The following is a 52,858-nucleotide window of genomic DNA, read 5'->3' as shown; positions in this document are numbered from 1 at the left end:
TCAGTCTTGAATCTAGATTTACAACTGTTGTCCCCAAAGGGGATTAGTGGGAAGAGCCGTATGCGAAGATCCGCACGTACGAGCTCTGTGAGAGGGGTGGTCAGAAATGGCTACCCCTACTCGATTTTAAAAATAGCTTTCACCTAGCTTTTTAAAGACTGGTTTCTCATATTCTTTTTTCTTATAAGTAACTCTCGTTTCTTCTTTCAATCCAGTGTATTTAGATAGAAGCTTCTTTGCCTGATTGAGCGATAGAACAGCTCTTGGATTTCGTATATTATTATCTAATTTACCTAGGTGTGGAAGACTCTCAAAGTCCTGTTTTGAGGGAGGGAGATGAAAGGAGTAGTTTCCACATATAACGAGTACATCGGATTGTTGTTGACTGTATTTAGGATTGTTTGAGAAGTGTAAACCTTCCTTTCTCGCTTTTCCTTCTTTAATAAGCTTTTGTAAGGCATTTCGCTTCAATTCGTATAAAAATTTTGGATTTGGAGCGGTTTTTGCATGACGATTCACAATGAAGATTGCCTGTGAGAGGTTTTCTATCGTTGGTTTTAAGGGAGGATGATGTGATTTTTCCTGACTCAAGGTTTTGAGCTCCTTTCAATCGTTCAAACTACTGTAAGGTTATTATACCTTTTTTTAGTTGGAAAGAAAATGGTTCTGAAATGATTGATGATAAAAAAACAAGGTACTTGAGCTGGTTGGGTGGTTAGAGGAATGTCAAACGTGGAATAGAATAAATATAATAGTGAATAGTAAAGGAGTTTTGAATAAATGAAAAAATGGGCTGTTATCGATATTGGATCGAACACGATACGATTAGTGATTTATATAGAAACCATCAATCATTTCTACAAGGAAGTTGAAAATATTAAGGCTGTTGCAAGGCTAAGAAAGTACTTAAATGAAGAGAATGTTCTCTCCAATGAAGGAGTTCAGAAATGTTTAACGATCTTAAAAGGCTTTAAAGAAATTATTGACTTTAATGGAATAAATGAAGTGAAATGCGTGGCCACGGCAACGATCCGACAGGCAGTGAATAAGTCTGATGTTCTAGAAAGGGTAAAGGGAGTACTAGGTTTTGATATCCAAATTTTAAGTGAAGAGGAAGAAGCTTATCTTGGTTTTTTAGCCGTAGTGAACACAACAGCCGTAAAAGATGGTGTGACCATTGACATTGGTGGGGGAAGCACAGAAATTACGTATTATGAGAATAAGAAGCTTGTTCAATTCCATAGTTTTCCATTTGGTGTCGTGTCTTTAAAGGAAAAATTTATGGGTGGGAGCCGGATGACTAATGATGAAAGGATGGCTCTGCAAAAAATGGTTTTGGAAGCTTTTGAATCATTACCTTGGCTAAAAAACAAACAGATTCCAATTGTCGCCATTGGGGGTAGCGCGAGAAACATCGCTCAAGTCCATCAACATTTAAAAAATTATCCATTAGCAGGAATTCATCAGTATGGTATGAGCCCTGATGATTTACATAATATATTGCAAATGATGGAGAGTATGGAGGTTACTGAGATCGAAAAATTGGAGGGACTTTCAAAAGACAGAGCAGACATTATCCTCCCAGCCATTGAAGTATTCGATATGCTTTGTAAGTATGTTCAAGCAACACGTTTTATTTTTAGTAAAAGAGGTCTAAGAGAAGGAATCCTCTACAAAGAAAAAGCCGGTGGAAAGAATCCATCTGATTTTATTTTAGAAAACAGTATTGATCACCTGGTTAGAGATTATGGGATTGAGGAGGGCCATTCTGATCATGTGGCCTGGTTAGCAAAACAAATTTACTTCGAACTTTCTAATGTTTTCGGGAATAAAACAAATGAATATAGTGATCGTCTAATTGAACAAAGTGCACGTATCTATTATATCGGACAATACGTCGATTCAGATGTTAGTAGCCAGCATACTTTTAACCTCCTAGCTCATCAATCAATTGACGGAATTACACATAAGGAAAGACTGATTCTTGCCTTGATTGCTTCGTATAAAAACTGGGCACTATTAAAGCAATATTCCACACCTTTTATCGAATGGTTTTCAAAAGGAGAATTAAAGGATATTCGCATAGCTGGTTCAATGGTGAAGCTTGCTTCTGCATTGGACTCATCCAAACGTATGCTGGTGAAGAAAATAAAAGTACAAAAAAGGCAGGATGAGCTCGTTTTTCAACTATCTTGTGTGGGTAATACATTTGTTGAACAGTATCAAGCGGAAAAGCAGATTCGTCATTTAGAGAAGTCTTTAAAATATAAAATTATTCTTGAATTCATATCAGATAGATAAGGATGGGAGACCAAATGAATGGTGAAAGGCAATACAATCTACCTTCCTATTATAATAATCGTGAATTAAGTTGGTTAGCTTTTAATGAAAGGGTACTAGAAGAGGCACTTGATACGAGTAATCCACTTCTTGAGAGGCTTAAATTTCTATCGATATTTAGTTCTAATCTTGATGAGTTTTTTATGGTAAGAGTGGCTGGTTTACAGGATCAAGTGGATGCAGGATATAATAGGCCAGAAAATAAGGCAGGATTAACTCCGAAACAACAGCTGGACGAAATTTCTAAGCTTACTCATAAGCTGGTGAACACTCAATGTGAAACCTTTACCAATGTTCTGCTCCCGGAACTTAAAAAGGAATCTATTTACCTTCTTGCCATTACTAGTTTGGAAAAAAATCAACTTTCTTTTTTAGAAGACTATTTTGAAGAACAAATCTTTCCTGTATTAACTCCGATGGCTATTGACGCTTATCGTCCATTCCCGATGCTATCAAACAAAAGTTTAAACCTTGCCGTTTTACTAGAAGAAAACATAGAGAGCCAAGTGAGTAACCGTCTAGCTTTTGTTCAGGTTCCAGCAGTTCTTAATCGTTTTATAAGTATACCTAGTGACGAAGGAAGCTCATTTGTTCTATTAGAAAATGTGATTTGCTACTTTATACATAAGTTGTTTAAAGGATATAAAGTAGTATCAGTTACTCCTTTTCGGATAACGAGAAATGCTGATTTAACAATTCATGAAGAGGGGTCTAGAGACCTGTTATTAGAAATTGAAAAAGTCCTAAAAAAACGGAAGTGGGGAGCGGCTGTTCGTTTAGAAGTGAGTGATGACCATTTTGATAACTCTGTAGTTGAGCATTTAACAAAAGAACTGGAGTTAGATGATGAGGATGTATACAAAATTATTGGTCCTCTCGACCATACATTTTTGGCGAATTTTTCAAAACATTTATCAAGAAAAAGAGAGCATTTGAGCTTTGAAGCTTTTATTCCTCAAAAGCCAGTAGATCTTAATTTTGACGAAGATCTATTTTCAAAGTTACTTGAACAAGATGTTTTATTGCATCACCCATACGAATCGTTTCAACCTGTTGTCGACTTTGTTACCGAAGCCGCCAGTGACCCGGATGTTTTAGCGATTAAACAAACATTGTATCGTGTAAGTGGTGATTCCCCTATTATTAAGGCTCTTAAGAATGCTGCCGAAAATGGAAAGCAGGTGACTGTTCTAGTCGAGTTAAAAGCTAGATTTGATGAGGAAAACAATGTTCATTGGGCAAAAGAACTAGAGAAAGCTGGCTGTCATGTTATATATGGTATGACCCACTTAAAGACGCATAGTAAGATTACATTAGTAGTTAGAAGAAGAAATCAAACGATAGAAAGATTTGTTCATTTAGGGACGGGTAACTACAATGACCAAACAGCCAATTATTATACAGACTTAGGCTATTTAACTTCCAAACGAAAATTTGGTATCGATGCAACCAATTTTTTTAATTTTTTGAGCGGATATACAGAGAAGCCAAAGTATAATCATATCGTGGTTGCACCGTATGATATAAGAGGAAAGTTTATTGAATTAATTGACCAGGAAATCACCTATCATAAGCAATACAAAAATGGACGAATTATAGCCAAGATGAACTCCCTAACTGATAAGGAATTAATCATGAAACTTTATGAAGCGTCGTCTTCTGGAGTGAAAATCGATTTAATTATTCGAGGCATATGCTGCTTAAAACCAAAAATTCCAAGGGTTAGTGAAAATATTCGGGTTATAAGTATTGTTGGTCGCTTTTTGGAGCATAGTCGTATTTATTATTTCTACCATAACGGGGAGGAGCAGGTATATTTGTCCTCTGCCGATATGATGACTAGAAATATGGAGAAACGAGTAGAAATTTTATTTCCAATCTTTGAAAATCATCACAAAGACAGAATCAACCATATATTGAAACTCCAGCTTTCGGACAATGTAAAAGCAAGAGAACAGCATCAAGATGGGAAATACTCTTATATTTCGTCAAACCATGGAAATTTACTAAATCATCAAGTCGAACTAATGAAAGAAACCTATCAATTAAGAGAAGATGAAGAATAAAGAGATACGCTAGGTGTCTCTTTTTTGCTTTTTATATTGTTGTACACTTTTCAAAACAACTTGACGATTCTATCGATATTTAAGGATAATATAAGTTAAGAAGTTTTTAACACAACCAATGCTCAGGTACAAACGAGGATGATGGGATGGAGCAGTTTAAAAAGGTAATCTCTCGAGAAGTGATAAATGATAAAAATAGACGTGAAATTGAAGGGATGATCTTTGACATTATTCTTAACCATATCAATGATATGGTATTTATTATGAAGGTGGATGGAGATCAGTTTCGATACGTTTTTGCCAATAAATCTGGTGCGAAACATGCAAGGCTGACAGTGGAAACGATGGGAAAAACCTTATTTGAGGTAATGCCTGTTGAGACAGCTAAAAGACTGCAAGCTGCATATATGGAAGTAGTAGAATCTAAAGAACTTCAAGTGCTTTTTGATCAATCAACATTAGAGGATGGAAAGCTAGTTCATGGGCAGTCAATTTTAACTCCAGTCCTTAATGAAAATAAAGAAGTCCGATTTGTTGTTTCTGTAACTCGTGATATTACAGAGTTAGAGGCGGAAAAAAGCCGACTGGAAGTGACGGAACAGCGTTATCGCTCTATTGTGGACCATAATCTTGATGGAGTTATTCTCGCGACTCAAGCAGGAGATATTATAGACGCCAATCCAGCTAGTGAAATTTTATCAGGATATACAGTTGATGAGTTAAAGAAGAAATCAATTTTTGATTTTGTTGATGAATTCGATGTCGATAAATTTCGAGAATTTATCGAGCATTCACTCTCAGGTATATCTTTAGAAACTCTAGACTTCCGAATTGTTAACAGCAGTAAAAGAAAAATTACGGTCCAATTAAAAACAGTTCCTTTTACCATTCATAATAAAATTACAGGTATATATTTGATTTTTCGAGATCTTACAGAGCAGTCGCAAAATGCTGAGACGATAAAGTTCATGGCATTTCATGATCAGTTAACAGGGTTGTATAATAGAAGGGCTTTATTACGCGATTTAGATCTTCTTTTAAATCATTCAGAAAGTAATAAAGAAGAACCTTTTTGTCTTCTTTCCATTGATATTGACCGATTTAAACAATTAAATGACTCTTTAGGTCATTTTGCTGGTGATCAAATTTTAATAAAGATCGCTGAACGATTAAGTGTCGATAGAACAGATGAATATAAGGTATACCGCCAGGGTGGAGATGAGTTTATCGTTCTTTTAAAAGGAAATCGTCAAAGTGCTAACCAACTGGCGCAACAAATTTTGAACCGATTTGCTAAGTCCTTTTATTTGGATTCACATGAATATTATATCTCACCAAGCATAGGGTTAAGCATGTATCCTCAGGATGGAAAAGATGCGGAAACTTTAATCAAAAATGCTGATGAAGCATTGTTTCGTGTAAAAGAGAAAGGAAAAGCTCATTATCAGTTTTATCGAAGTGATAAAACGCAATCGTTTGCCAATATCGTTTCATTAGAAACTCAACTTAGAAAAGCTCTAGAGCGTGATGAATTTATCCTGTTGTATCAACCACAGGTAGAGCTAAGAAGCGGGAAAATCAAAAGCTTTGAAGCGTTAATTAGATGGAATTCCATAGAGTTTGGGTTGGTCCCACCGTCAGAATTTATTCCTCTTTCGGAAGATACGGGCTTGATTATTCCTATCGGTAATTGGGTGATTGAACAAGCTTGTATGCAAATAAAGGAATGGAATGATCTTCGCGGAGAAGAAATTACAATTGCGATAAATATATCTGCCAAACAATTTCAACAACGGACTCTTGTCAGTACGATTAAAAAAGCGATTCAGAAGTTTCAAATTAATCCCTCCTTGCTCGAAATTGAGATAACAGAGGGAGTAATGCAGGATACGGCTGAAACAGCTCCAATACTTAAAAGTTTAAAGGATTTAGGAATTAGCATTGCGATAGACGATTTTGGTACTGGATACTCCTCGTTAAACTATTTAAAAAGTTTTCCTATTGATGTTCTCAAAGTAGATCAATCATTTATCCGAGGAATTCATAATAACGATAAGGATGCTGCCATTACAACAACGATTATCCACCTAGCAAATAGCCTCGGAATGACGGTAGTAGCTGAAGGGATTGAAGAAAAAGCACAGGCAAAGTTTCTTTTAAATACGAACTGTGATAAAGGGCAGGGTTACTTTTATTCAAAACCGTTGAGTAAAATTGATATTGAACAAACCATTTTTAACAGACCGACCAAATCATAATGGACGGTCTGTTTTATTTTTGTAGGGTTTGAAGAGTAAATACGGTAATTTCGGGCGGAGAGAGAAACCGAAAGGGAAGCCTTGTTGTACCTAAGCCTCTATTTACATAAAGAGTCAAAGGATCACCTGCCTGATCAATTTGATAAAATCCTTCAAAATATTTTTTGGCAAACGGGGGCTTTATAATAGCTCCTAAAAAAGGAATTTGAATTTGTCCTCCATGACTGTGTCCGCTTAATTGGAGTTGAACATTTCCTATGCTAGCAGCCTTATCGGCTAAGTCAGGTGCATGAGATAAAAGGATGGTATATGCCTCATTAGGTATGCTTTCCAATGTCGCTTGAATATCTGGTCTACCTAACATGGCATCATCAATCCCAGCGATATACAAACTCTCGTTTGTAAGGAGAGAGACTTGATGAGCTTCATTCAAAAGAAGGGTAAAACCAGCTTCTGTCATAACATTTTGATATAAATCCGAACCATAGCCTCCGTGATCATGGTTCCCATATATAGCAAACGAACCAAACGGAGCTTCGAGATTTTTCAAAATCGGTGCAATAGAGTGAATATCTGCGTACTGATTAGGCGTATCCATTAAATCACCGGTAAAAAGAATCATGTCGGGCTTTTGTTCATTTATTTTATTGACCAATTCTTGAAGTTGGGATAAATCATATTGAAATCCAATATGCGTATCGCTGAATTGAAGTATTTTAAAGCCGTCGAAACCATTGGGAATCATCGGGTGAGAAATAGTGTGCTTCTTAACTGTTAATAGCTTTGGCTCAATTTCTCGAGCATAAAAGCCCCCTCCACAGACAGCAACAATTCCCGTTATAAAAGTGCCCAATCCTCTTTTCAAAAATCGTCTTCTCGACATTTTTGTTTTCATTACTAATCAACCTATTCTCATTTCTAAATTTAGGACAATCCACTCTATACTAACAAAATCAGGGACATATGAGAACTAAAAAGGCGTGATTTAAATCTTGTCCATGAAATATATGTATACAGATGTAGAATAAAAAATGATACAATATAAATGAATGAATATTCATTCTTTTTTGATGAGGGGGATGGAAGATGGAGAGGAAAGTGGTTATCATAACAGGTGGTTCATCTGGGATGGGGAAAGCAATGGCAAAAAAGTTTGCTGAAAGTGGCTTTTATGTGGTGATTACAGGAAGAGATGAGGAAAAACTACGAGCGGCCAAAAATGAAATTGAGAAAGAAAATAATCAGGTTCTACCTGTAAAAATGGATGTTAGAGAAGTGGAGGATGTAAAGAGAATGGTCGAGCTGACGGATGAAACATTCGGTCGGATTGATATTCTTATTAATAATGCAGCCGGAAACTTTATATGTCCAGCTGAAAAGCTATCAGTGAATGGATGGAATTCCGTGATAAATATTGTGCTAAACGGTACGTTTTATTGTAGTAGCGAGGTAGGAAAGTATTGGATTAGTAAAGGGATAAAGGGGAATATCATCAATATGGTTGCTACATATGCCTGGAATGCAGGTGCGGGAGTGATTCATTCAGCAGCTGCAAAAGCGGGAGTACTATCCATGACAAGAACGCTCGCTGTTGAATGGGGGCAGAGATACGGAATAAGAGTGAATGCAATTGCACCTGGACCGATTGAACGAACAGGTGGTGCACAACGGTTATGGGAGTCCCAAGAGGCCGCCAATCGAACGCTTTCAAGCGTGCCGCTAGGAAGGTTAGGTACCCCTGAAGAAATTGCTGAATTGGCCTTCTTTTTATGCTCAGAAGGTGCACTTTATATTAACGGAGAATGTATTACGATGGATGGCGGGCAATGGCTTAATCAGCATCCATTTTAAGAATAAAGACAGGCTAGTCAATAAGCTAGCCTGCTGATTCTTATTGATAGCTAACGGCTCTATTTTTTAAAGCGTTCCAAGACTGTAGAAATTGTTGCTTATTCACTTTTACCTGTTTTCTACCTGATAAAGGATCATTCAAATAAACAAACGATGGATCATAGCCAACTAAAACGACCGCATGAAGATCAAGAGGTGTAACTATTTTTTTATTGCCATGCATCCAAGATTCTGGACGGTCTGGTAAACGGTAATCACCTGTTGTCCACACTACAACAGGAAAGCCCTTTGCAACATGAGCTTCGATTTCATGAAACGGTCTATTAGTAAGATTGACGGCTTTCCCTGGCAGGTAAGTATTAATTAAGTCGATCATTGGTCCATCAAAGACTGCATATCCAGCTTTTCTCCCAGTCATATCACCAACAAATCCTACATCTGGATCTCCCCAACGAATAATATCACCATTTTGTTTTACCAAGGGATCATTGTCTTTTTTTATTTTATTATATAGATCCATTTTATTTGTATTCACTCCAGCAAATTGCAGCATCATGGCGAGGCTTGTAACCTCACAACCATACCTTAATTCTGGATTTTGATGGATCAAAGGAACATCTAGCAATGCGTTGCTTTGTGCGAATGTTGAAAAAGGTATGCTCATCACAAAAAGAATGGATAGAAACAATGTTTTTATTTTCATTTGGTACCTTCCTTTCGGTGGTTAAGTTTAGAATGCAAAAAAGGAAAGGTAAATATAAGATAAGGTTTTTGGAAGAGGTTCATGGAAAAGGAATATTAAGCCTTTTTATGGTATAATCAATGAAATGATGGATGTAAGGAGCGATCGTAATTGGATGCATTGGATATCTTAACAGATCTTGAAAATGTACTGCCTTTTTTTCAACCGATATTCAGTGCGGATGAACACCAGGTTATTGGTTATGAAGTATTAGGAAGGTACTATAATGGCTCGGAATACATAAGTCTTGGTCCGTTTTTCCATGACTCAAATATTCCCGAAGAATACCGAACGGAAGTTGACCAAGTGGTATTAAAAAAAGCGCTAGATCGTTTTCTAGAGGTTGATGAACACCTCTTAATCTTTATTAACAGAGATGCGGATTTGTTGATGAAGGGAGCAGATGATCCTTTTCTAGAAGTTCTGCACGAATACGAAGAGCTTGGGTTGTCGCTAAATAGATATGTGCTCGAAATTTCAGAAGCTAATTATAAAGGTGAGCTAGATCAACTAGATCATTTTCTTAATTATTTAAAGACGTTAGGAATAAAAATTGCAATAGATAAACTTGGACATGAAAGCAGTCACTTGGATCGAATTGGTCAGCTATCTCCTAATATTTTGAAAGTGGACTTGCGTGCCCTTCGTTCTAACCGTGCTTCGCAAGGGTTTCAAGATATCTTGTACTCACTTTCTCTATTAGCACGAAAAATTGGTGCAACTTTACTCTTTGAAAACATTGAAATGGTCTACCAACTACAATTTGCTTGGAAAAATGGAGGAAGATACTATCAAGGATTTTACTTGCATAAACCAGCAAAAGATTTTGTGGATCGCAACATTTTAAAAGATAAACTAAAGGAAGAATTTCACCGTTTTATTGCTTTCGAGAAAAAACGTATTGAAACCTTACATCAAATCACAGAATCTTTTCAAATCCGAATGCAGGATTTGGTTTCCAAATATAAAAAGCAAGAAAAGTATGAGGAATTTTTAGGATCCTTAACGAAGGAATTAGATTCAATCGCTTTTCGCTTATACATATGTGATGAAGATGGGTTCCAAGTTTCACCGAACTTATTTAAAGGGGATAACGAATGGGTTAGCCAAGTTGAATATATGAATAAAAACTGGAGCTGGAGACCATATTTCTTAGAAAATATTCATAAAATGCGCTTAGAGAAAAAAGGCATTTTATCGGATGTATACAGCGATATCGAAATCGGTGATAACATTCGAACCTTCTCTTACCCGTTGAGTGCAAAGCATTACCTATTTATTGACCTTTCGTATGCTTTTCTATATGACAATGACGGTTTGTTATAATTTGCCCTAATCATAAAAAGAATAAACGAGGACTATTGTGGAATCGTATAGATATGACAAAATATAAAGGAGGAGTTCTCCTTGAGTACCTATATGTCAATCCTATTATTTATTTCCATGGGTGTCCTCGTTTTTTCATTGGGGTATACATTAGCCGTAACAAGAAGACCAAAGCAATTAAAACCAGAAGCAGACACACCTCTTCCGACAAAGGTCCAATCGCATATCTATTTGCGAAACCCTATTTTTCTAACATATGGGATATTCTTCTTGCTGGTGATTCTCATTATTTTATTTTATAACTTATCGTAAAAACCTCTTACTAGAGGTTTCAGACCGTAGACAAACTTGAGGGATTTCGAGTTTGCCTACGGTCTATTTTATTTTAAAATATAGATAGAATACCAATGTGGTTTGATTTCCACTCCGGGTGGACGCTTTCCGCGGGCGGGGCCGAGCCGCTTCCCTCGCTACGCTCAGTCCAGGGTCTCGACTGTCCCGCTTTTCCCGCAGGAGTCGCCACCCTCCGTTCCAATCAATTTATTACACTTAATCAAACATTCTTATCTAAAGGTGACCAATAATTAGTTTAATGAACGAGAACAATTAGAAAAGCTAGCGATTGATTAATTAGTTCAAAAGATCATTTAGTTTGCAAGTGAAGAAACTGGCTACTTGGACTTGGCAAGGTGCTTGATGATGACTCTAAAATGGTTTTGAGTCAAAGTTTTAAGAATATACCTGCTGATTGGAGCGGAGGGTGCTTGACTCCTGGGGGATTAGCGGGACAGGTGAGACCCCACAGGAGCGTCAGCGACGAGGAGGCTCACCGCCCGCCCCCCGGAAAGCAAGCGCCTGGAGCGGAAATCAGCCTTTTTCCCACCATTCCTAAACAAAAAAATGACAAAAGGTAACGAGAAGGGCTTCTCATTACCTTTTGTCGACAATCTGAAACCTCTTACTAGAGGTTTTTTTTGTAAAATCATTTTTTGTAAATGTGTAGGTATTTTTCCTTATTTTTTCGCCTTTTTCTTCATAAATTGTTATATCGGTTGTCATAAAGGGTAACTTCATCAATATAAATGTCAGATTAGCACGTTATTTTACGAACGAATGAGTGCATCAAGGAATTGAATTGTTGTTAAAATGAAAATTATTACGAGGAAAGGAAAGTGAGCTTATGGGTCGAAACAAACGTATGCTATTATTGGTATTTTCCATTCTATTCTTTTTTCCTTTAATTGGACAAGCTGCCCCTGTTACAACGATGGAAACCAGAGAGGATGTTCTTGGTTTTTTACATGAAGCGTTTCAGGCGCAGGTGTCGTTAAGTGAAGTAGGAAGAACAGAAGAAGAAATAAATTCGATTTTAAAGCCTTACTTTACGAATTCCTATAATCAGCTTTTTAAAAAGGAAAATATGGTGGAAGAGAATGGATTACAGTTTACCTATGGAACGGATTTTGCACCTTACTACATTCCTTTTTTTCAATTTTCTGACCAAACAGAAATAGTCATAAATAAAAACAATATTTATGTGTATGAATTTTTTAAAGGGGTAAATGAGGGACCTGTCATATACAAAGACCATTATGAAGCGATCATTTTGAAAAAAGAGCATACAAGGGATTGGAAAATAAGTGAATATGTATACGACTTTAATCCATCCACAGATATTGCTCCTGAAAGAGAAGAGGAAAAAAAGAATAGTCTAGAAAAAAACAATCCTCTTCTAACATTAATGATTAGCACTCTTCATCATATAAAACTGACCGCGAGTTTTTTTAACCATTATATAGCATTTGGAAACGAGTAGAGTGAAACAAAACTCTACTCGTTTTTGTTTGATAGACCAAGTGCTTCTATAATTCGCTCTTGTTCAAATCCAATAATCACATCTCCATTAATAACAATGGTTGGCGTAGAGTATGAACCAAGCTTAATTAATTCATCTCGAGCGGAAGAATCTTTTTTAATATCCTTAAGTTCATAAGAGATATTTTGTTCATTAAAAAAGTTTTTCGTAAACTCACAAGGGGGACAGCCTGGCTGGGTGTATAAGGTAACTTTGTTCATTGTATTCCTCTATTCTAGGTATATTTTTGTTTGTCGATAAAATCAATTAATCCCATAGCGCATATGCTCAAGTCTAAAGAAATGACCTCATTTACTTTATGGTTTCTTGAAATAGAATAAGATTCTAAATGATCTTGTATCATTTCAGATAAGTATTTAATGGCTAATTGAACTCTGTCTTCAAAAGAAGTACGGGCTCCATATGCTTTATTTCCCTGCTCTACAAAACGATCGAGCCAGCTATAGACTTGTATAAACACTTCATTTGGTTGCTCAGTCATTCCATAATGTCCAAAACAGAGGAAATGAGGTTTTAGCTCCTTGAACATTTTAAGAGACTGACGCATTTTGTCAGGATGAAATTGATTTGGCGAAGTTGATGGCAAATAAAGCTTAACCCCTGTACCCTCTAAGTCCGGATAGCAGATACCGGCAGTATCTCCCGTAAAGAGAGCCTTAGTGGATTCATCAAAAATACTAACATGATGATTCGCATGTCCCGGTGAGTGATAGAAGGTAAGTACATGATATGGACCTATTTGAAGCTTTTCTTCATGCTCCATCGACCTTATGCGATCTTCAGGGATAGGAACAATTGGATCAAATAGATTATCGAATCGATCTCCATACACCGCTTTTGCTCCCGCAATTAACCTTGTAGGATCAATTAAATGCCTTTTACCGGCAGGGTGGACGTATACAGTTGCATTCGGACAGGATTGTAGTAAAAGTCCAGCACCACCAGCATGATCAAGATGGATATGTGTTACAATAATGTTCTTGACCTGAATAGGAGTGAATCCTAATTCCTGTAATCCAGCAAGGATGAATGGGACAGAAGGGCTAGCGCTTGTTTCGATAATAGTAAGTTGGTCGGCAACGAGCAGGTAGCTACCCGTTCTATTATCAAGTCCTAAGTCATGACCGTCAATAATGTACAAATTTTCGAGGAGTTTCACTACATTTTTCAAAAAAAAACCTCCTTTTTTATACTTTTCCTTGTACAAACACCCATCATTATTTTATGCTGTTAATATTGGCATGTAAAGAAGGATGGCAAGAATTTTCTGATTTCTTTTTTCGTATAGAAACATGTCAAAAGAGAAACCTAGGAGTATCAATAGGTTTGTTTCGAAAGGAGAGAGAGTATGTCGCAGCTTCAAGGAATCATTACACGTTTAAAAAATCTTCAAGAGCAAGCGAGTTCAGGTGAGCCAGCTCAACGCTTTTTTGAAGTTAATGGAGAAAGAAAGTGTCAGGTTACTTTTCACCCAAAAACAGAAACATTTGAACTAGAAGTATACAATGACAAAGAAAAATCGAAGAGATACCAATTCGACAACATCGATATGATTACTATTGAAATCTTTGATCTCATACAGTAACCACCTATACATAGAGGGACCATTTATTGGTCCCTTTTGTATGTAAAGAAGTTAAAAAGAGCAAACCCTTTCAAACTGTGATAAAATAAATATAGCTGAAAACAAGAGATGAGGAGTTTTCGACATGATAAGTCTTCACAGTGGGGAATTTTTAGAAATTAATATTAGAGATTTGATGATACCATCCGAACGCGTGGCACATGTGCAAGTTCAAAACAATTTAGAGCATGCTTTATTGGTGTTAACGAAAAGTGGATATACGGCTATACCTGTTCTGGATCCACATTATAAGCTTCATGGATTAATAAGTACGCCAATTATTATGGAGTCCATATTAGGTTTAGAGCGGATTGAGTTTGAGAAACTTGAGGAAAAGAAGGTTGAAGAGGTCATGAATAAAGAGGTTCCTCGGATATCAATTGATGCTAGTATCAAAAGCTCTCTTGAAACTCTTATCGATCACCCGTTTATTTGTATTGAAAGTGCAGATGGGATTTTTGAAGGAATTTTAACTCGTAGAACGGTGTTGTTTCACTTAAATAAGCATGTAAAAAAATTAAATAAATAAAGATATGCTCCCTTTTGGGGGCTTTTTTCAATTATAATATAAGTAAAACTTATTAACTGAGGGATGTTGTGTCTACACTATCAGAGTTTCAATTATTGTCCGTACTAGCAACTGAAATGAATATGAGAAAAGCCGCAGAGCGATTATTTGTTTCTCAGCCTGCTCTTTCCCAAAGATTACAAACGATAGAGAAAGAGTGGGGAACTAAGCTATTTATTCGTTCACAAAAGGGATTAACACTTACTCCAGCAGGAGAACTTGTTATTGAGTTTGCCAACGAAGTATTAGGGAAAGAAGAAAAAGTAAAAGAAGCGATTCACGGTCTTGATTTAGAGGTATATGGCACATTAAAGATCGCTGTAGCTTCCATAGTAGGTCAAAACTGGCTTCCCAAAGTACTAAAGAAGTACATGAACAGATATCCTCATGCAAAAATCGCTCTAATAACTGGCTGGAGCAGTGAGATTTCTAAGGCGCTTTATGAAGATCAAGCACATATTGGAATTATTCGCGGAACTCCTGAATGGAAGGGTGTAAAGATGCACTTGTTCGAAGATAGCCTTTATTTAGTCGACAAGGTGATCACTAGCCCGGAGCAGGTATTGAAAACAGATCGCCCTTTTATACAGTTTAAAAGCGATTCCAATTATTTTCAGGAAATCCAAGATTGGTGGTATCGGAATTTTCAAACCTCACCAAAGAGAACTTTAGTCGTGGATCAAATTGAAACATGTAAACAAATGGCCTTGAATGGGATTGGTTTTGCGATATTACCTGCTATTACTTTGAATCAAATGGATAAGGATATCTTTAAAATTCCGTTACTTGACGAAGCTGGAATGCCTTTAAAACGGGACACTTGGCTTATGGGATATGAATCATCCTTTAAGTTAAAACAGGTTCAAGCATTTGTGGAAATTATTAAAGAATTTATTAACGAAAGCTAAAGGGTTCCCACTTGTCTTGAATGCGGTTGTTTGTTAAAGTAATTTTTAGATTGTATAAATTGGAGGGAAACATATGAAAATGATGGATGCAAACGAAATCATTTCGTTTATTCAAAATAGCAAAAAAGCGACACCAGTTAAGGTATACATAAAAGGTGATCTTGAAGGAATTGACTTTGGTGCAAGTGCAAAGGCCTTTATCACTGGAAATACAGGAGTTGTATTTGGTGAGTGGAGCGAAGTTAGTGAAGCGTTAGAAGCAAACAAAGGAAAAATTGAGGACTATGTTGTTGAAAATGACAGAAGAAACTCAGCCATTCCACTTTTAGATATGAAAAATATTAAAGCGCGTATTGAGCCAGGTGCTGTCATTCGTGATCAGGTTGAGATTGGTGACAATGCCGTTATCATGATGGGCGCATCTATTAACATTGGTGCAGTAGTTGGTGAAGGAACAATGATTGACATGAACGTTGTTTTAGGTGGACGAGCTACTGTAGGTAAAAACTGTCACATCGGTGCTGGATCTGTGTTAGCAGGCGTTATTGAACCACCTTCTGCTAGCCCTGTAGTAATTGAAGATGATGTTGTTATTGGCGCAAACGTTGTTGTACTTGAAGGAATTCGTGTGGGTAAAGGTGCTCGTGTAGCTGCTGGTGCAGTTGTTATCGAGGACGTTCCCGCTGGTGCAGTAGTTGCCGGTGTTCCTGCTCGTGTCATTAAACAAGCAGACGAGAAGACATTATCAAAAACGGAAGTAATCCAAGCATTACGTCAACTATAATACATTTTTTGAAAGCGTGGATTTCTATCCACGCTTTCTCCTTAATAAAGGGGGAGAAGTAATGAGTAATCCGTTTGTTCAAATTCGGAGAGACTTGCATCAAATCCCAGAGCTTGGCTTTCAGGAGTTTAAAACGCAGAAATATTTATTATCATATATTGAATCGTTACCAAAAGAACGATTAGAAGTAAGAAAATGGGAAACGGGTTTGTTCGTAAAGGTACATGGGTTAAATCCAAGAAAAATAATAGGTTATCGTGCTGACATTGACGGGTTACCAATAAAAGAAGAAACTGAGCTTCCTTTTCACTCTACTCACGCGGAACAAATGCATGCCTGTGGCCATGACTTTCATATGAGTATTGGATTAGGAGTATTAACTCACATCGTCCACCACCCCATACAGGATGACATGCTGTTTATATTTCAACCTGCTGAAGAAGGCCCCGGCGGAGCAGAACCTATGCTGAAGTCTAGGGAAATGGAAGAGTGGAAGCCTGATATGATTATTGCCCTTCATATTGCGCCTGAGTATCCTGTTGGTACAATTGCGACAAGAGAAGGTCTATTATTTGCTAATACATCTGAACTCTTTATTGACTTAGTCGGTAAAGGTGGACATGCCGCCTATCCTCACCAAACGAATGATATGGTCATAGCTGCTTGCAGCCTTGTAAGTCAACTACAAACGGTTATCAGTAGAAATATTGACCCATTGGATAGCGCCGTTATAACAATTGGGAAAATTACTGGAGGCACCGTTCAAAATGTTATTGCTGAGAAGGCTAGACTAGAAGGCACGATACGGACCCTCTCGGTTGATTCGATGAAAAAAGTAAAGAATAGAATCGAGTCTATCGTACAAGGGATAGCTACTGGATACGAATGCGAGGTAAAGATCGATTACGGTAGTATGTATCATCAAGTATACAATGACCACTCGTTAACAAGAGAATTTATGAATTATGTTGAGGAACAATCCTTAGTTCGCGTGATTGAATGTAAGGAAGCGATGACAGGAGAAGATTTCGGATACATGTTAGAAAAGATACCTGGCTTCATGTTTTGGCTAGGAGTTGAGTCTGAGTTTGGACTTCATCATTCAAAATTAAATCCTAATGAAGATGCAATTGAGAAAGCGATTATGCTTCTAACCGCTTACTTAAATTATAAAGGAAATTAAAATAACAGAGTTTATTTTACGAAAAAAAAGGGCAAACCATATAGTGGGTTAGGTGTTATTTTAATAATAACTCTTTTTTAACATCTATTCCTTCATAACAATTGACTCTAGCATTAAGTTACTACTATAATTGTATTTGTATTTTTTTTCACAATATCTACATATTTTTACACGGAGGGATTTATAATGGCAGAACGTATGGTAGGAAAACAAGCTCCACGCTTTGCGATGGATGCTGTACTTCCAAATAAGGAATTCGGAAAAGTAAGTCTTGAAGAAAACATGAAAAACGATAAGTGGACTGTCCTTTTCTTTTATCCAATGGATTTCACTTTCGTATGTCCTACAGAAATCACTGCATTGTCTGATCGTTATGATGAGTTCGAAGATCTTGATGCAGAAGTAATTGGTGTATCTACTGACACCATTCACACTCACTTAGCATGGATCAATACAGACCGTAAAGAAAACGGACTTGGTGACCTTAAGTATCCTTTAGCTGCTGATACAAACCATGTTGTTTCACGCGAATATGGAGTTTTAATTGAAGAAGAAGGTATTGCATTACGTGGTCTATTCATCATCAGCCCAGAAGGTGAAATGATGTACTCAGTTGTTAACCATAACAATATCGGTCGTGACGTAGATGAAACATTACGTGTACTTCAAGCACTACAAACTGGTGGTCTTTGCCCAGCAAACTGGAAACCAGGTCAAAAAACTCTTTAATCAATAAAGTGGAAAAGGCCTTAACGTAAAGTTAGGTCTTTTCTTTAAGTTATGAAATTTATGAGCAGGGAGAGTTGTAAAATGAAACTTAGAGCGCCAATGCCAGAATTAACTGGTGCAACCGAATGGTTAAATGGTGAAATCACGAAAGCTGATTTAGTTGGGGAAAAACCTACACTAATTCACTTTTGGTCAGTAAGCTGCTACTTATGTAAAGAGGCAATGCCACAAGTAAATCAATTCCGTGATGATTATAAAGATAAATTAAATGTTATCGCTGTTCATATGCCAAGAAGCGAAGAAGATCTAGATCTTGAAGCAATCAAGAAAACGGCTGACGAACACGGTATTACACAACCAATTTTTGTTGACAGTGAACATAAATTAACCGAAGCATTTGAAAATCAGTATGTACCTGCATACTATGTGTTTGATAAAGATGGAAATCTTCGTCATTTCCAAGCTGGTGGAAGCGGAATGAAAATGTTAGAAAAACGCGTCAATCGTGTTTTAGATGAAATGGAAAAAGCAGAGTAGATTTTTTAGTAGACTAGGGATTTTCCCTAGTCTTTTTTAATATGAAAAAATGTTGTAAAAGGGTGGAAATTTATTTCGAAAACCGATATATTTATTACTATGCTCATGAATATTTTAGAAATTCTGACAAATGAAGGGGGATTTTCATGGAGGTTTTTAAAAAGCTGAAAGAATTTTACTGGCCTTATAAAAGCTATTTCTTATGGTCAATGTCATTTCTATTACTTATTACAGGGATCACTGTAATATACCCAATTATTCTTCAAATAACGATTGACGACATTGTGCTGGGGGGAAGGTACGAATGGATTCCAATCGTTAGTTTAGGATTTGTTGGTGTGATGGTGATCAAGGGGGTTGGAACGTATATTCACCAATATACAGGAGACTTGTTTGGAATAACCTCCGTTTATAAATTGAGAAATCGTCTTTACGAGAAGCTGCAGTATTTACCGTTCCGCTATTACGATAATGCTAAAACGGGAGATCTTATGTCGAGGTTAACTGCAGATGTAGAAGGGTTTCGTTTTTTTCTTTCATTTGGGTTTTCAGAATTAATTCGCTTTATTGTTTTAATTGGTATCACTTTTGGTGTAATGTTTTACTACTCTGTTCCACTAACCATTGTTACTTTGATCACACTTCCGTTTTTAGCGATTGTTGTTTATAAATTCGATCAAGCAGTTCATCCTGCATTTAGAGGAATTCGAAAATCCTTTGGGAAATTAAACACAAAAGTTCAAGAAAATATTAGTGGTATTAATACGGTGAAGTCATTGTCAAGAGAGGACTTTGAAATCGGAAAGTTTAACCATTCAAATGGTGACTATAAGGATAAATATATTTTCACTTCCAATATTTGGGCAAAGTATTTTCCTCTAATGGAGTTGCTTGGAAATATTAGCGTTGTCCTATTGCTATCTTACGGGGGATATCTCGTCATTCAGGAGGAGCTTAAACCTGGAGAGTTGGTGGCTTTTTACAGTTTGGTTTGGTACATTATGTGGCCAATTATGAACCTTGGGTTTGTGATTAATTTATTTTCTCAATCGAAAGCTTCTGGAGAAAGGCTATTGGAGATCCTTGAAGAAGAGGGAGAGATTGAGGAGAATGATGGGCAATTAATGGTTGATAGATTGCTAGGAAAGGTAGAATTTAAGAACGTTACCTTTAAATATACTGTGGATGATTCTGAGGCATTATACGATGTTTCTTTTGTGGCTGAGCCTGGAAAGAAAATAGGGCTTCTAGGAGCTACTGGGTCAGGTAAAACCACCATTACACAGCTTATCACAAGATTTTATGACGTTACAGAAGGAGAAGTAATAATTGACGGTGAGAAGGTAAACAATTACGCACTTAAATCTTTAAGAAGCAATATAGGGTTTGTGTTACAGGAATCCTTTCTGTTTTCGTCTTCCATTAAAGCAAATATCTCCTATGGAAGACCTGAGGCAACAATGGAAGAGATCATTGAAGCAGCGAAAAGGGCTCAAGCACATGAATTTATTATGGAGCTTCCCGATGGCTACGACACCATGCTTGGAGAACGTGGAATGGGATTATCAGGAGGTCAAAAACAGCGAATTGCTATTGCAAGGGCGATTTGTGTGAATCCAAGTATTCTTATCTTAGACGATGCGACAAGTGCTGTTGATATGGAAACCGAATATAAAATACAGCAAGCGCTTCATGAGGTTATGAAAGGGAGAACAACATTTATCATTGCCCATAGAATTTCATCGCTTAAGCATGCTGATGAAGTACTAGTTCTAGATAGAGGGAAAATTGTAGAACGCGGAGTCCATGAACAACTAGTAAATCAAAACGGACTTTATCAACGCGTATATGATATTCAATACCAAGATCAGAAGCAAATTATGCAATCGCATATCGGATAGGGGGGATCATATGAGTAAGAAACAACCACGTGTTAGTGAAAATGCAATAAAAAGATTTGAGTATTCACAAGACCAGATAATTGATAAACCGTTTAACTGGGGTCAGATGCTGCGATTGTTCAGTTATATGAAACCATATCGGAAAAATTTACTTCCCTTTTCCATGATTATGGTACTGATTAACACAGCTGTACGACTCATTATCCCATTGTTGATAGGGGTGTACACGTTAGATCGAGCAATCGTTAATAAGGATGCGAAACTCCTAACTACACTTGTAGTTATTATTTCTGGTTTATATGTGGCTTCTTACATAGCGAATTTCTTCCGGATAAAATGGATGAATCAGCTTGGACAAAATGTCATATATGACCTAAGAAAACACCTCTTTACCCATGTGCAAAATCTTTCACATCGCTTCTTTGACCAGAGATCAGCAGGTTCCATTCTTGTGAGAATTATGAATGATATCAATTCTCTTCAGGAGCTATTTACGAATGGAGTTATTAATCTATTAATGGATGTTATTCTTTTGATAGGTGTAATGATTATATTATTTACATTAAGTCCAGAATTAACATTAGCTATTATGGTTATTTTACCAATCATGTTCTTTATTTCTACAAGTCTTAGAAGGAATATTAGAAAATCATGGCAGGTAGTACGACTCAAGCAGTCAAAACTAAATTCTCATCTGAATGAAAGTATACAAGGAATAAGAGTCACTCAGTCCTTTACACAGGAACAGGAAAACATGGCGTTTTTTGATGGTGTGAACACAGAGAATTTTCAAAGTTGGAGAGAAGCTTCTCGAAAAAATGCGATGTTCCGTCCGATGGTCGAATTAACGAATGCAGTAGGGACTGCGGTTCTCATTTGGTTTGGAGCAAGTTTGATTCAAAACGAATCAATAACGATCGGTGAGTTTGTGTCCTTTGCCTTTTATCTAGGAATGTTTTGGGAGCCCATTTCAAGGCTTGGTCAAGTTTATAATCAATTGTTAATGGGAATGGCATCTTCTGAGCGTATTTTTGAATTCTTGGACGAAAAGCCGATTGTGTCTCAGAAGGAGACAGCCATTGAACTCGAAAATATTCAAGGACAAATTGAGTTTGATCAAGTTGAGTTTGCCTATGATTCAAATCGTAAAGCCCTTAAAGGCATATCCTTGGAAATGAGAGCCGGTCAGACTGTTGCCCTTGTAGGCCATACTGGCTCAGGAAAAACAACGATTGCAAACTTAATTAGCCGGTTTTACGACCCGACAAGTGGCACTATATCTATTGATGGGACTGATTTAAAGGACGTTTCGCTAAAGAGCTTAAGAAAACAAATAGGTGTAGTGCTACAAGACACATTCATATTTTCCGGTACGATTATGGAAAATATATTGTTTGGAAACCCCGAGGCATCGGAGGAAGAGGCAAAAGAAGCTGCAAGGGCTGTTGGTGCTAATGGGTTTATTGAAAGACTTCCAAATGGGTATGAAACTGAGGTAGAAGAGAGAGGAAATGTCCTTTCAGTAGGGGAGAGACAGTTAATTTCCTTTGCCAGAGCCTTGCTTGCAGACCCTAAAATTCTTATACTAGACGAAGCTACGGCAAGTATAGATACAGAATCTGAACAGAAGATTCAAAATGCCCTAAAGACTTTATTAAAAAACCGTACAGCTGTTATTATCGCTCACCGTTTATCTACGATACGTGAAGCTGATCAAATCTTTGTACTTGACCATGGTGAAATCATTGAACAAGGTAATCATGAACAATTAATGAATTTACAAGGGGAATACTATTCTCTTGTAAGAGCACAATTTACCATGAACACAGCGAGTTAATGGAGTTAGTTATCGCTCACCCTGAGATTAAAGGGTTCTGTTTTCGGGTACTTTCTTATTAAAACACAAGAATTGACGTATGAATTGCATACGTCTTTCTTTATTTATTAGCGTTTCTACAAAATCCCATTAACTTTTACCTAGCAATTGACAACACTATTAAGATGGACAATAAGTATTGTACAATTAAAAATAAGGTTCAAAACTTATGTCATTTGCAGTGCCGTTTTAAGTACCGATTTTATTATCTAAATAAGCGTTTCGATAAAAAGCTACTGTTTTCCACATCTAGGTTCAAGAGGGTTAAGCACTTATCTGTTGGGGATCAGGTTAAGTACCCGAGCTGCAAAATAGACGGAGATATTCCGCTTAATTAGTAATTTTTAATAAAAAAGGCTTAAATAGACGGAGAGATTCCGCCTATCGGCTAAAAAACTTCGAAAATAGGAGATTTTGCTTTGCATAAGCGGAAAAACTCCCCTTACTTACCCCCAAACAAGGCTCCATTTCACTAATAACCGGAAATTCTCCGCTTATTTTCCAATACGACCGTCATTTCGGTACGTATTTTAAGAAAAGTACTTCAAAACGGAACTCTTTACCCTGAGATGGGGGCTTTTTCCTTTTAGTCCTTTGTGCTAAAATGGTAAAATACTTCAATAGTATTCGGAGGAACCTTTTTATGAAAAAAGAATTTGCTGTCATTGGACTCGGTCGTTTTGGAGGAAGTATTTGCCGTGCTCTTGCTGAAGAGGGTATGGAGGTTATGGCAATTGATAATAGTGAGGACCGTGTGAATGAGTTTTCAATGATTGCTTCTCATGCCGTAGTAGGGGATTCAACTGATGAATCAGTATTAAAAAGTCTTGGTATACGTAATTTTGACCACGTGATTGTTGCCATTGGGGATAATATTCAAGCAAGTATTTTAACTACGCTTATACTAAAAGAGCTTGGCGTAAATAATATTACGGTAAAAGCACAAAATGATTATCACGAGAAGGTACTTAGAAAAATTGGTGCAGACCATGTGGTTCATCCTGAGAGAGACATGGGGAAAAGAATTGCTCATAATATCATATCGAACAGTGTATTAGATTATCTGGAGCTTTCAGATGAACATAGTATTGTCGAAATTGTTGCAAGTGATCGTCTTGTCGGGAATACTATTATCGATTTGGATATTCGTGCGAAATACGGTATTAACATTGTTGCTATTAAGCGAGGAAATAATATCATTGTATCACCACAAGCAAATGAACCCATTGCAGAAAATGACGTCCTAATCGTTATTGGGGCGGATGTTGATATCAATCGTTTTGAGAAGAAAGTCATCCAATGATACAAATAAAAGCCACTCTATTTTTAGAGTGGCTTTATGTTTTATACCTCCATTATGATCGGTAAAATCATAGGGCGGCGTTTTGTTTTTTCATATAGGAAAGGAGATAAGGTGTCGGTAATTTCATTTTTAATTTCCGACCATTGTGTTGTTTTTCTTTCCATTACTTTATTTAAGTGCTTAGAAATGAGTGATTGAGCATCGTTAATCAGATCACCGGACTCTCTCATATACACAAACCCGCGTGAGATGATATCAGGACCAGCAGCAATTTTAAAGTCCTTCATATTAATGCTTACAACAACAACGACTAGTCCTTCTTCAGATAGGATTCGACGGTCTCTTAAAACGATATTACCGATATCACCGATTCCACTTCCATCAATATAAACATTACCTGATGGAATCTTTCCAGCAACTTGTGCAGTATCTTCACTTAAAGCTAGAACCTCACCATTATCCATAATAAAGCAGTTTTCTTCTTCTACTCCACAATCTACTGCAAGTTTTGCATGCATTTTTTGCATGCGATATTCCCCGTGGATTGGCATAAAGAACTTAGGTTTAATCAGTCGTAACATTAGCTTTTGTTCCTGTTGTCCACCATGACCAGAAGTATGAATATCATTTAATGATCCATGAATCACATCTGCTCCTGCTCGGAAAAGCATGTTGATCGTACGACTTACACTAACCGTGTTTCCTGGAATTGGCGAAGATGAGAACACAACAGTGTCTCCAGGAATGATTTGAATTTGACGGTGAGTTCCATTGGCAATACGTGAAAGAGCTGCCATAGGCTCCCCTTGACTTCCTGTACAAAGTATCGTTACTTGGTTAGCTGGAATTCGATTAATTTGTTGTGGCTCAATAAATGTATCTTTCGGTGCACGAATATAACCTAATTCTTGTCCAATACGAATCGCTGCTTCCATACTTCTACCAAATACAGCGATTTTTCTGCCTTGTGCAACAGCAGCTTCTGTTACTTGTTGAAGGCGGTGGATATTAGATGCGAAGGTGGCAAAAATAACACGCCCTTCTACCTTTCTAAAAATATCCTGAATGCTTTCACCCACACGTCGCTCTGACATGGTAAAATCAGGGACTTCACTGTTGGTACTATCAGACAACAAACAGAGTACGCCATCTTTACCGATCTCAGCCATTTTTGTTAAATTAGCTGGTTCCCCAACTGGAGTGAAATCGAATTTAAAATCTCCTGTGTGGACAATTTGTCCTGGCGGGGTTTTCACGACTATTCCATATGAATCCGGAATACTATGAGTAGTTCTAAAGAAAGTAACCGATGTCTTTCTGAACTTGATGATGTCATCTTCTTTAATCTCGATTAATTTTGCCGTGCGAAGTAATCCATGTTCTTCAAGTTTATTTTTAATTAGGCCAAGTGCAAGTTTTCCACCATAAATAGGAATATTTACTTCTCTTAGTAAGTAAGGAATACCACCAATATGGTCCTCGTGTCCATGTGTAACGAAAAGGCCTTTAATTTTGTCTACATTTTTCACCAGGTAGGTGTAATCAGGAATAACGTAGTCAATTCCAAGTAGCTCGTCCTCTGGAAACTTAATACCGGCGTCAATCAAGATAATTTCATCTTGAAATTGAACTGCATACGTATTCTTTCCGATTTCCCCAAGGCCGCCAAGGGCGAACACGGCCGTTTGATCGTTTTTAACGAATTTCATAAATTAATCAATCTCCAATACATTAAAATCTTCATTTTGTTGTTCATACTCTAAGAAAGCACCCGTTACTGGTGTAACAAACTCGATATTGTATGGTCGGTCTGCCAATTTTGTACGGACTTCTCGTTCTGAATCCGCTTTAACATAAACCGTTTTAGTTTTTTCTCTTACAGGTACCTGTAATTTGTCTTCTTGAAAATAAACTTTAAATATCATTTTAAATCTCTCCTTGTTCCGATAGTAACTTTTTCTATTATATCTAAAAATAACATGTATTTCATGTTTTTTCTCATTAAATAGTAGGATTATGTGTAATTAACCATTCTTTTACATTATTGCAAAAGAATATGTAGTGACAATGATTAACTTTACAATAAAGAAGTAGCCCTTCGCAAGTTTAGAAGGGCTTTCTCCTGAGAAAAAATATTCAGTATAAGAGCTGGCTTGGGGAAGCCCCAAGCCAGGAAGGTTAAAAACTAAGCAATTGTTTTTTTACGTAATAATTCGTTCCACTGCCTAACAAGCTTTTTTCTAAGCTTCTTTAACATGGTGGATCATCTCCTTACAAATAATATTTAAACGATCCTTGTCCAAAGTAAAGAAAATTTGTCCCGGAAGCATTTCTTCTATTTATATTATATGATGTTTTTACAATATTTCTCGTGGATAAAGTTGGAATTTTAGTGAATTCATAAAAAAAGTGCTGGTAGTTTTACCAGCAGCTACTTTATCTCTCTACCGCAATTGAATGGTCAGGTACATAATAGGGGTCTTTTTTGTTAATATGATCATAAAACATCACTCCGTTAAGGTGGTCGATTTCATGTTGGAAAACAATTGCCATAATCCCTTTTAATCGAAGCTTAACTTCTTTTCCTTGAAGATCCATTGCCTTAACAGTAATTTTTGAATATCTTGGCACAAACCCAGGGAATGCTTCATCTACAGAAAGACATCCCTCGCCAGAAGTAAGGTAGGCCTTTTCTACTGAATGACTAATAATTTTCGGGTTAAATAATGTATAGCTATGCTGTTGGTCCTTTTCATCTTTTGCATGAATGGCAATCATTCTTTTAGAAACGTTTATTTGTGGTGCTGCAATGCCTATTCCAGCTCGTAGCTGATATTTCATTGCCGTTTCTGGATTTTGGCTGTTTACTAAGTATTCATGCATACTTGTTAACAGTTCAATATCTTCTTGAGAGGGAGGCATGGAAACTTCCTCAGCTACTTTACGTAAGGTTGGATGTCCATCCCGTATGATATCATCCATTGTAATCATAAATACACGCTCCTAAGTTACAAGACTTTCACTCGTCCTTTGTTATCGATAATAGTCTATCAAAGATTGAAACAAAAGTTAATCATTCGATTCAGGATTTTGCTTATTTAATACATATTTATGAATGTTTAGAAATATGATGTAATATAACGGACAAGCGTAGCCATTTTTAACACAAAACATTGTATTAGTATTGTCATTCATCCCACTACTAGATATAGTTAATTTGATATAGGAGGGCTAAATTGTGCGTATAAATCAACGATTATTAGGTCTTTTTTGTTTTGCTTTTATCTTATTTTTGTCAGGCTGTAGTCCTTTTCAATCAACTCCCGAAAAAATTCACGAAGTATTAGAAGATGTGGTAGAAAAAGAAGCTTTGTTTGAAGAACAGCAGGAACCATTAGTCCAGTTAGAAAAGGATGAACAACGAATATATGGAGAGATTATGGAACTTGGAACTAAGAATATTGAGGATATTGTAAATAAGGCTAATGAAGCTATAGAAACAGTAGACAAAAGAAAAGTTCACATGGAAAATGAACAAAAAAGCCTTGAGGAATCAGAAGAAGAATTTAAACGTCTGAAACCTTTAATTGAGAAAATTGATGAGAAACAAGTAAAAAGTAAAGCAGATAAATTATACTCGGTAATGACTGAAAGATATCGGACCCATGATGAGCTTTATCATGCATATACTCAAGGCCTCGAGCAGGACAAAAATCTATATAATATGCTAAAAGCAGAGGAACGGTCTTTAGGAGAACTAGAGCAACAAATTGTTAAAATAAATCAAATATATGAACAGGTTATCGCAGCAAATGAAAAATTTAATGAGCTTACTAAGGAGTATAATGTTACGAAGCATTCCTTTTACGAGCTTTCAGGACTTGATATAGAAGAGTCGACCAAATAAGGTCGGCTTTTTTGCTTTATAACAGGATGGTTAAAAGGAAGATGTTATATAGTACAGATAGGATTATTGAATGATACAGAAAGTGAATGTGATTTAAATAATAATTACTATGGATATATTTAAAAACTTACAGATTTTATATTTGACGCGGGTATTTTTAATGATGTAAACTAAGAAACGAGTCAATTTATTGTATCAATTTAGTTGCATAAGTTAGTGATACAGAATATCATAAGCATTGAATCTACAATTTTTGTTTTTTAAAACGAGATTTGTGGGAAACTACTTAATAAATAATAGCTTCTCTCTGTTTAGAACAGGTCAAATCTTAGAATGATGATTATTTCTAAGATGATTTGATTTTGGGTATCCTAATTTTTGTGCGTATTTTTAGCTTTTATTATTATTTTTCTACCAAAGAAAGGATTGGTGACTCCGATGGCTTCTAAAACGAAGAATCAAGGGTTCGATGCAACGAAGCAACTCGAGCAAATCTCTGAGCAGTTTCAAACTATTCAAGTGTTAAACGAAGAAGGGGAAGTAGTTAATGAAGCTGCGATGCCAGATCTATCTGACGAGCAGCTACAAGAATTAATGAGCCGTATGGTGTATACAAGAATTCTTGATCAGCGTTCCATTTCTTTAAATAGACAAGGACGTCTAGGATTTTATGCTCCAACAGCTGGGCAAGAAGCATCACAACTTGCTTCACAATTTGCATTAGAAAAGGAAGATTTCATCCTTCCAGGTTATCGTGATGTTCCTCAAATGATTTGGCACGGACTTCCATTGTATCAAGCATTCTTATTCTCTCGTGGGCACTTCCACGGAAATCAAATTCCAGAAGGTGTAAATGTAATTTCTCCACAAATCATTATCGGTGCGCAAATTATCCAAGCTGCTGGTGTAGCTTTAGGTATGAAAAAGCGTGGAGCTAAATCTGTTGCGATTACTTACACAGGTGACGGTGGAGCTTCTCAAGGTGATTTCTATGAAGGAATTAACTTTGCAGGTGCATTCAAGGCACCAGCTATCTTCGTTGTTCAAAATAACCGTTTTGCAATTTCTACACCAGTTGAAAAGCAATCAGCAGCTAAGACAATTGCTCAAAAGGCAGTAGCAGCTGGTATTCCTGGGGTGCAAGTAGACGGTATGGATCCACTTGCTGTTTATTCTGCAGTAAAAGAGGCTCGTGAAAGAGCAATTAACGGTGAAGGTCCTACACTTATCGAAACATTAACATATCGTTACGGTCCACACACAATGGCAGGAGACGATCCAACAAGATACCGTACTTCTGATCTAGATAATGAGTGGGAGAAAAAGGATCCACTCGTACGCTTCCGTAAATTCCTTGAGAAAAAAGGAATCTGGAACGAAGAGAAAGAAAACGAAGTAATCGAAAGAGCAAAAGAAGATATTAAAGAAGCAATCAAAAAGGCAGACGAGGCACCTAAACAGAAGGTTACAGACCTAATGGAAAATATGTACGAGCAAATGCCTAAGAACCTTGAAGAACAATATGCTATTTATAAAGAAAAGGAGTCGAAGTAAGCCATGGCGCAAATGACATTGATTCAAGCAATCACGGATGCGTTACGTATTGAATTGCGCAATGATCCGAACGTGTTACTATTCGGTGAAGACGTAGGAAATAACGGAGGAGTATTCCGTGCAACTGAGGGTCTTCAAAAGGAATTCGGAGAAGAGCGCGTATTCGATACACCACTTGCTGAATCTGGTATCGGTGGTTTAGCAATCGGTCTTGGTTTACAAGGTTTCCGTCCTATTATGGAAATCCAATTCTTCGGTTTCGTCTATGAAGTAATTGACTCTATTTCTGGTCAAATGGCTCGTATGCGTTATCGTTCAGGTGGACGTTACAATTCTCCAGTTACGATCCGTTCTCCATTTGGTGGTGGCGTTCATACCCCTGAACTGCATGCTGATAGTTTAGAGGGTTTAATGACACAACAACCAGGATTAAAAGTTGTTATCCCAGCTACTCCTTATGATGCAAAAGGTTTATTATTATCAGCTATTCGTGATAATGACCCAGTTATTTTCCTTGAGCATATGAAGCTATACCGTTCATTCCGTCAAGAGGTTCCTGAAGAGGAGTACACAATTCCATTAGGAAAAGCTGACGTGAAGCGTGAAGGGAAAGACTTATCTATTATTACTTACGGAGCAATGGTACACGAATCATTAAAAGCTGCAGAAGAGCTTGAAAAAGAAGGTTTCTCAGTTGAAGTAGTTGACTTACGTACACTTGCACCATTAGATATTGACGCTATCGTCGCATCTGTAGAGAAAACTGGACGTGCTATTGTTGTTCAGGAAGCACAAAAGCAAGCAGGAATTGCTGCTCAAGTGGTTGCTGAAATTAACGACCGTGCAATTCTTAGCTTAGAAGCTCCTGTATTACGTGTTGCAGGTCCTGACACTGTGTACCCATTCTCTCAAGCGGAAACAGTATGGTTACCAAATTACAAAGATGTAATTGAAACAGCTAAGAAAGTTTTAAGCTTCTAAAATTATTAATAAAAGAGGGGAATGGGTCACCATTTTCCCTTTCCTTATTTGAAAAGATCTGAATAAGCTCGTATCTATAGGAGGGTGAATACATGTCATTCCAATTTAAATTACCTGACATCGGTGAAGGTATCCATGAAGGTGAAATCGTTAAGTGGTTTGTAAAAGCTGGCGATAAAGTTCAAGAAGATGATGTACTTTGTGAAGTGCAAAACGATAAAGCAGTAGTAGAAATTCCATCACCAGTTGCTGGTACAGTTGAAGAAGTACTAGTAGGTGAAGGAACAGTTGCAACAGTAGGTCAAGTGCTTATTACATTTGATGCTCCTGGATATGAAAACCTTAAATTTAAAGGTGACGATCACGAAGAGGAAGCACCAAAGCAAGAAGAGCAAGCTCCTGTTGCAGAAGCTAGCACAACGAACAATGGTGTAGCAGAAACGCAGGCCTCAGTTGACCCTAATCGTCGTGTGGTTGCCATGCCATCAGTTAGAAAATATGCTCGTGAAAAAGGTGTAAATATTGCTTTAGTTGCTGGTTCTGGTAAAAACGGCCGCGTAGTAAAAGACGATATCGAAGCATTCTTAAATGGTGGAGCAGCACCAGCTGCAGTAGAAACTGCACCGGCGGCAGCTACTGAAGTTGCAACTGAAGCAGCTAAAGAAACAGCTAAACAAGCAGCAACACCAATTCCACAAGGTCAATATCCAGAAACTCGTGAGAAGATGAGTGGAATTCGTAAAGCAATTGCAAAAGCTATGGTTAACTCTAAACACACAGCTCCACACGTGACATTAATGGATGAAATTGATGTAGCGAAACTTGTTGCACACCGTAAGAAGTATAAAGATGTGGCAGCAAATAAAGGAATTAAATTAACATTCTTACCTTATGTAGTTAAAGCATTAACAAGTGCATTACGCGAATTCCCTGCTTTAAACACATCAATTGATGATGCAACAAGCGAAATCATTCACAAGCACTACTACAATATTGGAATCGCAGCAGATACAGAAAAAGGATTACTTGTTCCTGTTGTGAAGGATGCAGATCGTAAATCACTTTTCACGATTTCAAATGATATTAATGAACTTGCTGGAAAAGCACGTGATGGAAAACTTGCTCCTGATGAAATGAAAGGTGCATCTTGCACAATCACAAATATCGGTTCAGCTGGTGGACAATGGTTTACTCCTGTAATTAACCACCCTGAGGTAGCAATTCTAGGAATTGGTCGTATCGCAGAAAAAGCAATCGTTGTAAATGGTGAGATTGTTGCTGCACCAGTATTAGCATTATCTTTAAGCTTTGACCATCGTATGATTGATGGAGCAACAGCTCAGCACGCACTTAACCATATTAAGCGCTTGTTGAACGATCCAGAACTATTGTTAATGGAGGCGTAAAAAAATGGTAGTTGGAGATTTCGCGATTGAAACAGATACTCTTGTCGTAGGGGCTGGCCCTGGTGGTTATGTAGCAGCTATTCGTGCGGCGCAATTAGGACAAAAAGTAACAATTGTAGAAAAAGGAACTCTTGGTGGAGTTTGTTTGAATGTTGGATGTATCCCATCAAAAGCATTAATTGCAGCTGGTCACCGTTATGAAACAGCAAAGCACTCTGATGCAATGGGGATTACAGCAGATAATGTAAAAGTTGACTTTTCTAAAGTTCAAGCATGGAAAGCTGGAGTTGTTAAAAAGCTTACTGGCGGTGTTGAAGGGCTTTTAAAAGGAAACAAAGTTGAAATCGTTCGTGGTGAAGCATACTTTGTAGACAACGAAACGGTTCGTGTAATGGATGAAAATTCAGCACAAACATATAAGTTTAAAAATGCAATTATTGCAACTGGTTCACGCCCAATTGAGTTACCACAATTTAAATACACAAAGCGTGTACTTGACTCAACGGGAGCTCTTGCTCTAGAAGAAATCCCTAACCATATCGTTGTTATCGGTGGAGGATACATCGGTACAGAACTTGGTGGGGCATACGCTAACTTTGGTACAAAAGTAACGATCTTAGAAGGTACAGACGAAATCCTGAATGGTTTCGAAAAGCAAATGTCGGCTATCGTAAAGCGCAACCTAAAGAAAAAGGGTGCGGAAATTATTACAAAGGCACTTGCAAAAGGTGTACAGGAAACAGAAAACAGCGTAACAGTTACTTACGAAGTAAAAGGAGAAGAGCAATCAGTTGAAGCGGACTATGTGTTCGTAATGGTTGGTCGTCGTCCTAACACTGATGAGCTTGGGTTAGAACAAGCTGGTGTTGAAATTGGTGAAAGAGGAATCATTAATATTGACAAGCAATGTCGTACAAATGTAAGCAATATTTATGCAATTGGTGATGTTGTTCCAGGACCACCTTTAGCGCATAAAGCATCATACGAAGCGAAGATTGCTGCAGAAGCAATTGCTGGTCATCCATCTGAGATTGACTACCTTGGAATTCCGGCTGTAGTATTCTCTGATCCTGAATTAGCTTCTGTTGGTTATACAGAAAAGCAAGCTAAGGATGAGGGAATCGATATTATTGCTGCGAAATTCCCATTCGCTGCAAACGGTCGTGCACTTGCACTTGAAGCTGCAGAAGGCTTCTTAAAGCTTGTAACTCGTAAGGAAGATGGTTTAGTTATCGGAGCGCAAATCGCTGGACCTAGCGCTTCTGATATGATTGCTGAATTAGGTCTTGCTATTGAAGCTGGAATGACCGCAGAAGATTTAGCAATGACGATCCACGCTCATCCAACATTAGGTGAGATTACGATGGAAGCTGCTGAAGTGGCACTTGGAAATCCAATTCATATTGTAAAATAAAAAATAAGACCTGCTTCCATTGGGATGCAGGTCTTATTGATCCTCCAGAACTTTTGCTATGGGCTGGACAATTTCTTCAACAGTTTCTTCCCCATTCACAGTGGCTACTATTTCATTATTATAAACTACGATTATGGCTGGATTTTCTTTTATGGTTAGAAAGTCGAGATACTCTCCAGAGCGATTTGGATTAATCGTCTTCATGTTTTTTACGGCCTCAGGGTAGGTCTTTTTCAATTCTATTAACGCATCATAATAGGCGGCCTCATATTGATACTCTGATTCATCAGAAAGAAAAATGAGTTGTTTGACATTTTTATCAAAGGGTAAAACATCACTAGATTTTAAAGAATCACAGGAGACGATAATCAGTAAGAGCATAATTACTATTAGCGTTGAGAACCCTTTCATTTTATCGCCTCCATTTTCTTTAGTAATTTTCGTACATATTTTACCATGGATTTGGGAAATTTTATTCAATGTTATCTATTTGTTACAGAAATGAAAAATAGAATAAGAAGTTTAAACATAAGATAAGGTAGGACAAGTAAGCTTAGAAGAATAGATTCGGTGGTGAATAGTATGAAGATTTACGTTGTAATCATCATACAATTGATGATTTGGAGTGGATATACTCTTACTGAATGGCTTTCAAAGCATGATCAACTGATTTACAATATCTTAATGTTTTTTGTCTTTTTCTACATAGCAATTTCAACTGGAAACCATATTATTCGTTCACCTAAAAAGACAATGATTGTAACGATGATTAGCTTGATGCTATATAGTTCTTTCCATTTGACTATGTCTTTTTTCGTCTATTAATGATTAAAAAGCAAGTGGCTAATTGGATAGCTACTTGCTCTTACATTTTCTCTTATTTTCTTGGGTAATAATACATGATTCGACCATTAAACAAATGAAGTTCTGCCTGAAGCTTTTTAGCTAAGAATTTACAAAACTCATTTGCTTTTCCTTTATCACCAAAAGTTGATGATTCTGGGAGAGTTATTTGAATATAAGTTTGTATGTTCTCATTTCCATCAGAATCTACTAAGGTTTCGTGGTCAACTCCTAATAATATGGCATGATACCTGTCCTGATTGGAATACAAATAAAACCAAGTTCCTTTACCTGATGGCTCTTCCTTTATTTCATAAGGGAAGGCTGATGCCTCGTACTGCCAATCAAGTTGCTTCCCTGTCTTTGCAGTAATGTCCTTATAATAGTGAAAGAGCTCCTTTATTTCATCAGTGGTAACGTTTTCTTTTAATGATGCTGGCACGAGCTTTATGTATGCGTTAGTAGCCACCATAATCCCCCCATTATTTGTACGAAAATATACATATTTCTTTGCTCATCTTCATTCTAGCATTGTATAAAATTAAAGTACAACAAGATATTAAGTTGTGGTTGCTTTTCTCTGGGTGGCTAAGATATAATAAAATTCTAAATATTAAGAAAATATTGGAGGTGGCAATAATGGACTTTTTTGATAAGCTCTATGATGAGCACGAAAAGGTCAGAGTTCGATTTGTCGGTTTTGCTACAGAACAAACGCGCTATGACTTTGGAATTGTTTACACAGATATGTTTTTTGGTAAGCCTCTCGTGATTTGTATGCAAACTGGCCGCTCAACACTCCTCGACCCTAAAGACCTCGATGATATCGAATACATTCAGTCAGCATTTAGAATAAAAGATCTCCAACAAGCAAAAGATTTGGTTGAATTCTTTTCTGAGGCTTTGCCAGAAACCCCTTTTCAAACACAATATGAATAAATGGACTTGTACAGACCAGTTAGGTCTGTAATTTTTTTGTTTATATATTCAACATAAATTTTTAATGTGTTATACAATTTGGGGTTGATAAATTAATAATGTTATATTATTATGAATATAAAGATACTAAAGCGTTTTCAATACTTGTGATTAATTACGAATAAAGGGGAATGGGAAAATGGGAATTATCGTATGTCAGGCTTGTAATTCAACGATTGATCATTTTGAGGATGAAAAAGTAACCGTTCTTTATGCGAAGTCACATTGTAGAGATTGCTGTCATACTCAAGGGGAAGAAGAGAAGTAAAGTATATGTCAAAACACACAAGAATATGTGATATTAAATAAAGAGCGATGGGATAATCCCTCGCTCTCTTTTCATATTATTTAATTGCCTTCTGTTCCTTAATTACTCGTAAATATCGAAGGTCAAAATCTTCGGGCCCTTGTACTGGAAGACCTACTTCCATATTTTTTCGGATATATGTTAGGTTATCCTCGGTAATGATTTCACCCGGAATAAAGATTGGAATACCAGGTGGATAGACCATGATAAATTCGGCGATAATTCTACCTTCTGAATCGTCAAAAGGTACTAGCTCTGTTTTTGCGTAAAAAGCATCACGTGGTGTCAATGCTAATAAGGGTATATCTGGTAATAATACTTCTGCTTTTACCAAGTCATTATTCTTAATTGGTTGAGATGCCAGATCTCTTAATGCGTTTATCAATAGATCGGCTTCTCTTTTCGTGTCACCAGGTGTGACAATACAGAGAATATTGTATAAGTCAGACATTTCCACTTCTATATTATGGTTTTCGCGAAGCCATTTTTCTACATCAAAACCAGATAGCCCGAGCTCCTTAACAGAGATAATTAGCTTTGTAGGGTCGTAATCATACACAGCATCCAATTGAAGAATTTCTTCTCCAACGCATAAAAGATGTTCGATCGTATTGACTTCTCGACGAATATATTGAGCCAACTCAATTGTTTGGCTGATCAACTCATTGCCTTCGGTAGCAAGTCTTTTACGCGCTACGTCTAGGGATGCTAACAATAAATAAGAAGTTGAAGTAGTCGTCAACATACTTAAAATAGATTGCACTCGTTTTGGATTAATAAGATTACCTTTTATATTCAGAATAGAGCTTTGTGTCATGGAACCTCCGAGCTTATGAACACTCGTTGCAGCCATATCCGCGCCTGCCTGCATGGCTGATAAAGGAAGCTCATCATGGAAGTGGATATGTACCCCATGGGCTTCATCCACAAGCACTGGTACATGGTATGAATGTGCTATTTCAACAATTTTCCTAAGATCCGCAGCCATTCCAAAGTAGGTTGGGTTAATAACCAAAACACCTTTTGCATCGGGGTGCTCTTCTAGCGCACGTGCAACCGAATCTGTTGTAATACCATGTGAGATCCCTAGCTTCTCATCGATCGCTGGATGGATAAAAATTGGTGTTGCACCAGAGAAAACAATCGCTGACATAACAGATTTATGAACGTTTCTAGGTACAATAATTTTATCTCCAGGGCCACAAACCGTCATGACCATTGTCATAATAGCTCCGCTGGTACCTTGAACGGAAAAGAATGTTTGATCCGCATCAAATGCTTCAGCGGCGAGGTCTTGTGCTTGCTTAATCATTCCTTTTGGTTGATGTAGGTCATCGAGTGGACCGATATTTATTAGGTCAATCGACAACGCATTATCACCTATAAAATTTCTAAATTCCGGATCAATCCCTGTTCCTTTTTTATGTCCAGGAATATGGAATTGAACTGGATCCTTTTTTGCATGCTCTATAAGTCCGCTAAATAACGGTGTTTCGTATTGAGACAACGTATTTCCACACCTCTTTAATTAATAGTTAGGTTTTTTCACCTGTAAAACAAGTGAAATTATAGCATTATTCACTTTCGTTGCATAGAAAAACCTATCCTTCTTTCATTATTATGTCAGATTGCTAAGTAACTTATTTTTAGGTTACACTTTAAGAGAAATTAAATGTAACGGAGTGAATGTATTTTGGAATATCAATACCCGATTGACCATACATGGTCAACTGATGAAATTATCGATGTGATTAAATTTTTTGAGTTCGTTGAGGCTGCATATGAAAAAGGAGTAGATCGAGACGAATTTATGAAATCGTATCGTAGGTTTAAGGAGATTGTTCCGAGTAAATCAGAAGAAAAGAAGATTTGTGATGAATTTGCCGAGTCAAGTGGATATTCTACATATTTAACGGTAAAAAAAGCAAAAGAGGGCAACTCAGAAAAAATAAGAATGAAATAAGCAAAGGGAGCCATTGAGGAGAAATCAACTCATTCATGGCTCCCTTTTTAATGAAACTTGCTCATTTTTCCTGAAAGCTGTTTACGCTAATTTATACAGGGGTAATAATGTGTTAAAGACGCCCTCAACTTCTGTTAGGAACTCGTTAGCTGACATGTTAATCGCATCATTTTTCTCTATATGGATACCACATAGTATTTCTGCCTTTTTGACCGTCTGTAATCGCTCGAACAATAGTCGGAGGTCTTCTTTTTTTAGTTGCTTATGTGTAATAGCACCGGGCTTCATATGGTCCTCAGACCAAACAAAATGTTTAGGAGTATTTTTGTAAATGGAAGACAGTTTTTTCTCTAATGTCTTTCCGAAATCAGCTTTATTTGGCGCTTCATAAATCATGGCAAACCAAACAAAAACATGAGATTCCCAGAGACCAATTTGAAAATGTGGAAGCATTTTATACCCTCTTGAACTACTTGAAATGGCTACCCACGTATCTTTAGGAGGATTAATCGTTCTCCTTGCATGCTTTGCTACATGTGGGAACATTTCATTTCCGGTTAAAGCAGATAATGTAGGAGAAAAATGTTCTCCTAGCGCTTCAAGTTTTGGTCTAATTGTGGTCTTTAAAGCATCCATTCTTGCATCTAAACCATCTATGGTAAAAACTTCAAAGTCCTCTTCAGTAAATCCAGTAAATTCCATTGTTTTTCCTCCCATAAATAAATCTCTCTGTAGATAATTGTAGCATATGGTAGAAAAAACGAGAAATATGTTGACTTTTGTGTGAAAAATAAAAAAAGAAAGGCAAAAGCGCAAATTAGTTGCATCAAAAGCATTTTGTTCATATTATAATAGTAAAAATTATCTGAAAATTATCATTAACAAAAGGGGTGTATTACTATGAAACAGCTGATTGGCTCAGCGAAAAAGAATAACGCAGAAAGAGAAAGAACGGCTGTTCTACGTTTGGAAATGGATTATGAACTTGCTACATTATTTGAAGCAATGACGGAGAAAAATGAAAAAAAGAAAACCCAAGTGAAAGAAAAACTAGAAAGAATTAGAATGGAACTGGTAAAGTTAAAGGCATTGTAATTTTGTAAGGACGGTATAGATGGATGGATTTAAAAAAAATACTATGGGAATCATAAAGGCGAACATTAAGTGCATACTTGTGATCGCCTATTTTATTTCTCACATTCTTATCAGTTGTTTGTTGAAAGTAATTGTTTTACTCTATAAGAATAAGATATTTACATAGGAAAGAGATGATTAAAATGGATATTAATGCAGTAGATATATTTGCAAAAGAGTTGGTTAAAGAAGCCGGTGAAATCATAAAAAAATCGTTCTCTAAAGTATTAAACATTGAAACCAAATCGCATGCAAACGATCTAGTTACAAATATGGATAAGGAGATCGAAGAATATTTCATACATAAGCTTAATAGTCATTTTCCAGACCATCGTGTATTAGGAGAAGAGGGAGTAGGCAGTAATCCAAAAGAACTCTCTGGTGTCGTTTGGATCATTGATCCGATTGATGGTACGATGAATTTTATTCATCAACAAAGAAACTTTGCTATATCTGTTGGTATTTATGAAGATGGTGTGGGTATGATTGGGCTCATATATGATGTTGTCCATGACGAATTGTATCATGTTAAGAAGGGGCAAGGTGCCTACATTAATGATAAACCACTTTCTCCCCTTCCACATGTGAAGGTAGAGGAGGCAGTCATTGGGATAAATAGTACGTGGGTCACTCAGAACCGAAGAATTGATAGCAGTATTCTGTCTCCACTTGTCAGAGCGGTGAGAGGAACGAGATCATACGGTTCAGCAGCGTTAGAGATGGCTTATGTGGCTGCTGGGAGACTGGATTCATATATGACTCTTCGGTTATGTCCCTGGGATTTCGCAGCAGGTATTATATTGGTAGAAGAGGTTGGAGGAGTGTGTACGACTTTAAAGGGAGAAAAGCTTAACTTGCTCGGAGAAAATTCTGTTTTTATAGCGAATGCAAGCTTCCACGATGCGGTGCTAAAGGATTTTTTGCATAATGGCAACTGGTAATCTTCAATACCGAAAAATGATTGAATCGGATGTTTCATTAATAAAGGCTTTTACAACGTTTGATTCCTTATGGAAATCAATTGAAATGGATGCATTGACAGCAAAAGAATATATAAACAAATATGTTCTCGGGGAATGGAGAGTTTGGCAGCAAAATAATAAGGATGTAGCAATCACTTATCATTTGGATCATGCACCATCAAACAATAAACCATGGTTAGGTACGGTTATTATTAATCCAAACGACCGAAGGCAAGGTTTTGGTACACAAGTAGTAAAACAATTAAAAAAAGAATTGCGAGAAAAAGGCCATAAGGCAATTTTTGCTGGAGTACCAGTTGAGGCTGATATTTGGATTCAATTTATGTCCGATTGTTATTTTGAGCAATTCAAGATTGAAAAAGACGACCAAAATCAAATGTTCTTAATTATGGTTTCTCCGTTGCAATAAAAAAGGAGGGGTGGCAAAATATGCCAGCCCTTTTAAAGTTTTCCTTGTTCTCGCATTTTTTTCTTTGTCGTAAATCCAAATCCCATTACGATTACAAGTGCAGCTAACGAAGCAAGGATACCCCCTATACTACGGTAACTGATCGCTATTCCTGTCCCCATCATGCAGGCTGCTGAAGCTAAAGCAAAAAATAATAAGGGCCACTTAATTGATTTCAAGATAAAACCTCCTCGGGCGAGGTATTAGAATGTATTTGTTTTGTAAAAAATAAAAGATATACGCTCCATTCATTATTTTACACAAAATATTACTAGGTTTCCACTTCGAATATGATATAATGTTTCAGTTATGACTTAAAAAGCTAAATAAAGTTTATATAAAAATGTAGGAGTGAACATGTTGAATTTAAGAACAGACATTAGAAATATTGCGATTATTGCCCACGTTGACCACGGGAAAACAACACTGGTTGACCAATTATTAAAACAATCAGGAACGTTCCGTACAAATGAGCACGTGGAAGAGCGTGCGATGGATTCAAATGACTTAGAAAGAGAACGTGGTATTACGATCCTTGCTAAAAATACAGCAATCCAATATAAAGATACTCGAATCAATATCCTTGATACACCAGGACATGCTGACTTTGGTGGAGAAGTAGAACGTATCATGAAAATGGTTGATGGTGTACTACTTGTTGTTGACGCATATGAAGGTTGTATGCCGCAAACACGTTTTGTATTGAAAAAAGCATTAGAGCAAAATCTTACACCAATTGTAGTTGTTAATAAGATTGACCGTGATTTCGCTCGTCCAGCTGAAGTTATTGACGAAGTAATTGATTTATTTATTGAATTAGAAGCTACAGAAGAACAATTAGAATTCCCTGTTATTTACGCTTCAGCCATTAATGGAACAGCAAGTGTAAATCCTGACAAGCAGGATGAGAACATGGAATCTTTATATGAGGCAATTGTTGAGAATATTCCTGCTCCAGTTGACAACCGTGAGGAACCTCTTCAATTCCAGGTAGCACTATTAGATTACAATGACTATGTTGGAAGAATTGGTATCGGCCGTGTGTTCCGTGGGACGATGAAGGTTGGACAACAGGTAGCACTTATGAAGCTTGATGGTTCAGTAAAGCAATTCCGCGTTACAAAAATCTTTGGTTTCTTCGGGCTAAAGCGTCAGGAAATCCAAGAAGCTTTCGCAGGAGATCTGATCGCTGTTTCAGGTATGGAAGATATTAACGTCGGAGAAACGGTATGTCCAGTAGAGCATCAAGAGCCACTTCCTGTGTTACGAATAGACGAGCCAACACTTCAAATGACTTTCCTTGTAAATAATAGTCCATTTGCTGGAAAAGAAGGGAAATTCGTTACTGCTCGTAAAATTGAAGAAAGACTTCGTGCACAACTTCAAACAGATGTGAGCTTACGAGTAGACAACACCGATTCACCTGATGCATGGGTTGTTTCTGGTCGTGGGGAGCTTCACCTTTCTATTCTGATTGAAAACATGCGTCGTGAAGGCTATGAGCTACAAGTATCAAAGCCTGAGGTAATCGTAAGAGACATAGATGGTGTCCGTTGTGAACCGGTAGAACGTGTTCAAATTGACGTACCTGAGGAACATACTGGTGCGATTATGGAATCAATGGGTGCTCGTAAAGGTGAAATGGTAGACATGATTAACAATGGTAGCGGACAAGTACGTTTAATATTTATGGTTCCTGCTAGAGGATTAATCGGTTATACAACTGAATTCTTAACATTAACTCGCGGTTACGGAATCATCAACCATAGCTTTGACAGCTATCAACCAATGGCACAAGGTCAAGTAGGTGGAAGACGTCAAGGAGTACTTGTTTCTATGGAATCAGGTAAAGCATCTTCTTACGGTATTATGGGTGTTGAAGACCGTGGTACAATTTTCGTTGAACCAGGTACGGAAATTTATGAAGGAATGATTGTAGGTGAGCATACTCGTGAAAATGACATTACGGTTAATATCACGAAAGTAAAGCAAGCAACAAATATTCGTTCTGCCAATAAAGATCAAACAACAACAATGAAGAAGCCAAGAATAATGACACTTGAAGAATCACTTGAATACCTAAATGAAGACGAGTATTGTGAAGTAACTCCTGAATCAATTCGTCTCCGCAAAAAGATTCTTGATAAGAACGAGAGAGAAAGAATCGCTAAAAAGAAAAAAATGGCGGAAATGAGCTAAGCTATTAAAGGAGAGGGGTAGCGTGGAAGAACTACAAGGGTTTTCACCTAGTCTTAGATTTTTTATCGAACTAACTGATGTAAAAACGGGTACATGGCTTCAGTTTGTGACATTAATTATTTTGACAATTATTGTTTACAAATTAGGTTTTGCAAAGAAATTGTCAATTTTAAAAAATGTTGTCATTTACACTTGTTTAGTTTTAGGCTGCTTTGTTTTGTTGATATTCTCCTACGGGCTTCCAATTGTGGAGGGATTAGCTGTAGCAGCGCTCATTCTCATCATATATAAAATCCGCCTTCATCAAGAGAAAAAGCATACTCAAGTGGATGTAGAGGAGTAATCAGATGAAATCATTACAAGATACACTCTATAACTGGCTAACGATTAAAGTTGTGGTTGATGAACGTCCGGACGACTCTGCTGCAGTTGATACAGAGAAAATGTTTTATGATATGCTTGTTGAAGACCAAGGTATACAAAATATTGAGGTTACGACTGATGCAGTTATGTATTACGTTCATTACGATTTAGATGGGGAAAGAAAGTCAAACCGCTTCCCAAGAGAGCTCATTGAAGTCATGCTTAACCAAATCAATGAGTCTCCAGAAAGATACGCCAATTACCCAGAATAAAAAATCCGCTCCGTTACTAATAACGGGGCGGATTTTTTCGTGATATTAACTTTTTTTACCAATCATCCTCTTCATCCTTCGGTTTATATAACCTAAAGTTTCCGGTAGCTATTCTTTCTTTAGTTCGAGTAGCAATTCTTTCTTCACATTCTTTACACATAAAGGTATGTATCGGACGATTTCGAAGTCTTTTTGCTTGAAAGGAGTCGCCTGGTAATGATTCAATTTTATCGCAAATTACACATTTTACTCTCATAATCGTACACCTCAAAGTTTATCTTCTCTCTATATTGTATAGTAAAATTATCTATATGGATAGGACCAGCAGTACAAAATAGGCTTCAAGGTTGAAACTACCATTAAGTAGTTATAAGATAGAAATATAAGGAGGGAATGGTATGCCTAACCAAGTTGAACAAAAATTAATTCAGCCACTTTTTGATGCTTTGCAAAAAGAGCGTTTTGTGACTCTTTCAACAGTAGACTTTGAAACAGGGGGACCGAATGTAAGTGCTATCTCTTGGATTTTAGCAAAGACGGATGAAAAAATCTATTTTGCTGTGGATAATCGCTCGAGAATTGTGCAAAACATTCAAAAAAACAATCAGGTCGTTGTAAACCTAATTGTGAATGAATCGACTTATTCAATAAGTGGAGAAGCAAGTGTTAAGATGGAAAAGCTAAACGATGTACCCCTAAAGCTTGCTTTAATTGAAATCTCCATTAAAGAAGTGCGTGATGTTATGTTCTACGGTTCAAAAATAACTGTAGAGCCAGAATACGATAAAACCTATGATAAAGCGGCAGCAACACGTCTAGATAATCAAGTAATGGATGCAATGAGAAAAGCTTAGCCTAATGGGCTAAGCTTTTGTTGTTTTTTTAGTCCTTATGGCCATGTGATTGTTTTTCCTGTGTTTTATCTAATTCTTTCGTTTCTCCTTCATCCAGCTTACGTTTTGATTTTTCGGTCGCTTTATTTGCATTTGGATCGATAATATCTGCTGGAACCTCTGGCATTAAGCGTCCGGATATATCAGCTAATTCATTTACAATGCCTTGAATAGGCGCACCACTCTGTATGTCTTCTTGTATTTCTCTTAATCGCGCGGTCATGTCCGGATCGGCGATAACCACTGCTCTTGCACCATGAGGATCATTCTTTAAACTTTCAGCAACAGTATATTTAATCGATCCTACTTCTGATCTGTCAATGTCTTCATTTACATCGATACCAACAATCGAATATCTTCCCAAAACAACTGCAGTTGCATCATTCACACTTGGAATGGAAGTAGCTAAATCAACTAAGTGTTTTGAAACTTCTTGGCCTGTTTCACGATCAATATTAGGTATGGTACTATTTTTGACATTTATGGTACGTGGTTCTTCGTTCTGGTTTGCTTTAGATGTCGTATTATCTTGAGTACCGCACGCGGAAAGTAATAAGCTGAATGTCAGTATAACAAGGGTTTTCTTCATAAAGTACACCTCCGAATAATGTTTGGTTACCGTTTATTGTGCAAAAATTCTTCTATCTTTATACAAGAAAACATATAGTTTACCAAAGCTCTTTTCTTAAGCAGAAATTTTGGCAAGGACATGTGGTTAATTCAAATTACTATAGAATTAAGAGGAGCAGGAGGCATCAGTTTGAGTAAAATTTACGTATTAGATACCAATGTCTTGTTACAAGACCCATATTCCATTTTTTCCTTTGAGGACAATGAGGTAGTAATACCAGCCGTAGTTCTAGAGGAAGTGGATTCGAAAAAAAGGTATATGGATGAAATTGGAAGAAACGCAAGACAAGTATCAAGGCTCATTGATAATTTAAGACAAACTGGAAAATTACATGAAAAAATTCCACTAGAAAATGGTGGAGTGATGAGAATTGAATTGAATCACCGATCCTTTCATCAACTCCAGGATATTTTTGTTGAGAAAACAAATGATAACAGAATACTCGCAGTAGCCAAAAATTTATCGTTAGAAGAGGAAACAAAAGAAAACGGCCGCTTAGTGATCTTGGTCAGTAAAGATGCATTAGTACGAGTGAAAGCTGATGCAATCGGTTTGAATTCAGAGGATTTTTTAAGTGATCGTGTAATTGAAAATGATGCCATTTATACTGGGTATGCAGAGTTATTTGTAGCCGTAGAAGTATTAAATCAGTTTTACGAAAAGGGAGAAATTCCTATATCATTATTTTCTACTTATTCTTTTTATCCAAATCAGTTCTTAGTCCTTAAGGATGCAATGGGATCTTCTCAATCCGCACTTGGTATGGTCGATTCAAAGAGACAGAAGATAAAAAAGCTTGTATTCGATCATGATCATATATGGGGAATTCGGTCAAGAAATGTTCAACAGACTATGGCGATTGAGTTGCTTTTGAGAAAAGACCTTCCGCTAGTGACTTTAATTGGTAAGGCGGGAACAGGGAAGACTCTTCTTGCTCTTGCAGCAGGGTTGATGCAAACCGAGGATTATGGGGAGTATAAGAAGTTATTGGTGGCTAGACCGATTGTTCCTGTAGGGAAGGATCTTGGATTCTTACCTGGTGAAAAGGAAGAAAAACTTCGGCCATGGATGCAGCCAATTTATGACAATTTAGAATATCTGTTTAATGTGAAAAAGCCTGGGGAGCTTGATGCGATTCTAGCAGGCATGGGTTCAATTGAAGTAGAGGCTCTAACTTATATTAGGGGAAGAAGTATACCGGAACAATTTATTATTATTGATGAAGCTCAAAATTTAACAAAACATGAAGTGAAGACCATTCTTACGAGAGTTGGCGAAAAAAGCAAAATTGTATTGATGGGGGACCCTGAGCAAATTGATCATCCTTATCTTGACGCATATAACAATGGCCTTACATATGTAGTCGAGAGATTTAAGGACCAATCGATATCCGGCCATGTGAAGTTATTTAAGGGAGAGAGGTCTGGTCTTGCACAACTAGCAGCTGACCTTTTATAAGAATAGTGATTTTTTTTACCCTTAAGTAGCACAAGCATTAACAAGCTATCGAATAAAAGAAGGCGCGCCCTTCTTTTATTCGATAGCCACCGCACGAATATTTTTTATTGGTTGATGTTTATTAGATCCATCTCCGTAAAAGGCATACACGGGGCCATCTTCTTTTAATGGCTTACCATCCTTTGAAAAACCCAAGATTAACTCTTGTCCTAACTCTAGAGGCATAGATACTTCGCCATCTGTTGTCACTAGTGTTAAGCTTTTAGCACCAGTTTTAATATCTGCATTTTTTAAAAATGGCTTTAGTGGCATCCCAAATGTTCCTGTAAGAACTTTTTCTTTTTCAAATTTCTTCTCGGTCTTTAAAGTCGGTGGAAAAACAGCTCCCTCCATTATTTCACGATCCCAATGCTTAGACATGCTCTTTTTATATTCTTCTAAATCATCTACTTCTTCTTGACTTCTCTCAAAATAGGTAGTCAAATCCACTCTACGATCGTCAAAGATCCAAACTCCAGGGTCTAAGGTGATTGTAAAATTTACTTTCCCTTTGATTGGTATAATATTTTCCATAACTGTTCCCCCTTTGTATCCTTAGTATAGACGTAAAACCAATAAAAGTCATTTTTGGAGGATATTCAAAATTTGCTGAATCTTTCTACGGGTTCTCTTGATTATCCTTGCAATTTTCCTCTTAAACGTATAAAATTTATAGATAGGATAAACGCTCGGAAACGGGGGGACTAAGTTGGCGTCTGACATGGTATTAGATCATAAAGAAAGAGCAAATGCCTTATTAAAGGCTGACGCTGATAAAATTCTAAAGTTAATTAAAGTACAAATGGATAACTTAACGATGCCTCAGTGTCCATTATATGAAGAGGTTCTGGATACACAAATGTTTGGTCTATCTCGTGAAATAGATTTTGCTGTTCGCCTTGGCTTGATTGAAGAAAAAGAAGGTAAGGCGATTTTAGGAGAACTAGAAAGAGAACTATCAGCCCTTCATGAAGCATCGCAAAGAAAATAACGTACTTTCGAAAGCTCAAACTTTCTCAAGAGAGACTGTTTGAGTTTTTTTATAAAGTATTTATTCTGAAAATTTGATATTATTAAGATAATAATTTTCAGTTGAACTTTTCTTCACATCAAATGCAGGAAATTCAATGTTATAATATAATACATATTACGACTAAGAAGATGGGGAAGAGGGTTACATGTTTAAAAAAATACTAAAATCATATGATTATTCATTAATCCTAGTTGTGGTATTGTTATCGATATTTGGACTTGTTATGATATATAGCTCAAGTATGGTTACAGCTATTCAAAGGTATGGATATGAAAGTGATCATTTTTATGATCGCCAAAAAATATTTTTAATTGTTGGGGCTGTTTTATTTCTTTTCTTTTCTGCATTTCCATACAAAATTATGCTAAGCAATCGTTTTTTAATTCCAATTGTGATATTTTCTTTTACGTTGCTCATATTTATTTTTCCCTTCGGTCATTCCGCGGGAAATGCTCAAAGTTGGTATAAGATAGGCCCACTAAGCCTGCAACCATCTGAATTTGTAAAGGTAAGTGCTATCGTTTACTTATCGGCTGTGTATGCAAAAAAACAATCGTATATTAATCAGTTTAATCATGGTGTACTTCCACCTCTCGCTTTTATTATCATTGTTTGTTTTTTAATTGCACTTCAGCCAGACTTTGGAACAGCTGCACTCATTGTTGCTATTTCAGGTGTGATCATCCTTTCGTCTGGAATGAATTTAAAAAATATAGGCAAATTAGTTATGTTAGGTGCAATTCCTTCTATTCCACTGCTTATATTATTTAAGGATAAAATATTTTCCTCCGTACGTGTCGGAAGGTTTGAAGCATTTTTCAATCCTTTTGCTGAAGAGATAGCCCAAAAGGAAGGCTATCATATGGTTAATTCGTTCCTTGCATTAGGTGCTGGTGGCATTAAAGGTCTTGGATTGGGACAAAGTGTCCAAAAATTAGGGTATTTACCTGAGCCACATACCGATTTTATAATGGCTGTAATATCCGAGGAACTTGGAATATTTGGTGTTGCATTTGTATTATTCAGCTTGGGTTTTATCGTCTTAAAAGGAATCTATATTGGTTTAAAAGGAAAGGATGCTTTTGGTAGTTTACTAGCTATAGGTATCTCAGGGATGGTAGGAATTCAATCATTTGTAAATTTAGCAGGTGTTTCGGGAGTCATTCCGTTAACAGGGGTTCCATTGCCATTTATTAGTTATGGAGGCTCATCTATTCTGCAACTTTCCATTGCAATGGGTATCTTGGTAAATGTTTCTATGTTCGTTAATTATGAGAAAAAGTTTAAAGAAACGAACGATAAAAAAGTAGAAACGATTCCTACTAATAACCGTTTTGAAGGCTTTCAAATAAAAAAATAAGCGCTCTTGGTTACTTGACCAAGCGCTTTTTATAAATACAAACTAGTATAAATATACAGAATGGGGTGTTTTACTTGCAAAGAAAGATTAATAAGGTGTTAGTTGCAAATCGAGGAGAAATAGCTATACGTGTGTTTAGAGCTTGTACAGAGCTTAATATACGAACAGTTGCTATATATTCAAAGGAAGATTCCGGTGCATATCATCGTTATAAAGCTGATGAAGCATACCTCGTTGGAGAAGGTAAAAAACCAATTGATGCTTATTTAGACATTGAAGGAATTATTAACATAGCAAAACACAGTGATGTAGATGCTATTCACCCAGGTTATGGATTTCTTTCAGAAAACATCCATTTTGCAAGAAGATGTGAAGAGGAAGGGATTATCTTTATTGGTCCAAAATCAAGGCATCTTGACATGTTTGGTGACAAAGTAAAAGCAAGGACGCAAGCCCAAGCTGCAAAGATTCCAGTCATTCCTGGTAGCGATGGTCCTGTAAATAGCTTAGAGGAAGTTATTGCTTTCGGGAAAGAATATCACTATCCGATTATCATTAAAGCATCACTCGGTGGTGGTGGAAGAGGTATGCGTATCGTTAGGCATTTAGAAGAAGTAAAAGAAGCCTACGAGCGAGCAAAATCTGAAGCGAAAGCAGCGTTTGGAAATGACGAAGTATATGTTGAAAAATATATTGAAAAGCCAAAGCATATTGAGGTTCAAATTATTGGGGATCAGTTTGGTAATATTGTCCATCTTTATGAAAGAGATTGTTCAGTCCAACGTCGTCATCAAAAAGTAGTAGAGGTTGCACCGTGTATCTCTATTTCAGAAGATCTTAGAGATAGAATTTGTGCTGCTGCTGTTGATTTAATGAAAAATGTAGATTATTTAAATGCTGGAACAGTAGAATTCCTTGTTTCAGGAGAAGATTTCTACTTTATTGAAGTAAACCCGCGTGTACAGGTTGAACATACCATTACAGAGATGATCACTGGTGTTGATATTGTTCAAACACAAATATTGGTTGCAGAAGGTCATGAGCTACATGATGAAACGGTAGGTATTCCAAAGCAAGAAGATATTCGAATTATGGGATATGCCATTCAATCTCGTGTGACAACGGAGGATCCGTTGAACAATTTTATGCCGGATACAGGAAGGTTAATGACGTACCGTTCAGGTGGTGGTTTTGGAGTTAGATTGGATGCAGGTAACGGTTTCCAAGGAGCTATTATTACTCCATATTATGATTCCTTGCTTGTTAAGTTATCAACACATGCCTTAACGTATGAACAAGCTTGTGCAAAAATGGTAAGAAATTTACAAGAGTTCCGTATTCGAGGAATTAAAACGAATATTCCTTTCTTGGAGAATGTTGTAAAGCACAAAGATTTCCGCAGTGGGAATTATGATACGTCATTTATTGATTCTTCACCAGAGTTATTTATGTTCCCTGTTCGTAAAGACAGAGGTACAAAAATGCTTTCTTATATCGGGAATGTAACCATTAACGGTTTCCCGGGAATTGAGAGAAAGAAAAAGCCTGTTTTTGATAAGCCAAGAATCCCAGTAACAGATTCATTTAGTGTTCAAAGTGGAACAAAGCAAATTCTTGATGAAAGAGGAGCCGAGGGCTTAGTAAAGTGGATTAAAGAGCAACCTGAAGTTCTTTTAACAGATACTACTTTTAGAGATGCACATCAGTCATTACTAGCTACTCGTGTTCGTACGACAGATTTAAAGCATATCGCAGAGCCGACATCGTTATTACTACCTGATATGTTTTCTTTGGAGATGTGGGGTGGAGCTACATTTGATGTGGCGTACAATTTCTTAAAGGAAGATCCATGGGATAGACTTTTAACTTTAAGAAAGCAGATTCCAAATGTATTATTCCAAATGCTACTCCGAGCTTCAAATGCTGTTGGATATAAAAATTATCCAGACAATGTGATTCGTGAGTTTGTGGAGAAATCTGCATATGCAGGTATCGACGTATTCCGTATTTTTGATAGTCTGAACTGGGTTAAAGGGATGGAAGTAGCTATTCAAGCCGTAAGAGATACGGGGAAAATAGCTGAAGCGGCCATTTGTTATACAGGAGACATCCTTGATACATCGAGACCGAAGTATAACTTAAACTACTATAAGGATTTGGCTAAAGAACTCCAAAATCAAGGGGCACATATTTTAGCTATTAAGGATATGGCAGGTTTATTAAAACCAGAAGCTGCATATCAATTAATTTCTGAATTAAAAGAAACCATTGATATTCCGATTCACCTACACACTCATGATACAAGTGGAAATGGAATATTTACGTATGCAAAAGCCATCGAGGCTGGTGTTGATATTGTAGATACAGCATTAAGCACAATGGCAGGATTAACATCACAGCCAAGTGCAAATACATTGTACTATGCACTTGAAGGCAATGATCGTAAGCCGAAGGTAGATATTAAAGCGTTAGAACAGCTTTCTTACTACTGGGAAGATGTGAGAAAGTACTACCACGATTTCGAAAGTGGAATGATGTCTCCACATACAGAAGTGTATCAGCACGAAATGCCAGGTGGTCAATATAGTAATCTTCAACAACAAGCTAAAGCAGTTGGCCTTGCTGACCAGTGGGAAGATGTGAAAGAAATGTACGCGCGAGTAAATCATATGTTTGGTGATATCGTTAAAGTTACTCCGTCTTCAAAAGTCGTAGGTGATATGGCATTGTATATGGTTCAAAACGATCTAACGGAAGAAGATGTCCTTTCTAAAGGAGATAGTCTTGATTTCCCTAATTCGGTTGTAGAATTATTTGAAGGATATTTAGGACAGCCTGTTGGAGGCTTCCCAGAAGAACTTCAAAAAGTGATCCTAAAAGGTCGCGAGCCAATCACGGTAAGACCTGGAGAACTATTGGAGGATGTTGATTTTACAGCTTTAAAAGAAAAGTTATTCAAAGAATTAGGAAGACCTGTAACGAGCTTTGATGCCATTGCTTATGCATTATATCCAAAGGTATTTAAAGACTATACGGCTATGGTGGAGCAGTTTGGCGAAATTTCGGTGTTAGATACACCTACTTTCCTATACGGGATGAGACTAGGAGAGGAAATAGAAGTCGAAATTGAAACAGGTAAAACATTAATCGTGAAGCTTATCTCTATTGGTCAGCCTCAAGCTGATGGTACTCGTATCGTCTACTTTGAGTTAAATGGACAGCCGAGAGAAGTAGTTATTAAGGATGAAAGTATTAAATCCACAGTTGCCACTAAGATTAAAGCTGATCCGAAGAAAGAAACTCATATCGGAGCTTCAATGCCAGGGACAGTGATTAAAGTGTTAGTCTCTAAAGACGAAAAGGTCGAAAAAGGTGATCACTTGATGATTACAGAAGCTATGAAAATGGAAACGACCGTTCAAGCTCCGTTCTCAGGCTTTGTTAAAGATATTTATGTTTCAAATGGTGAAGCCATTCAAACGGGTGACCTACTAATCGAGTTACAGAAATAAACAGAAAAAAAGGTGTTGCACATATGTGCAACACCTTTTTTATAGAGCGTGATTATTTTTCTTATTAAGAGCAATCTGATTCTTTTTACTTCGAGTAACGAGGAGGATAAAATAGCTTAATACTCCGAATAAGCAAGAGATAAAAAATGCGTGAGCTAATGCGACTGTTAAGTTCAGTCGAGTGAAAACGATTAAGGCTCCTGTCATTACTTGGAGTGATACTAGAATAAACGCTATTGTCCAACCCCAAACAATAACCTTCTCATTTTTGTAATGTTTATAAGCTAATACAGTAATATAACCAATCCAAAGGAAAATTAAACCAGCTGCGAATCTATGCCCCATCTGTACCCATTCAAAAAAATTTGTAGGTAAGCCAATTGCGTTATTCAAACAGAAAGGCCAGTCTCTACATACGAGGCTAGCATTCACATGCCTTACTAGTGCGCCAGTGTAAACGACTACATAACTGTATAGGCTAACTCCTATAATATGCTTACGCAAACGTGAATCAATGATTAATTTATGAGCTTCAAAACGCTTGTCTATCTCAAAAATAAGAAGTGTTAAAAGTAAAACAGCAGCGAATGAAATCAAAGAGATACCAAAATGTAAAGCTAGTACAAAATCTGACTGTCCCCAAACAACTGCGGCAGCACCGATTAATCCTTGTAATACGAGGAAGAAAAAAGATAATGCCGATAAAAATTTTGTCTCACGGATATGACCAATCGTTTTCCATGACCAAATGGATAATACCAATACCATTAAGCCAACTACACCAGAAACAACACGGTGAGCAAGTTCAATAATTAACTCGAGTGATATGTCAGTTGGAATAAGTTGACCATTACATAACGGCCAAGAACGGCCACAACCCATCCCGGACTCTGTTTTTGTAACAAGTGCTCCTCCTAAGAGAATGAATAACATACCAATCGTTGTAAGGACAGAAAACCATTTTAAGGCCCTGTTCAAAAAAATCACCTTCTCATTCCAAGTTCACAAATTTGTCATAAGTTTCTATTGACATGTATAATGAACAGTATAATAATAACCACATTTTAATATATCTTTATCATAACGAATAAGTAGAAAAAAAAATAGAAGTTAATATGAGAAATACTGCATTTTTGATACTACACAAACTACTTAATTTTTACAATATATATTATGTATTTCACTAGTGTTGCATTAATTTAATTTCACTATTAAAAATACTCAAAATGTTCAACTTTATTATATTGTGCAAAGAAAAAGTCCTTTATAATGGATAAGTCAGGTGGTAACCCGTCCAAATCCACTAAA

Annotated in this window: 54 protein-coding genes; 37 read left to right on the top strand and 17 right to left on the bottom strand. The window is 36.9% G+C overall.

The genetic code is table 11. The features are described 5' to 3' along the window. Positions 1-126: 126 nt before the first annotated feature. Positions 127-591 carry a YkyB family protein gene (locus tag ACFFHF_RS08400; RefSeq protein ID WP_160548708.1) on the bottom strand — a complete coding sequence of 155 codons (465 nt, stop codon included), beginning with the start codon at positions 589-591 and terminating at the stop codon, positions 127-129. Between the two features lie 189 nt (positions 592-780). On the opposite strand from ACFFHF_RS08400, the gene ppx reads away from it, so the two are divergent. The 3 genes from ppx (at position 781) to ACFFHF_RS08385 (ending at position 6,664) form a co-directional block, all read left to right on the top strand. After that, positions 781-2,301, top strand: a complete 1,521-nt coding sequence (gene ppx / locus ACFFHF_RS08395) for an exopolyphosphatase (RefSeq protein ID WP_160548709.1) — start codon at positions 781-783, stop codon at positions 2,299-2,301. A gap of 14 nt (positions 2,302-2,315) precedes the next feature. Next, on the top strand, positions 2,316-4,406 hold the full coding sequence (locus tag ACFFHF_RS08390; protein ID WP_340903035.1) for an RNA degradosome polyphosphate kinase: 2,091 nt from the start codon (positions 2,316-2,318) through the stop codon (positions 4,404-4,406). Positions 4,407-4,552: 146 nt separating this feature from the next. Continuing rightward, the gene (locus ACFFHF_RS08385; protein WP_340903037.1) at positions 4,553-6,664 is read left to right on the top strand and encodes a putative bifunctional diguanylate cyclase/phosphodiesterase; all 2,112 of its coding nucleotides are present in this window, start codon (positions 4,553-4,555) and stop codon (positions 6,662-6,664) included. A 13-nt stretch (positions 6,665-6,677) separates the two neighbouring features. On the opposite strand, the gene ACFFHF_RS08380 is transcribed toward ACFFHF_RS08385, so the two are convergent. Continuing rightward, positions 6,678-7,559, bottom strand: coding sequence for a metallophosphoesterase (locus ACFFHF_RS08380; protein ID WP_340903038.1), 882 nt, complete (start codon positions 7,557-7,559; stop codon positions 6,678-6,680). Positions 7,560-7,750: 191 nt separating this feature from the next. Here ACFFHF_RS08380 and fadH point away from each other — a divergent pair, with 191 nt between their 5' ends. Beyond that, complete coding sequence (fadH, locus tag ACFFHF_RS08375) at positions 7,751-8,515, top strand: 2,4-dienoyl-CoA reductase (protein ID WP_340903040.1); 765 nt, start codon at positions 7,751-7,753, stop codon at positions 8,513-8,515. A gap of 40 nt (positions 8,516-8,555) precedes the next feature. Here fadH and ACFFHF_RS08370 read toward each other — a convergent pair whose 3' ends face one another. Next, positions 8,556-9,179 (bottom strand): C39 family peptidase, encoded by a 624-nt coding sequence (locus ACFFHF_RS08370; protein WP_340906177.1) that lies wholly within the window; start codon positions 9,177-9,179, stop codon positions 8,556-8,558. 189 nt (positions 9,180-9,368) lie between these two features. Here ACFFHF_RS08370 and ACFFHF_RS08365 point away from each other — a divergent pair, with 189 nt between their 5' ends. From ACFFHF_RS08365 to ACFFHF_RS08355, 3 genes are all read left to right on the top strand, one after another. Then, on the top strand, positions 9,369-10,583 hold the full coding sequence (locus ACFFHF_RS08365; RefSeq protein ID WP_340903042.1) for an EAL domain-containing protein: 1,215 nt from the start codon (positions 9,369-9,371) through the stop codon (positions 10,581-10,583). 81 nt (positions 10,584-10,664) lie between these two features. Then, positions 10,665-10,895 carry a hypothetical protein gene (locus ACFFHF_RS08360; RefSeq protein WP_160548716.1) on the top strand — a complete coding sequence of 77 codons (231 nt, stop codon included), beginning with the start codon at positions 10,665-10,667 and terminating at the stop codon, positions 10,893-10,895. A gap of 868 nt (positions 10,896-11,763) precedes the next feature. Next, on the top strand, positions 11,764-12,399 hold the full coding sequence (locus ACFFHF_RS08355) for a DUF3993 domain-containing protein (RefSeq protein WP_340903043.1): 636 nt from the start codon (positions 11,764-11,766) through the stop codon (positions 12,397-12,399). Between the two features lie 14 nt (positions 12,400-12,413). On the opposite strand, the gene ACFFHF_RS08350 is transcribed toward ACFFHF_RS08355, so the two are convergent. Together ACFFHF_RS08350 and ACFFHF_RS08345 are read right to left on the bottom strand one after the other, a co-directional pair. Then, positions 12,414-12,659 (bottom strand): glutaredoxin family protein, encoded by a 246-nt coding sequence (locus ACFFHF_RS08350; protein ID WP_340903044.1) that lies wholly within the window; start codon positions 12,657-12,659, stop codon positions 12,414-12,416. A 14-nt stretch (positions 12,660-12,673) separates the two neighbouring features. Next, positions 12,674-13,630, bottom strand: coding sequence for an MBL fold metallo-hydrolase (locus tag ACFFHF_RS08345; protein ID WP_340903046.1), 957 nt, complete (start codon positions 13,628-13,630; stop codon positions 12,674-12,676). A gap of 177 nt (positions 13,631-13,807) precedes the next feature. Here ACFFHF_RS08345 and ACFFHF_RS08340 point away from each other — a divergent pair, with 177 nt between their 5' ends. The 10 genes from ACFFHF_RS08340 (at position 13,808) to ACFFHF_RS08295 (ending at position 23,872) form a co-directional block, all read left to right on the top strand. Further along, positions 13,808-14,044, top strand: coding sequence for a YkuJ family protein (locus ACFFHF_RS08340; RefSeq protein ID WP_340903047.1), 237 nt, complete (start codon positions 13,808-13,810; stop codon positions 14,042-14,044). A gap of 124 nt (positions 14,045-14,168) precedes the next feature. Then, on the top strand, positions 14,169-14,612 hold the full coding sequence (gene cbpB / locus ACFFHF_RS08335) for a cyclic-di-AMP-binding protein CbpB (RefSeq protein ID WP_340903048.1): 444 nt from the start codon (positions 14,169-14,171) through the stop codon (positions 14,610-14,612). Positions 14,613-14,680: 68 nt separating this feature from the next. Next, complete coding sequence (ccpC, locus tag ACFFHF_RS08330; RefSeq protein ID WP_340903049.1) at positions 14,681-15,559, top strand: transcriptional regulator CcpC; 879 nt, start codon at positions 14,681-14,683, stop codon at positions 15,557-15,559. Between the two features lie 73 nt (positions 15,560-15,632). Beyond that, on the top strand, positions 15,633-16,343 hold the full coding sequence (gene dapD, locus ACFFHF_RS08325) for a 2,3,4,5-tetrahydropyridine-2,6-dicarboxylate N-acetyltransferase (RefSeq protein WP_119707373.1): 711 nt from the start codon (positions 15,633-15,635) through the stop codon (positions 16,341-16,343). A 61-nt stretch (positions 16,344-16,404) separates the two neighbouring features. Beyond that, a complete protein-coding gene (locus ACFFHF_RS08320; protein WP_340903052.1) occupies positions 16,405-17,526 on the top strand; it encodes an N-acetyldiaminopimelate deacetylase in 1,122 nt (373 codons plus the stop codon). Positions 17,527-17,712: 186 nt separating this feature from the next. Continuing rightward, positions 17,713-18,255 carry a peroxiredoxin gene (locus ACFFHF_RS08315; protein ID WP_340903054.1) on the top strand — a complete coding sequence of 181 codons (543 nt, stop codon included), beginning with the start codon at positions 17,713-17,715 and terminating at the stop codon, positions 18,253-18,255. Between the two features lie 81 nt (positions 18,256-18,336). Then, entirely contained in the window at positions 18,337-18,792 is a 456-nt protein-coding gene (locus ACFFHF_RS08310) for a redoxin domain-containing protein (protein WP_160548723.1), read from the top strand. Between the two features lie 146 nt (positions 18,793-18,938). After that, positions 18,939-20,693, top strand: coding sequence for an ABC transporter ATP-binding protein (locus tag ACFFHF_RS08305; protein WP_340903057.1), 1,755 nt, complete (start codon positions 18,939-18,941; stop codon positions 20,691-20,693). Between the two features lie 10 nt (positions 20,694-20,703). Then, positions 20,704-22,530, top strand: coding sequence for an ABC transporter ATP-binding protein (locus tag ACFFHF_RS08300; RefSeq protein ID WP_340903058.1), 1,827 nt, complete (start codon positions 20,704-20,706; stop codon positions 22,528-22,530). A gap of 682 nt (positions 22,531-23,212) precedes the next feature. After that, positions 23,213-23,872 carry a potassium channel family protein gene (locus ACFFHF_RS08295; RefSeq protein WP_160548549.1) on the top strand — a complete coding sequence of 220 codons (660 nt, stop codon included), beginning with the start codon at positions 23,213-23,215 and terminating at the stop codon, positions 23,870-23,872. Between the two features lie 41 nt (positions 23,873-23,913). Here the strand turns inward: ACFFHF_RS08295 and rnjA are convergent, their stop codons facing one another. The 3 genes from rnjA to def form a co-directional block, all read right to left on the bottom strand. Continuing rightward, on the bottom strand, positions 23,914-25,581 hold the full coding sequence (gene rnjA / locus ACFFHF_RS08290) for a ribonuclease J1 (protein ID WP_160548550.1): 1,668 nt from the start codon (positions 25,579-25,581) through the stop codon (positions 23,914-23,916). Between the two features lie 3 nt (positions 25,582-25,584). Next, positions 25,585-25,797 (bottom strand): DNA-dependent RNA polymerase subunit epsilon, encoded by a 213-nt coding sequence (locus ACFFHF_RS08285; RefSeq protein ID WP_160548551.1) that lies wholly within the window; start codon positions 25,795-25,797, stop codon positions 25,585-25,587. A gap of 511 nt (positions 25,798-26,308) precedes the next feature. Next, positions 26,309-26,863 (bottom strand): peptide deformylase, encoded by a 555-nt coding sequence (def, locus tag ACFFHF_RS08280; protein ID WP_160548552.1) that lies wholly within the window; start codon positions 26,861-26,863, stop codon positions 26,309-26,311. Positions 26,864-27,110: 247 nt separating this feature from the next. Here def and ACFFHF_RS08275 point away from each other — a divergent pair, with 247 nt between their 5' ends. The 5 genes from ACFFHF_RS08275 to lpdA all read left to right on the top strand — a co-directional run bounded on the left by ACFFHF_RS08275 (position 27,111) and on the right by lpdA (position 33,134). Further along, on the top strand, positions 27,111-27,779 hold the full coding sequence (locus ACFFHF_RS08275; RefSeq protein WP_160548553.1) for a YkyA family protein: 669 nt from the start codon (positions 27,111-27,113) through the stop codon (positions 27,777-27,779). Between the two features lie 438 nt (positions 27,780-28,217). Beyond that, positions 28,218-29,333 carry a pyruvate dehydrogenase (acetyl-transferring) E1 component subunit alpha gene (gene pdhA / locus ACFFHF_RS08270; RefSeq protein ID WP_160548554.1) on the top strand — a complete coding sequence of 372 codons (1,116 nt, stop codon included), beginning with the start codon at positions 28,218-28,220 and terminating at the stop codon, positions 29,331-29,333. Between the two features lie 3 nt (positions 29,334-29,336). After that, complete coding sequence (locus ACFFHF_RS08265; RefSeq protein WP_160548555.1) at positions 29,337-30,314, top strand: alpha-ketoacid dehydrogenase subunit beta; 978 nt, start codon at positions 29,337-29,339, stop codon at positions 30,312-30,314. A 92-nt stretch (positions 30,315-30,406) separates the two neighbouring features. Then, on the top strand, positions 30,407-31,720 hold the full coding sequence (locus tag ACFFHF_RS08260; protein ID WP_160548556.1) for a 2-oxo acid dehydrogenase subunit E2: 1,314 nt from the start codon (positions 30,407-30,409) through the stop codon (positions 31,718-31,720). 4 nt (positions 31,721-31,724) lie between these two features. Beyond that, the gene (gene lpdA / locus ACFFHF_RS08255; RefSeq protein WP_160548557.1) at positions 31,725-33,134 is read left to right on the top strand and encodes a dihydrolipoyl dehydrogenase; all 1,410 of its coding nucleotides are present in this window, start codon (positions 31,725-31,727) and stop codon (positions 33,132-33,134) included. A gap of 33 nt (positions 33,135-33,167) precedes the next feature. Here lpdA and ACFFHF_RS08250 read toward each other — a convergent pair whose 3' ends face one another. Beyond that, the gene (locus ACFFHF_RS08250) at positions 33,168-33,545 is read right to left on the bottom strand and encodes a small peptidoglycan-associated lipoprotein (RefSeq protein WP_160548558.1); all 378 of its coding nucleotides are present in this window, start codon (positions 33,543-33,545) and stop codon (positions 33,168-33,170) included. A gap of 171 nt (positions 33,546-33,716) precedes the next feature. Between ACFFHF_RS08250 and ACFFHF_RS08245 the strand changes: the two genes are divergently transcribed. Further along, positions 33,717-33,959: a hypothetical protein gene (locus ACFFHF_RS08245; RefSeq protein WP_160548559.1), complete on the top strand. Its 243-nt coding sequence runs from the start codon at positions 33,717-33,719 to the stop codon at positions 33,957-33,959. A gap of 52 nt (positions 33,960-34,011) precedes the next feature. Here the strand turns inward: ACFFHF_RS08245 and ACFFHF_RS08240 are convergent, their stop codons facing one another. Further along, on the bottom strand, positions 34,012-34,446 hold the full coding sequence (locus ACFFHF_RS08240) for a DUF1885 family protein (RefSeq protein ID WP_340903065.1): 435 nt from the start codon (positions 34,444-34,446) through the stop codon (positions 34,012-34,014). A gap of 170 nt (positions 34,447-34,616) precedes the next feature. On the opposite strand from ACFFHF_RS08240, the gene ACFFHF_RS08235 reads away from it, so the two are divergent. Together ACFFHF_RS08235 and ACFFHF_RS08230 are read left to right on the top strand one after the other, a co-directional pair. Continuing rightward, entirely contained in the window at positions 34,617-34,916 is a 300-nt protein-coding gene (locus tag ACFFHF_RS08235) for a DUF3055 domain-containing protein (protein ID WP_119707390.1), read from the top strand. A 178-nt stretch (positions 34,917-35,094) separates the two neighbouring features. Then, positions 35,095-35,223 (top strand): GapA-binding peptide SR1P, encoded by a 129-nt coding sequence (locus tag ACFFHF_RS08230; protein ID WP_160548561.1) that lies wholly within the window; start codon positions 35,095-35,097, stop codon positions 35,221-35,223. Between the two features lie 76 nt (positions 35,224-35,299). Here ACFFHF_RS08230 and ACFFHF_RS08225 read toward each other — a convergent pair whose 3' ends face one another. Continuing rightward, on the bottom strand, positions 35,300-36,769 hold the full coding sequence (locus tag ACFFHF_RS08225; protein ID WP_160548562.1) for an aminotransferase class I/II-fold pyridoxal phosphate-dependent enzyme: 1,470 nt from the start codon (positions 36,767-36,769) through the stop codon (positions 35,300-35,302). Between the two features lie 186 nt (positions 36,770-36,955). Between ACFFHF_RS08225 and ACFFHF_RS08220 the strand changes: the two genes are divergently transcribed. Then, entirely contained in the window at positions 36,956-37,225 is a 270-nt protein-coding gene (locus ACFFHF_RS08220) for a UPF0223 family protein (protein ID WP_160548563.1), read from the top strand. An 81-nt stretch (positions 37,226-37,306) separates the two neighbouring features. Here the strand turns inward: ACFFHF_RS08220 and ACFFHF_RS08215 are convergent, their stop codons facing one another. Next, the gene (locus ACFFHF_RS08215; protein ID WP_160548564.1) at positions 37,307-37,927 is read right to left on the bottom strand and encodes a DUF1054 family protein; all 621 of its coding nucleotides are present in this window, start codon (positions 37,925-37,927) and stop codon (positions 37,307-37,309) included. Positions 37,928-38,125: 198 nt separating this feature from the next. Here ACFFHF_RS08215 and ACFFHF_RS08210 point away from each other — a divergent pair, with 198 nt between their 5' ends. From ACFFHF_RS08210 to ACFFHF_RS08200, 3 genes are all read left to right on the top strand, one after another. Further along, positions 38,126-38,320 (top strand): YkzI domain-containing protein, encoded by a 195-nt coding sequence (locus ACFFHF_RS08210; RefSeq protein WP_066059919.1) that lies wholly within the window; start codon positions 38,126-38,128, stop codon positions 38,318-38,320. Between the two features lie 182 nt (positions 38,321-38,502). Then, positions 38,503-39,300 carry an inositol monophosphatase family protein gene (locus ACFFHF_RS08205; RefSeq protein WP_160548565.1) on the top strand — a complete coding sequence of 266 codons (798 nt, stop codon included), beginning with the start codon at positions 38,503-38,505 and terminating at the stop codon, positions 39,298-39,300. Further along, positions 39,287-39,751, top strand: coding sequence for a GNAT family N-acetyltransferase (locus tag ACFFHF_RS08200; RefSeq protein ID WP_160548566.1), 465 nt, complete (start codon positions 39,287-39,289; stop codon positions 39,749-39,751). The genes ACFFHF_RS08205 and ACFFHF_RS08200 overlap by 14 nt, the downstream gene beginning before the upstream one ends. 32 nt (positions 39,752-39,783) lie before the next feature. On the opposite strand, the gene ACFFHF_RS08195 is transcribed toward ACFFHF_RS08200, so the two are convergent. Next, entirely contained in the window at positions 39,784-39,969 is a 186-nt protein-coding gene (locus ACFFHF_RS08195) for a YlaF family protein (protein WP_160548567.1), read from the bottom strand. 181 nt (positions 39,970-40,150) lie between these two features. Between ACFFHF_RS08195 and typA the strand changes: the two genes are divergently transcribed. The 3 genes from typA to ACFFHF_RS08180 are packed head-to-tail and all read left to right on the top strand — an operon-like array spanning position 40,151 to position 42,624. After that, positions 40,151-41,989: a translational GTPase TypA gene (typA, locus tag ACFFHF_RS08190; RefSeq protein ID WP_160548587.1), complete on the top strand. Its 1,839-nt coding sequence runs from the start codon at positions 40,151-40,153 to the stop codon at positions 41,987-41,989. A 22-nt stretch (positions 41,990-42,011) separates the two neighbouring features. Further along, complete coding sequence (locus ACFFHF_RS08185; RefSeq protein WP_340903078.1) at positions 42,012-42,332, top strand: YlaH-like family protein; 321 nt, start codon at positions 42,012-42,014, stop codon at positions 42,330-42,332. A 4-nt stretch (positions 42,333-42,336) separates the two neighbouring features. Further along, positions 42,337-42,624 carry a hypothetical protein gene (locus tag ACFFHF_RS08180; RefSeq protein ID WP_160548568.1) on the top strand — a complete coding sequence of 96 codons (288 nt, stop codon included), beginning with the start codon at positions 42,337-42,339 and terminating at the stop codon, positions 42,622-42,624. Between the two features lie 55 nt (positions 42,625-42,679). On the opposite strand, the gene ACFFHF_RS08175 is transcribed toward ACFFHF_RS08180, so the two are convergent. Beyond that, positions 42,680-42,880, bottom strand: a complete 201-nt coding sequence (locus ACFFHF_RS08175) for a YlaI family protein (protein ID WP_119707401.1) — start codon at positions 42,878-42,880, stop codon at positions 42,680-42,682. A gap of 142 nt (positions 42,881-43,022) precedes the next feature. Here ACFFHF_RS08175 and ACFFHF_RS08170 point away from each other — a divergent pair, with 142 nt between their 5' ends. After that, entirely contained in the window at positions 43,023-43,478 is a 456-nt protein-coding gene (locus ACFFHF_RS08170) for a pyridoxamine 5'-phosphate oxidase family protein (RefSeq protein ID WP_160548569.1), read from the top strand. Between the two features lie 28 nt (positions 43,479-43,506). Here ACFFHF_RS08170 and ACFFHF_RS08165 read toward each other — a convergent pair whose 3' ends face one another. Continuing rightward, the gene (locus tag ACFFHF_RS08165) at positions 43,507-44,106 is read right to left on the bottom strand and encodes a YhcN/YlaJ family sporulation lipoprotein (protein ID WP_160548570.1); all 600 of its coding nucleotides are present in this window, start codon (positions 44,104-44,106) and stop codon (positions 43,507-43,509) included. Positions 44,107-44,277: 171 nt separating this feature from the next. Here ACFFHF_RS08165 and ACFFHF_RS08160 point away from each other — a divergent pair, with 171 nt between their 5' ends. Next, positions 44,278-45,606, top strand: coding sequence for a PhoH family protein (locus ACFFHF_RS08160; RefSeq protein WP_160548571.1), 1,329 nt, complete (start codon positions 44,278-44,280; stop codon positions 45,604-45,606). A gap of 75 nt (positions 45,607-45,681) precedes the next feature. Here ACFFHF_RS08160 and ACFFHF_RS08155 read toward each other — a convergent pair whose 3' ends face one another. Continuing rightward, complete coding sequence (locus ACFFHF_RS08155) at positions 45,682-46,179, bottom strand: peptidyl-prolyl cis-trans isomerase (RefSeq protein WP_160548572.1); 498 nt, start codon at positions 46,177-46,179, stop codon at positions 45,682-45,684. Between the two features lie 187 nt (positions 46,180-46,366). Here ACFFHF_RS08155 and ACFFHF_RS08150 point away from each other — a divergent pair, with 187 nt between their 5' ends. The 3 genes from ACFFHF_RS08150 (at position 46,367) to pyc (ending at position 51,550) form a co-directional block, all read left to right on the top strand. Continuing rightward, positions 46,367-46,636 (top strand): Fpa/YlaN family protein, encoded by a 270-nt coding sequence (locus ACFFHF_RS08150; RefSeq protein ID WP_377057867.1) that lies wholly within the window; start codon positions 46,367-46,369, stop codon positions 46,634-46,636. 187 nt (positions 46,637-46,823) lie between these two features. Beyond that, positions 46,824-48,038 carry an FtsW/RodA/SpoVE family cell cycle protein gene (locus ACFFHF_RS08145; RefSeq protein ID WP_160548573.1) on the top strand — a complete coding sequence of 405 codons (1,215 nt, stop codon included), beginning with the start codon at positions 46,824-46,826 and terminating at the stop codon, positions 48,036-48,038. A gap of 74 nt (positions 48,039-48,112) precedes the next feature. After that, a complete protein-coding gene (gene pyc / locus ACFFHF_RS08140; protein ID WP_160548574.1) occupies positions 48,113-51,550 on the top strand; it encodes a pyruvate carboxylase in 3,438 nt (1,145 codons plus the stop codon). A gap of 39 nt (positions 51,551-51,589) precedes the next feature. Here pyc and ACFFHF_RS08135 read toward each other — a convergent pair whose 3' ends face one another. Next, positions 51,590-52,528, bottom strand: coding sequence for a COX15/CtaA family protein (locus ACFFHF_RS08135; RefSeq protein ID WP_160548575.1), 939 nt, complete (start codon positions 52,526-52,528; stop codon positions 51,590-51,592). Positions 52,529-52,858: the final 330 nt, after the last annotated feature.

The organism is Robertmurraya beringensis (assembly GCF_042433785.1).
In the GTDB taxonomy this organism is placed as follows: Bacteria; Bacillota; Bacilli; order Bacillales; family Cytobacillaceae; genus Robertmurraya_A; species Robertmurraya_A beringensis.
Note: the sequence above shows the minus strand (reverse complement) of the source record. Positions and strands in the feature narration are given on the sequence as shown.

Bases quoted from the DNA above. Each gene is read 5' to 3' on its own strand.
- ppx (WP_160548709.1), top strand. From the start codon at position 781: ATGAAAAAATGGGCTGTTATCGATATTGGATCGAACACGATACGATTA.
- ACFFHF_RS08390 (WP_340903035.1), top strand. From the start codon at position 2,316: ATGAATGGTGAAAGGCAATACAATCTACCTTCCTATTATAATAATCGT.
- ACFFHF_RS08385 (WP_340903037.1), top strand. From the start codon at position 4,553: ATGGAGCAGTTTAAAAAGGTAATCTCTCGAGAAGTGATAAATGATAAA.
- ACFFHF_RS08380 (WP_340903038.1), bottom strand. From the start codon at position 7,559: ATGAAAACAAAAATGTCGAGAAGACGATTTTTGAAAAGAGGATTGGGC.
- fadH (WP_340903040.1), top strand. From the start codon at position 7,751: ATGGAGAGGAAAGTGGTTATCATAACAGGTGGTTCATCTGGGATGGGG.
- ACFFHF_RS08370 (WP_340906177.1), bottom strand. From the start codon at position 9,179: ATGAGCATACCTTTTTCAACATTCGCACAAAGCAACGCATTGCTAGAT.
- ACFFHF_RS08355 (WP_340903043.1), top strand. From the start codon at position 11,764: ATGGGTCGAAACAAACGTATGCTATTATTGGTATTTTCCATTCTATTC.
- ACFFHF_RS08350 (WP_340903044.1), bottom strand. From the start codon at position 12,659: ATGAACAAAGTTACCTTATACACCCAGCCAGGCTGTCCCCCTTGTGAG.
- ACFFHF_RS08340 (WP_340903047.1), top strand. From the start codon at position 13,808: ATGTCGCAGCTTCAAGGAATCATTACACGTTTAAAAAATCTTCAAGAG.
- cbpB (WP_340903048.1), top strand. From the start codon at position 14,169: ATGATAAGTCTTCACAGTGGGGAATTTTTAGAAATTAATATTAGAGAT.
- dapD (WP_119707373.1), top strand. From the start codon at position 15,633: ATGAAAATGATGGATGCAAACGAAATCATTTCGTTTATTCAAAATAGC.
- ACFFHF_RS08320 (WP_340903052.1), top strand. From the start codon at position 16,405: ATGAGTAATCCGTTTGTTCAAATTCGGAGAGACTTGCATCAAATCCCA.
- ACFFHF_RS08315 (WP_340903054.1), top strand. From the start codon at position 17,713: ATGGCAGAACGTATGGTAGGAAAACAAGCTCCACGCTTTGCGATGGAT.
- ACFFHF_RS08310 (WP_160548723.1), top strand. From the start codon at position 18,337: ATGAAACTTAGAGCGCCAATGCCAGAATTAACTGGTGCAACCGAATGG.
- ACFFHF_RS08305 (WP_340903057.1), top strand. From the start codon at position 18,939: ATGGAGGTTTTTAAAAAGCTGAAAGAATTTTACTGGCCTTATAAAAGC.
- ACFFHF_RS08300 (WP_340903058.1), top strand. From the start codon at position 20,704: ATGAGTAAGAAACAACCACGTGTTAGTGAAAATGCAATAAAAAGATTT.
- ACFFHF_RS08295 (WP_160548549.1), top strand. From the start codon at position 23,213: ATGAAAAAAGAATTTGCTGTCATTGGACTCGGTCGTTTTGGAGGAAGT.
- rnjA (WP_160548550.1), bottom strand. From the start codon at position 25,581: ATGAAATTCGTTAAAAACGATCAAACGGCCGTGTTCGCCCTTGGCGGC.
- ACFFHF_RS08285 (WP_160548551.1), bottom strand. From the start codon at position 25,797: ATGATATTTAAAGTTTATTTTCAAGAAGACAAATTACAGGTACCTGTA.
- def (WP_160548552.1), bottom strand. From the start codon at position 26,863: ATGATTACAATGGATGATATCATACGGGATGGACATCCAACCTTACGT.
- pdhA (WP_160548554.1), top strand. From the start codon at position 28,218: ATGGCTTCTAAAACGAAGAATCAAGGGTTCGATGCAACGAAGCAACTC.
- ACFFHF_RS08265 (WP_160548555.1), top strand. From the start codon at position 29,337: ATGGCGCAAATGACATTGATTCAAGCAATCACGGATGCGTTACGTATT.
- ACFFHF_RS08260 (WP_160548556.1), top strand. From the start codon at position 30,407: ATGTCATTCCAATTTAAATTACCTGACATCGGTGAAGGTATCCATGAA.
- lpdA (WP_160548557.1), top strand. From the start codon at position 31,725: ATGGTAGTTGGAGATTTCGCGATTGAAACAGATACTCTTGTCGTAGGG.
- ACFFHF_RS08250 (WP_160548558.1), bottom strand. From the start codon at position 33,545: ATGAAAGGGTTCTCAACGCTAATAGTAATTATGCTCTTACTGATTATC.
- ACFFHF_RS08245 (WP_160548559.1), top strand. From the start codon at position 33,717: ATGAAGATTTACGTTGTAATCATCATACAATTGATGATTTGGAGTGGA.
- ACFFHF_RS08235 (WP_119707390.1), top strand. From the start codon at position 34,617: ATGGACTTTTTTGATAAGCTCTATGATGAGCACGAAAAGGTCAGAGTT.
- ACFFHF_RS08230 (WP_160548561.1), top strand. From the start codon at position 35,095: ATGGGAATTATCGTATGTCAGGCTTGTAATTCAACGATTGATCATTTT.
- ACFFHF_RS08215 (WP_160548564.1), bottom strand. From the start codon at position 37,927: ATGGAATTTACTGGATTTACTGAAGAGGACTTTGAAGTTTTTACCATA.
- ACFFHF_RS08210 (WP_066059919.1), top strand. From the start codon at position 38,126: ATGAAACAGCTGATTGGCTCAGCGAAAAAGAATAACGCAGAAAGAGAA.
- ACFFHF_RS08205 (WP_160548565.1), top strand. From the start codon at position 38,503: ATGGATATTAATGCAGTAGATATATTTGCAAAAGAGTTGGTTAAAGAA.
- ACFFHF_RS08200 (WP_160548566.1), top strand. From the start codon at position 39,287: ATGGCAACTGGTAATCTTCAATACCGAAAAATGATTGAATCGGATGTT.
- ACFFHF_RS08180 (WP_160548568.1), top strand. From the start codon at position 42,337: ATGAAATCATTACAAGATACACTCTATAACTGGCTAACGATTAAAGTT.
- ACFFHF_RS08175 (WP_119707401.1), bottom strand. From the start codon at position 42,880: ATGAGAGTAAAATGTGTAATTTGCGATAAAATTGAATCATTACCAGGC.
- ACFFHF_RS08170 (WP_160548569.1), top strand. From the start codon at position 43,023: ATGCCTAACCAAGTTGAACAAAAATTAATTCAGCCACTTTTTGATGCT.
- ACFFHF_RS08165 (WP_160548570.1), bottom strand. From the start codon at position 44,106: ATGAAGAAAACCCTTGTTATACTGACATTCAGCTTATTACTTTCCGCG.
- ACFFHF_RS08155 (WP_160548572.1), bottom strand. From the start codon at position 46,179: ATGGAAAATATTATACCAATCAAAGGGAAAGTAAATTTTACAATCACC.
- ACFFHF_RS08150 (WP_377057867.1), top strand. From the start codon at position 46,367: ATGGTATTAGATCATAAAGAAAGAGCAAATGCCTTATTAAAGGCTGAC.
- ACFFHF_RS08145 (WP_160548573.1), top strand. From the start codon at position 46,824: ATGTTTAAAAAAATACTAAAATCATATGATTATTCATTAATCCTAGTT.